The following is a 56,612-nucleotide window of genomic DNA, read 5'->3' as shown; positions in this document are numbered from 1 at the left end:
GGGTTGCGCCCGTCCGGCGGCGGCGACGGGAGGTCGCTCTGCGCGTCGAGCGCGCGCTGGGACGCGGTCGTCAGGTCGTCGTCCAGGCGCCCGAACAGGTACCCACGGAACGCCACGACGGTCACGACGCCGACGACGACGTTCGTGACCGTCAGGAGCAGCGCCACGATGAGGACGATCCGCCACCGCAGCGAGTGCGTCCGGTCCTTCCGCGGACTCCCGGCCCCGGACGCCCTCACGTCGGTGGGCGGAGGACGTACCCGGTGCCCCGTACGGTCTGGAGGAGCGGCTCGCGCCCGGCGTCCACCTTGCGTCGCAGGTACGACACGTACATGTCCACGAGGTTCGACGACGCCCCGAAGTCCATCCCCCAGACGTTCGTGAGGATGCGATCCCGGGTGAGGACCCGTCGTGCGTTCCGCATCATGTACCGCAGGAGCTCGAACTCGGTCGCCGTGAGGTCGATGCCCTCGCCACCGCGGGTGACCGCGTGCGTGTCCTCGTCGAGCTCCAGGTCCTCGACCACGAGCCGAGCCGGCCCCCCGTCGGCGACCACACGCGACGACGTCCGGGCGAGGATCCGCGCACGGACGAGCAACTCCTCGATGCCGAACGGCTTCGTGAGGTAGTCGTCCCCACCGCCCGTGAGTCCGGCGATCCGGTCCTCGTGGGCGTCCTTGGCGGTGAGGAACAACACGCGGGCGTCCTCGCGGGCGTCCCGGAGCCGGGACAGGACCTCGAAGCCGTCGATGTCGGGCAGCATGACGTCGAGCACCACCACGTCCGGCTGGAACTCCCGGGCTGCGAACAGGACGTCGCGGCCGCGGTGCACCGCGTGCGTGGACCAGCCGTCGGCCGTGAACGCGAGGCCGATCGCCTGGGCGAGGGCGACCTCGTCGTCCACGACGAGCACCCGGACGGGCGTGCCGTCGGTCCTCGTGAGGGGAGCGCTGCTCATCGCGGTGAGCCTAGTCGCCGCTGAGGTCGTAGACCGTCTGGCCCCCGACCGTCTTCGCCGTGAAATGCGCCTCGACCCAAGCCTGGATCGCGCTCGCCGTGCTGGTCGACTGGCCGCCCGGCATCCCGCCGCCAGCTCCGCCGTCATCGCCGTCGACGCTGCCGCTCGTGTCGCCAGCGCTGCCGCTCGTGTCGCCAGCGCTGCCGCTCGTGTCCGCTGCGGAGCTACCGCCCGGACCGCCGCCCATGCCGCCGCCCATGCCGCTCGAGACGATGTAGTAGCCGACCTTGCCCTCCTTCACCCACGCCTTGAACTGCGCGAGCGTCGGTGTCGGGTCGCTCGACCAACCGCCGATGGCCATGACGGCCTGGTCGGTGTCGAGCTCGAGCTGCGCTGCGGACTGCGATCCGTTCACGGCCGCCGCCCACTTGGCGTCGGACGCCTCGAGGAGCTTCTGCAGCGCGGTCGAGGTGGTCTGGCTCCCGCCGCCCATGCTGCCGGCATCCGCCGCTCGGCCACCCCCGTCGCTCGTGCCGCTCGTGCCCGACGAACTCCCCGGCGCACCGGCGGGCGGCTGCCCCGTCGTCGCGTCCGAGTCCGATCCTCCGGACCCACCGGGCGGCATGCCCGTCCCGGCACCGGAACCGGTGGTGGCGTCGCTGGAGGAGCCTCCGGGGCCACCGGTACCACCGGGCATGCCCCCGCCCATGCCGCCCGCGGCGCCGCCCGTCCCCGAGGATCCGCTCCCCGCAGGACCGACGCTCGGGATCGATCCCGTGTGGCCGACCGTCGTGGTCGCCACGGCGTACGCCGTCGTGCCGGTGAGGCCGAACAACGTGCCTGCGAGAACGCCGACCGCCACGAGCCGGCGCAGAGTCGGCAGGGTCCCCACTGCCACGGCGCCGGCTGACAGGAATCCGCCGACGAGGACGACCCACCGCAGCCACGGCACCCAGGTCGCGTTCTCGCCCAGGAGCGCCCAACTCCAAGACGCGGTGATCGCGATCATGGCCGCGAGCCCGAGCGTCCCGAGCGCCGACCGACGACGGGCCCAGAGCATCGCCCCGCCGGTGCCCACCAGACCCGCGATCGCCGGAGCCAGCGCGACCGTGTAGTAGGGATGGATCGTGCCGGACATGTAGCTGAACACGAGCCCGGTCACCAGGAGCCATCCACCCCAGAGCACGAGCCCGGCGCGGGCCGGATCGGCCAGAGGACGCCGTCCAGCGGCCACGAGGCCGAGGACGAGCGCGAGGAGCGCCGCGGGGAGGAGCCACGAGATCTCGAGCCCCATCTCGGACGAGAACAGCCGCTCGAGGCCCGTCGATCCGCCGAACGACGAACCGGCCGTGCCCCCGGTCATCCCGCCGCCGCCACCGCCGCCGTTGCCGTCACCGCCGAAGATCCGCCCGAGGCCGTTGTAGCCGAACACGAGGTCGAGCACGGTGTTGTCGGTCGATCCGCCGATGTACGGGCGGGCGTCGGCGGGCCAGAGGGCCACCGTGAGCACCCACCACCCCGCTGCGACGACGAGGGACACCACCCCGATGACCGCGCCGACGACGCGCTTCCGCCAGGTCGCCTGCGCCGCGAACACGTAGACGAGTCCGAGGGCCGGCATGACGAGCAGGCCCTGGAGCATCTTGGTCAGGAACGCGAACCCGAGCGCGACGCCGGCGAGCGCGAACCACCGCCAGCTCCCGCGGGGCAGGGCCCGGACGGTGCAGTACGCGGCCGCCGTCATGAGCAGCACGAGCAGGGCGTCCGGGTTGTCGAAGCGGAAGATGAGCGCCGCGGCCGGGGTCATCGCCAGGACGAACCCGGCGAGCAGCGCGCCGACGTTCGCCGTCGTGCCACCGAGTCGCGCGAGGGTCCGACGGACCACCCCCCAGGTCAACGCGACGGAGGCGACGGCCATGAGCGCCTCGGGCACGAGCATGCTCGCGCTCGAGAAGCCGAAGATGCGCGCCGAGAGTCCCATCACCCACAGGGACGCAGGGGGCTTGTCGACCGTGATGAAGTCAGCAGTGTCGAGCGAGCCGAAGAACCAGGACTTCCAGCTCTCGGAGCCCGCCTGCACCGCCGCGGCGTAGAAGCTGTTCGCGGAGCCGGACACCGTGATGTCCCACAGGTACAGGACTGCGGTCAGGAGCAGCAGCGCCCAGAACGCCGGACGGAGCCAGGCCGCGTCCGCGCGGTCGCCGAGGAAGAGTCGGACGACCGCACTGCGCCGTTCCGCGGTCCTCCTCTCCGCGGGATGGTCGGGTCGGTCGATCAGGGTCGCCGGGTGACTGGTCATGGGTCGAGGATGCCGAGCGAGCGCGTACGGTTCCTCGGCGATCCCTATGCCGTGGATCAGAACGGCTGCGAGCCGGCTGTGGAGGATCGCCATCGCGCCGGCGGCCCGTCGTTAGGCTGCCCTCGTGACGACCCCGGCGCCCACCAGTCCGCCCACCCCCGTCAGCACCCTGCAGGCCGAGGCGTTCGCCGCGGGCACCCTGCCGCCCGTCGAGCAGGTCCGGGACGGCGTCTGGACCCTCGCGATCCCGTTCGCCGCGGGCATCCCCGACTCCACGCTCACGTACGTGCTCGAGGCCGCCGACGGGTCGCTCGTCGTCGTGGACCCGGGCTGGGGCACCGAGCCGACGCTCGCGGTGCTCCGGGACGGCCTCGCCACGATCGGTCGGACCCTCGACGACGTCGGACTCGTCGCCGTGACGCACCTGCACGTCGACCACCTCGGCGCGGCGGCGGCCGTCCGGAACGCCTCCGGCGCGCGGGTCGCGATGCACCCGGCGGAGGCGCGAGCGATCCGCCACCAGGACGAGGACCGTCGGCGGGACGACGAGGACATCGCACGTTGGGGCGTGCCGGAGCCGCTGCGCGCCGGCCTGGTGCGGGCCTGGGGAACGGGGCGGCGCCTCCCGGACGTCGAGGCGGACCTGCTCGTGGAGGACGGGGACGTCCTGCCGGTCGCGGGGCGCGAACTCCGGGCCCTGTGGACGCCGGGCCACACGACCGGACACCTGTGCTTCGTCGACGCGCCGGACGGACTCCTGTTCACCGGCGACCACGTGCTCCCGCGGATCAACTCCGGGCTGGGGCTCGGGGGTCGGACGGACACGAACCCGCTCGAGGACTACCTGGCGTCGCTCGACCGACTCGCCGACCTCGCGGAGCTCGAGGTGTGCCCCGGACACGAGTACCGGTTCCGCGACGTGCGGGCCCGGGCCGCGACGCTCGCCGACCACCGGCGGGAACGGGGCGAGCACGTCGCCGCGGCACTCGACACGCTCGACCGTCCCACGCTGTTCGAGGTCGCCGCGCACGTGCCGTTCCGTGGGGGCATCGCGTCGATGACCGGGTACCTGCTCGCGTCCGCGCTCGCCCAGACCGCGTTCCACGCACGGTTGCTCGGGCGGTCGGACGAGATCCGACCGGCCTGACGCCGCCGCGACACGGGCCCCGACGCGGGCGCCGAGGACGCGTCAGCCGCGCACCTGGGCGTCGAGCGGCACCTGCGCCGCCGCGGCGACCGAGCGGACGACCTCGCGCAGTGCGTCGTCGTGGAGCGCCACCGAGAACCCGACCACGCGCCGGTACACCGGGAGGTCCACGGTCGTCCAGCGTCCGCCGCTGTCGACCACGACCCGGAGCGCCTCGACCGTGCCGACGCCGTAGCGGTTGGCGGAGGACGTGGTCCCCGTGCCCACCTGACCGACCGCGGCGCGCGGGACCCCGAGGAGGAGCGTCGGCGTCCCGCCACCGACGTACAGGCCGATCCCGTGCTGGTCGGCGACGAGCGTCCCCGCCGCGCTCCGCGGCGCCCGCCGCTCGGGTCGCACGGCGAGGAGGCCCGCAGCGCGGTCGACCTCGGCCGCGGTGCCGCGCTTGACGAGGACGGGGGCCGTGAACGCACCGGGGTGCCGCTCGGCGAGCACCCGCTCACGGGCGCGGGTGCGGGCGTGCTGCACGGCGAGGACCACCTCGATGAGGACGAACACCCCGAGCGCGATGACGAGGAGGCTCTCGACGATCCCGACGGTCGACATGCCGTCCTCGTGCTCCCGGTACGCGAGGAACCCGAAGCGGAGCGCCGCGTACGCCACCACGAGCACGATCCCGACGATGCCACCCCGACGTCTGCGCATGTGGACACCCTAGGCCGCCGTCCACAGGGGCGCCGCGCCCCCGTTCGGGCCTCCCGTGGCCGGGCTAGTCTCGACCCGTGAGCAGCCCCGGATCCGATCCCGCGCCCGTCCGCGTCGAGCGCCCCGCGCCGGGCGTCGTCGTCGCCACACTCGACCGACCCGACGCCGGCAACGCGCTGGACGTCGCGATGGTCCAGGCGCTCGAGGACCTGGCGGACGCGGTCCGTGCCGACGTCGACGTCCGGGTCCTGGTGATCGGCGCCTCGGGGTCCGCGTTCAGCCTGGGGTACGACGTCGCCGAGTCCGCGGACCGCACGGACGCGACCGTCCCGGACGACCTCGACCGACAGGAGCGCACCGCCGACGCACTCGCGGCGATCCGCGCCCTCCGCGTGCCCGTGGTCGCCGCCGTGGGCGGACCGGCCGCCGGGACGGGCCTGGCACTCGCGCTCGTCGCCGACATCCGGCTCGCCGGACCCGACGCGGTGTTCCAGGCGTCGTTCACCGCACTCGGCACCTCCACCGGCGAGTACGGCGTGTCGTGGCTGCTTCCCCGGCTGGTGGGCCCCGCGGTCGCGGCGGACCTCGCGTTCACCGCCCGCGCGGTCGACGCCGACGAGGCCGCCGCCCTGCGTCTCGTGAACCGGGTCGTGCCGGACGTCGACGCCGCCGCGCTCGAGCTGGCGCGGACGATCGCCGCGAACTCCCCCGCGGGCGTCCGACTGTCGAAGCGCGCGATGCAGGCCAACCTCGAGGTCCCGTCGTACGACGCGGCGCTCGAGCTCGAGAACCGCGGCCAGACCCTGCTCACCCGGACCTCCGACATGGCGGAAGCGCTCGAGGCGTTCCTCGAGAAGCGCCAGGCGTCGTTCTCGAACCGATGACGCCGAACTCCACCGAACGCACGACCGGCAGCACCGTCGCTGGTGACAGCACGGGCCTGCCGACGGTCCCGGACGGAAACGGCACGCCCGGCAGCGGCGCGACCGGCTCCGGACACGCACACCCCTGGCAGGGCATCCGTCTCGAGCACCTCGACGCCGGTGTCAGCCGCCTGGTCATCGACAACCCCACGCGGATGAACGCCGTGGACGCCGACGTCTTCCGCGAGATCGGGGAGGCCGCGCGGCACCTGCGGCGCGACGGCACGCGCGCGCTCGTGCTCACGGGCGCCGGCGACCGCGCGTTCTGCGCCGGGTACAACCTCGCCGCGCTCCCGGCCCTGCGCGCGACGACGGTCCCGGCGTTCCTCGACATCGAGGACACCGCGAGCGAGGCCGTCCAGGCGCTCCACGACCTGCCGTTCCCGGTCGTCGCCGCGGTGAACGGCGCTGCCTCCGGCGGTGGCCTGTCCCTGGCGCTCTCGGCCGACGTGCGGCTCGGTGTGCGGCGTGCCTCCTTCAACGCGGCGTTCGTCAAGGTCGGCTTCTCGATCGGCGAGCTCGGGACGTCGTGGATGCTCCCCCGCGTCGTCGGCCCCGGCATGGCCGCCGAGCTGGCGTTCACCGGTCGGGTCGTCCGCTCGGACGAAGCCCTGGCGATCGGGCTGCTCGACCGGATCGTCGACACCACCGCCGACGACCCCGTGGCCGCGTTGCAGGCCGAGGCCGTCGCACTCGCCACGACGTACGCGGCCCCCGAGCGCCGTGGCACGCGCATCGGCAAGCGATCGCTCGGGAGGGCCGGGGAGACCCCGTCGTACGAGGTCGCGGTCCGGCAGGCGTTCGGGGACCGGGCGTGAGCGCTGCGGCGAGCGACGGGGCGGACGTGCTCCGGGCCTCCCGTGCGTTGCTGCCGACGGACGACCTGCGGCACCGACCGGCACCCGGGGCGCGCATGCGGGACAGCGTCTTCTACCAGACGGTGCTGCCCGAGGAACGACTGGCGGTGCAGGTGTACCTGTTCGTCACCGGCACGGGTGCCGCGGGCTACAACGTGGCGGTGTGGGGCGACGCCGCGCCGACCGTGCGCGAGTTCGGCGGCGGGCGCGTGGCCGAGGCCATGGACCTCGACGACTTCACCGTCGGCGGTCTCACGGTCCGGCACCGGGATCCGCTGCGCACGGCTGACGTCGTCGTGCGGACGGACCGCATCGAGCTCGACCTGACGTTCACGGCCCTGCACGAGGCCTTCAGCTTCCGCGACGCCCCCGACGGCCTGCCGTCCTGGTTCGCGGAGGACCGCATCGAGCAGACCGGTGCCGTCCGTGGCCACGTGCGCGCGGACGACCACGCGTTCGAGCTCGGGCCGATCGGGCACCGCGACCACTCGTGGGGCCTGCGGGACTGGCGTGCGCCCCAGCACTGGAAGTGGCTCGTGGCGTACACGCCCTCCGGGCGCGCGGTGAACGGGTGGACGTGGATCGCCGCCGGGCGGTGGGGGTTCGCCGGGTACGTCCTGCGGGACGGCCGGTCGGTGCCCGTGTCGCGCATCGAGGACGACACGACCTACGGCGCTGGGTACGAGCAACGCCGACTCCACGCGGTCCTGCACGACGTCGAGGGCGGCACGACGACGCTCGACCTCGACGTCTTCGGCGTGCTGCACCTGCCCGACGAGCGGACCGGGACGACCGTGCTCGAGGGCGGGTGCGTGGCGCGCATCGACGGCGAGCGGGGCGCTGGGCAGTTCGAGGTCGAGTGGCCGACGGACTACTTCGCCCACCTGCGCGGGGACGACGCGTGAGCGACGGTGCGACCGCCGGGACCACCGGCGCGGGAACCGAGACCGCCGTCGACGCGACGACGACCGCGGCCCTCGGGCGGTGGCTCGCCGACGCCGGTCTGACCGACTCGCGGGTGTCGGTGCGGCCGATCGGCGACGGCCACGCCAACGTCACCTGGCTCGTGGAGGACGACGCCGGGCAGCGCGTCGTGGTCCGACGCCCACCCCCACCGCCGACGCCCCCCGGCGCGAACGACGTCCTCCGCGAGGCCCGCGTGATCGCGGCGGTGGGCAGCCACGCCGGCGGATCGGTACCCGTGCCGCGGGTGCTCGCGACGGCCGACGCCGGCACGGTGCTCGACGTGCCGTGCTTCGCCATGTCGTACGTGGCGGGTCCGGTGGTCACGACGGACCTGCCCGAGGGGCTGTCGACACCCGCCGCCCGCGCCGCACTCGCCGACGACCTCGTGGACCGGCTGGCCGCGCTGCACCGCCTGCCGTGGGACACGCTCGGGCTCCGCGGCCGACCCGACGGCGCGAACCTCCGGCAGCGGGACCGCCTCGCACGACTCGTCGCCGAGCCCGACGGCTCCCCGCCCGACGCCTTCGCCGACGTCGACGCGTGGTTGGTCGAGCACGCGCCGGCCGAGTCGGGGGCCGCGTTGGTGCACAACGACTACCGACTCGGGAACCTGCTGCTCGCGCCGGACGCCCCGCGGGTCGCGGCCGTGCTCGACTGGGAGCTCGCCGCCGTCGGCGATCCCCTCGTGGACCTCGGGTACCTCGTCGCGTCCTGGTCCGGGCCCGGGGGCCCGTCGACGCCCGTGCAGGAACTCGGCGCGGCGAGCAGTGCGCCCGGGTTCCCCGACGCTCGCACGCTCGTGGCGCGATACGCCGATGCGACCGGCGCTCCCCTCGACCACCTCCGGTGGTACGTCGTGCTCGCGAACTGGAAACTCGCGGTGCTCTACGAGTACAGCCGCCGCCGCCACGAGCGCGGGGACGGCGACCCGTACTACGCGGGTACGGGCAAGGTCAGGGCCTTCCTGAGGGCCGCGGACGCCGCGCGCACCGAGCCGCTGACCTGACGCGGCGCGCGCGAGCGGCCGCGCCGCACGAGTCGCCCCCCGTCGGTGCCGCGCCGGCTGCAGCCATCCGCCGCGACGCCCGTCACACCGGCCACACCTCGTGCCGCCACGCGGCGTCCCAGAACATCCACTCGTAGCGCGACGCCGTGGTGAACGCCTGTCGCATCTGCTCGACCTGGTGGGCGGAGGCTGCATCCGCGGCACGGTCGACCACGTCGCGGGCCTCGGCGGTGACCGCGGCGAAGCCCGGATCCCCGTAGGTCCCGATCCAGTCCCCGTACGGATGGCCGTCGAGGTCGCCCACGCGGTGCCGCAACCGGCGTCCGACGTCGTCGTAGAGCCAGAAGCACGGCAGCACACCCGCGACGATCACCGGGTACGACGACGACGCCGTGAGCGACAGCAGGTACGACGTGTACGCGACGCAGGTCGGTGACGGGGCCACCGAGGAGCCGTCCACACCGTGCGAGGCGTGCAGCTGCCGCTCGACGGCGACCGCGTTCGCGGCGGCGTTGCTCCAGAAGGCGAGGTCCCCGGCGTCGTCGGCTCGAGTCGCCGCGGCGGCCAGGACCCTCGCGTACGCCCCCAGGTACGCCGCGTCCTGCTCGAGGTAGTGGAGGAACGTCGCCCTCGGGAGGGAACCGCGCTCGAGCGCCACGAGGAACGGGAGCGCGTCCACCGCATCGCGGATCGGCGCCACGGTCTCCCAGACCTCGTCCGTGAAGCTCATCGCTCGTCCCACAGGTGCACGAAGTGGTGGACAGGGCCGTGGCCCTGTCCGACGTCGAGCACGTCGGCGCCCGCGAGCGCGTCCTGCAGCCAGGACCGGCCGTCACGGACCGCCTCCGCCCACGAACCCCGTCGCGGCCGCAGTGCCGCGACCGCCGAGGACAGGCTGCACCCCGTGCCGTGGGTGTTCTCCGTCGGGATCCTCGGGCTCCGGAGGCACTCGACCCCCGACGCATCGGCGAGGACGTCGACCACCTCGTCACCGGTGTCGAGGTGTCCGCCCTTGAGGAGCACGCGACGAGCACCGCGGCGCACGAGTTCGCGTGCCTGGTCGCGCATCGCGTCGACGGACGTGGCGGGCGCCGTCGCGAGCAGCGCCGCGGCCTCCGGGATGTTCGGCGTGACGAGCGAGACGAGCGGCAGGAGCTCCGTCATGGCGTGGACCGCGTCGGGACGGAGCAGGAGGTCACCGCTCGTGGCGACCATCACCGGGTCGAGCACGACGACGTCGCACGGTGGCACCCGGAGGAACGCGGCGACCACGTCGATGGTCCCGGCGGTGGCGAGCATGCCGATCTTCACCGCGTCGACGCGGACGTCGTCGGTGAGCACACGCAGCTGCTCGGCGACGAAGGACGAGGGCACCTCGTGCACGCCGTACACGCCGGTGGTGCTCTGCGCGGTCAAGGCGGTCAGAACGGTCGTTCCGTACGCGCCGAGCGCGCTGAAGGTCTTCAGGTCCGCCTGGATCCCCGCCCCGCCGGACGGGTCACTGCCGGCGATGCTCAGGGCGACCGGTGGCCTCATCGGGCGCCACTCCCCCAGGCAGCTCTGAGCGCGGACGTGGCTGCCGCGACGTCGGAGCGGCCGCAGATCGCACTGACCACGGCCATCCCCGCCGCACCGCTGGCCCGGACCGACGGCGCACGGGCGACGTCGACACCGCCGATGGCGACGCACGGCCAGGGGCTGGCATCGACCACGGCACGCAATCCGTCGAGTCCGCAGGGCTCGGCGGCGTCCGGCTTGGTGCTCTGCGGCCACACCGGACCGACGCCGAGGTAGTCGATGACGCCCGGCCCCATCGCCTCCGCGGCGTGCACGTGGGCGACGGTCTGGGCGGAGAGCCCGATGAGTGCGCTCGGTCCGAGCAGACGTCGTGCCAGCACCGGGTGCAGGTCGGACTGCCCCACGTGCGCGCCGTCGGCTCCGATGGCGCGCACGAGTGCGACCCGGTCGTCGACGAGCACGGGGACCCGCCCGCCGACGGCGGCGACGACCGCGCGGCCCATCGCGACGAACTCGTCGTCGGATGCATCGTGGTCTCGGAGCTGCACGGCCGTGACGCCGGCGCCCACGGCCTCCTGGACGGTGTCGGCGACACCCCTCACCCCGCACATCCGCGTGTCGGTGACGAGGTAGAGGGACAGGTCGGACGACCGGGAGCCGCTCACACGAGCCGGACCCGGTCCGCGACCTCGGCCGACGTGATCGAGGCGAGCTGGTCGAGCAACTGCACGGCGAAGGTGCCCGGCCCGCGGCCGAGCGGGGCGGCCTGCTCCGCGGCGACGGTGAGCACCGCCGTCGCCGCGGACGCGGCGAGCAGCGGTTCGGATCCCGTCGCCGCGAACGCGGCCATCAGCGCCCCCAGTGCGCAGCCGACCCCGGTGACCTGCGTCATCCAGGGGTGCCCGTTACGGAGTCGGACGGTCCGGTCGCCGTCCGTGAGGTGGTCGGTGGGTCCGCTCACCGCGACGACCGTGTGGAAGCGGCGGGCGACCTCCTCCGCCGACCCGAGCGCCGCCTCCGGACTGTCGGTCGCGTCCACGCCCTTGCCGCCCGCGCCGCCCGCGAGCGCCATGATCTCCGATGCGTTCCCGCGCACGATGGAGGGCCGGTGCTCGAGCAGGTCCATGGCGACGCCCGTGCGCCATCCCAGCCCGCCCGCGGCGACCGGGTCGAGGACCCACGGCGTCCCGTGCTCCGCGGCGCTGAGCACCGCCGCCGTCATCGCCTCGACGGTCGGCTCCTGCGGGGTGCCGAGGTTCACGAGCACGCCGCCCGCGGCCCCGGCGAACGGCCCGGCCTCGTGCGGGTTGTCGACCATGGCGGGCGCGGCGCCGACCGCGAGCAGCACGTTCGCCGTCCACTGTGCGACGACGATGTTCGTCAGGCACTGCACGAGTGGTGGGCGGTCGCGGAGACCGTCCAACGCCGCTGCGAGCGCCGACGGGTCGAGTGGGACAGATGGAGATGCCACGGATGACGTCCCTTCGCTAGTACTAACCAGATCAGGTTCGACGGGTCTGTTCTCAGCCTCGCTCGATGGAGGCACCCCGCGTCGCAGGCGAGTCTAGGGCCGTCGGACATTGGCGCACCCTGCTGTTAGCCTGACGAACGGCCGAAGATGAGCCGGACCACGACCGAGCGTCCCGTGCGAACCCGATCCGGACCCGACCCGTCTCCGAACCAGCAGCGGCACCACGTTGGAACAGGAGCACGATGTCAGCGAGCAGCGCCCTCGGGAACTACACGGCGGAACAGGTCGAGCGGTACTACGCGAACGGCGACTGGCAGGACGGGGTCCTCATCGACATCGTCCGCGACCGTGCCGACGCCCACCCGGAGCGGACGTTCGTCACCGACGGCACGCTCACGCTGACGTACGGGCAGCTCCGCGAGGACGCCATCCGCCTCGCCGTCGGCCTGCGCGGCCTCGGCGTGGAACGGGGCGACCGCGTCGTCGTGCAGATGCCGAACTGGGCGGAGTTCGCCACGATCGTCGTCGCGCTCTCGCGGCTCGGCGCGATCCTCGTCCCCACGATGCCGATCTTCCGGCACGACGAGGTCGGCTACGTCCTCGAGCACTCCGAGGCGAAGGTCGTGATCGGCCCGCACGTGTTCCACCGCTTCGACCACCTCGCCATGTTCACCGCGCTCAAGGACCGGATCCCGACCCTCGACCACGTCGTCGTCGCCCGGGCCGAGTACCCGGACGCGCTCGACGGCGCGATCGACCTCGCGTCGCTGGCGGCCGAGGGCGACCTCGACGAGCTCGACGCGTCGCTCGGTGACACCGCGGGCCCCGACGATGGCTGCCTCGTCGTCTACACCTCGGGCACCACGAGCCGCCCGAAGGGCTGCTTCCACACCTTCAACACCATCCACGCGGCCGCACGCCTGCTCAACGAGCGCCTGCACGTCGACGAGGGCGACGTGATGTTCAACCCGTCGCCCGTGAGCCACTCCACCGGGCTCATCACGGGCCTCCTCATGCCGCTCATGGTGGGGGGCGGCACCCACTTCATGCCCGTCTGGGCGCCGGACGAGGGCATCGAGCGCATCCGCGAGTACGGGTGCACGATCACCGTGACGTCGACGACGTTCCTGACGACCGTGATGGAGGCGTTCGACCCGGAGCGCCACGACCTCAGCTCGATGCGGTACTGGGTGTGTGCCGGCGCGCCGATCCCGGGTGCCGTCGTGCAGTCCGCGCGCGCGATGTTCCCGTCGTGCCAGATCCTCAGCCTCTACGGGCGGAGCGAGAACATGACGACCGCGTTGTGCGCACCCGAGGACGCCCCCGAGAAGTCCGTGCTCTCGGACGGCCGCGCCCTCGCGGACTCCGTCGTGAAGGTGGTCGACGAGGACGGCGTCGAGGTCCCCGCCGGCACGAGCGGCGACATCGCGTACCAGGGTCCGTCCCACATGCTCGGGTACTACCGCGATCCGGAGCAGACCGCCGCGCTGTTCACGCCTGACGGGTTCTCGCGCTCGGGCGATCTGGGCGTGATGGACGCGGACGGCTTCGTGCGGGTGAGCGGCCGCATCAAGGACATCATCATCCGCGGCGGCATCAACATCTCGTCGCGCGAGGTCGAGGACCTGCTCGGCGAGCACCCCGCGGTCCGCACCGTCGCCGTCGTCGCGATGCCGGACCCGCGGCTGGGCGAGCGCTCGTGCGCCTTCGTGGTGGTCGCCCCCGGTCACGACGAGCCCTCGTTGTCCGACCTGACGGACTTCCTCCGGAGCAAACAGATCGCCGTGCAGAAGCTGCCGGAGCGCCTCGTGGTGATCGACGAGCTCCCGATGACCCCGGTCGGCAAGGTCCGCAAGAACGTGCTGCGCGACCGGATCGCGTCGATGCTCGCCGAGGAGCAGCGCGGTGTGACGTCCTCCCAGGACTGACGGCTCCGCCGCGGCCGTCAGCGCCGTCGACGGCCGTCAGCGCCGCCGGCGCCCGTCGACGCTGACGGCAGCCTCCCGGATGCGGGGCGTTGGATGGGTCGATGGCCCTCCCCACCGCCGCGGACCCCGTCGCCCCGATGCTCGCCAAGGCCGTCCCGGACGTCCCCGCCGCGGACGCCGTGCCCGGGGGCCTCAGCTACGAGCCGAAGTGGGACGGCTTCCGCGGGATCGTCTACCACGACGGCACGGACGTCGAGATCGGCAGCCGCGGGTCGAAGACGCTCACCCGGTACTTCCCGGAGCTCGTGGCGGTGTTCCGCGACCAGCTGCCGGGGCCGTGCGTGCTCGACGGCGAGATCGTCGTGCGGACCGGCGAACCGGGCGCGGAGCGGCTGGACTGGGACGCCCTGACGCAGCGGATCCACCCCGCCGCATCCCGGATCCGGAAGCTCTCGGTCGAGACCCCCGCTGCCTTCGTGGCGTTCGACCTGCTCGCGTTCGAGGACCGGGACCTGCGGGACCTGCCGTTCGCCGAGCGCCGCGTCGCACTCGAGGAGCTCGGTCGTGCGTTCGAGGACCCGCTGTTCGTGTCCCAGCGCACGCTCGACGTCGAGGAAGCCCGCCGCTGGCTGGTCGAGTTCGAGGGGGCGGGACTCGACGGTGTCGTCGCGAAGCCCCTCGCCGGGCCGTACGCGCCGAACAAGCGCACGATGCTCAAGGCGAAGCACCACCGCACCGCCGACGTCGTCGTGGTCGGCTACCGCGTCCACAAGTCGGGCGAGGGCGTGGGGTCCCTGCTGCTCGGACTGTACGACGCGGACGGCGAGCTGCACATGGTCGGCGGCGTCTCCGCCTTCTCCGACGCCCGACGGCGGGAACTCGTCACCGAACTGGATCCGCTGGTCCGGCGGGACGCGGACGGGAGGCCCGTCACCGGCGCCACCGAACGCAGCCGGTTCGCCTCGGGTCGCGACACCTCGTTCGTCGAGCTCGAGCCGGAGCGCGTCGTCGAGGTGCGGTACGACCAGATGGAGGGCGACCGGTTCCGCCACACGGTGCAGTTCGACCGGTGGCGGCCCGACCGGAACGCGCGGTCCTGCACCTTCGAGCAGCTCGAGCAGCCGATCGCCTACGACCTCAGCAGCGTGCTGCGCTGATCCCGTGGGTGCCTGGGACCTCGTCGAGCGGGGACGACCGCGTGGCCGCGACGGCCTGTGGTCCGACCGCGCGCCCGGACGGCTCACGATCCCGCGTCCGGGCGCAGCGACCCTCGTCGTGCTCGGCGGCTACGCGGTGTCGCGGGTGCTCGCGACCGGCCTGCTGCTCACCGCCTGGATCGTGAGCGGCGGCGTCCACGACGCACACGCGACCCTCCGGGCCCCAGGCGGGTTCGGCGGGTTCCTCACAGCCTGGGACGGCGCCTGGTACCGGCGGATCGCCCTGCACGGCTACCCGTCGGACCTGCCCGTGACGGGCGGTGCTGTGCAGAAGAGCGTGTGGGCGTTCCTCCCGGTGTACCCGGCCGTGGTGCGCGCGCTCATGTCGCTGACCTCGCTCGGATACGCACCGGCCGCGGTGACCGTGTCGGTGGTGGCGGGCGGCGCGGCCACGGTCGTCCTGCACCGGCTGCTCGCGGAGCGGTTCGGCAGCCGTCCGGCGATGTGGGGCGCGCTGTTCTTCGCGTTCGGACCGCTCGGGTTCCTGTTCCAGGTCGCGTACGCCGAGTCCCTGTTCCTCGCGCTCGTGTTCGCCGCACTCCTGGCGGTGCTCCGGGGCCGGCCGCTCGTGGCGATGCCGTTCGGGGTGGCCGCGGCGTTCACGCACCCCGGTGCCCTCGCGGTGCCGGTCGCCCTCGCGGCGGTGTGGGTGGCGTCACTCGTGCGTCGACGGCCGCTGCCGCTCCGGACGCACCTCGCGGTGGTCGCGTCCGGTCTCGTGACCGCGGCGGCAGGACTCGCGTGGCCGGTCGTCGTGACGCTCGTCACCGGCCGCGGCGACGGCTACGTGGCCACGGAGACCGCCTGGTGGCGGGACTACATCGGGGACGCCGCCGCGGTGTTCCGCCCGCTGACGCCGTGGTTCCTGTTCGCGGAACGGCTCGTCGGCGGCTGGGGCGTGCCGATCGTCGTACTGCTCCTCGTCGCCGTCGGCTGGTGCCTGGCGTTCCGGAGTCGTGCACTCGGCGTCGGGATCGGGGCGTTCGTCGTCGCGTACGTCGCGTACCTGGTCGCGGTGTTCCTGCCGCAGCAGAGCACCTTCCGCATGTTGCTGCCGCTGTCCCCGGTGCTCGGCACCCCTGCGCTGTCCGCCTCACCGCGTCGCGCGACGACGACGTTGGTCGTCGGCATCGCGGTCCAGCCGATCGCGATCTGGGCGCTCTGGGTCGCCTGGCCACCCTGACCCGCGGTTCCCGACCGGACTGTCCCGTTCACGCGGCCGTCCCCCTGCGGAGGTGCACGGTTCACCCAGCGATGCGACGATCAGCGGGTCGAGGACGCCGATCAGGGCCCACCGAGTCGCCCGGCGCCGGGGGAAACAAACCGACTGTCCGAATTCCGCACAGTTCTCCTCCATAGTTAGGCGAACTAGTAACTCCGTGCCACAGTTGTTCCAGGTCGGAGATAGTCTCCGAACCGAACGAGTTCCCGGGCACCGCCCTTCGAGAACAGGACCACCATGAGCACGCATCTCCTCCCCGTCCGTCACACGGCGCAGCGCAGCCCGTTCACGGAGATCCGGGAGGCGCGGCACCAGCGCGCACTCGTCGCCAGCGCGACCGTGACCGGCATCGTCAGCGTCACCGTCGCGAGCCTCGCGCTCGTCACCCTCGGGCTCGGCGCGTGAACGCCCCGGCCATCGTCACGCCGCTCATCGAGCGCGCCGCCGCTCCGGCGCCGACGACCACCTGGGCCCTCGCGGACGAGGGCCTCTGGGTCGCGACGCACGCCGGGTACTTCGGCGGCACCATCGACCAGCACGGCGCGCACCACTACGCGATGGACACCTTCGGGCGCTACGTCGGGGACTTCGCGACGCTCGACCTCGCGAAGCAGCACCTCATCGAGCACATGACCACGCTCTTCGGCACGGAAGGAATGGCAGCATGAACGGCATCGACGGCATCAGCGACGCGCACCGCGGGACGTGGTCGCGCTTGACCCGCCTCCACACGGCGAGCGCGGGCCTCCCGACGCAGACCAAGCGAACCGAGGACGGGCGCACCGCACGCGACGAGGCAGCGCTCGGCCTGTAGGAACTGATCGGCACCCAGCCCAGATCGCACAACGCGCCGCTCACCTCCGAGTGCAGCGGCGCGTTCTGCATTCTCCGCGGAGACGCGGCGCGTTCTGCGATCTCGGCCGGGGCGCGCGTCAGGCCTGCTGCTTGCGCGCCCGGGACGGCTGCACGCGGGGTGGCTCCCCCGGCATCTTCGGGTAGTCGGGCGGGAACGGCATCTCGCCCAGACCGGCAGCGAGGTCCCGCTCCCACCACGCCAGCAACGCGTCGATGCGGGCGGGCTGCGCGTGCATGTCCTCCCAGGGGTCACCGACGGCGCGGAGTCGCTCCGGGATCGTGCGCACCGTGTGTGTCCGCGGGTCGGTCTCCGACAGTTCCTCCCATCGGAGCGGGGTCGAGACGGACGCGTGCGGGAGTGCCCGGGGGCTGTAGGCACCGGCGATCGTCCGATCCCGGTTCGCTTGGTTGAAGTCGACGAAGATCCGCTCGCCGCGCTCTTCCTTCCACCACGCGGTCGTCACCTGCTCCGGCATCCGCCGTTCGAGCTCGCGGGCGGCGGCGATCACCGCGTGCCGCACGTCGAGGAACTCCCACTCGGGCTCGATCGGCGCGTACACGTGCAGGCCGCGGTTCCCCGAGGTCTTGATCCACGCGGTCAACCCCGCTTCGTCGAGGACCTTCCGCAGCTCGAGCGCGGCGGGGACGGCGTCGTGGAAGTCGGTGCCCGGCTGCGGGTCGAGGTCGATCCGCAGCTGGTCCGGGAAGTCGCTCCGCTCAGCCCGTGACGCCCACGGGTGGAACACGACGGTGTTCATCTGCGCCGCCCACACCGCCGCGGCGGGCTCGTCGATGATCATCTGCGGGTGTGCGCGGGCGCTCGGGTAGGTCACGGTGACGGCGCGCACGAAAGCGGGTGCGCCCTTCGGCGGGTTCTTCGAGAAGAACTGCTCGCCGTCGACGCCCTCGGGGAACCGCTGGAGCGACACCGGCCTGTCCCCGTTCGCGCGCACGAACGCGTCCCCCACGGTGACGAGGTAGTGCGCGAGATCGAGCTTCGTCAGCCCGAGCTGCGGCCACAGCACGCGTTCCGGACTCGAGATCCGGACCTCCCGGTCACCGGCCGGTCCGGGCACCGTCAGCACCGTCGCGTTGCTCGCCATCCGTGCAACCTACGCCGGACGGCCGGGAGGCGCGGCACCGGCCCGCACACCGGCGTCGCTCCGCCTCGCCCTCCCCCGTGGACAGACTGACCGTTCCGATCTAGATTGCTAGCATGGTAGCCAGCAGCGGGAACAAGGTGCAGTTCAACGTGTACCTGCCGGCCGAACTCGTCCGCGAGCTCAAGCACCGCGCCATCGACGAGGGGGTCTCGCTCTCGTCGCTCGTCGAACACGTGATGTCCACGTACCTGTCGGGTGCCGAGGCCGCCCCGACGGAGGGGGAACGACCATGACGACCATCCGCAGCATCCTGTACACCGCCCACCCCGCCGCATGGCACGACCTCGCGACGGCGCTCGGGCTCCGACGGCACGATGCCCCCGCCGACGGCGACTGGACGGAGTTCGACGGCGACGGGGTCCTCGCCATCCGCGGCGTCGATGACGGGTCGGCCGACGACGGACGGGTCGATCTGCAGGTGCTGGTGGCGGACCTCCCGGCAGTGCGGCGCGAGCTCGACCGAGCAGAGCTGGCCGTCCGGACCAGCACGCTCGCCGACGTCGGGGAGCTGCTCACCGTCGACGCCGCCGGTGCACCGGTCGCGATCACCACCGCGGACCGAGCAGCAGTGGGCGGCGACCTCAGCGTCATGCCCATCCGCTACGCGTCGTCGGTCGCCGAGGCGGCGCGGGTGTTCCGAGCGATCGGCCTCGGACCCCGGATCGCGGCCGACGGTGGCGGATGGGCGGACTTCACCGCGGACGGCGGCGGGCTCGCGGCCCTGCACGAGGGTGCGGACGGCCGCACCGAGCTGTCGTTCGAGCACCGCGGCGACCTCGACACACTCGCCGCACGTCTCCGCGCCGGCGGGTACGAGGCGGACGTGGTCGACGAGGCATACAACCGGACCGTCCTCGTGACCACGCCCGACGGCTGGCGACTGTGGGTCAACGGGGCCCAGGAGGACCTCCACGGGTACTCGCGTCAGGACTGAGCGCAGCCCCAGGCCGACCGCGGCCCGCGCGCCCTGCCCCGCGTCCGCTCGGTCCTCCCGCGAGATCGCAGAAGGTGTCGCTCCGGGTCCGGTCGAAGCGGCAACGACCGCGACCTCCATGGGCTCCGGAGGCGGGTGGGCTCCGGAGCGGCCCGACCGCCTGTCCGGCAGTCCGGCCCCCTTGACTGGGCGGCGTCAGGGGATGGTGTTCCAGTGGTAGTCACCTCGAGCGTCCGCACCGTGGCCGCCGCACCGGTACGACGTCCCGGAGGCCGACTGAGCGACCTGCCCGACCTGACTCGACGAGCAGTAGGCACCCGGAGTGATGACCGCGCTCTGCGCCGGGGCGGGTGCCGGTGCCGATGCCGGTGCCGGTGCGACGTACGTGCCCACGGAGGTCACCTGCGTCACGGGCGGTGTCGTCACGACCTGGCTGACCTCTGCGCGCCCGGTCTCGACGCCGTCCGTGTACGTGACGCGGTAGGTCGTGGTCCGGACTCCGTTGACGCCCGTGGTCGTGATCACCGAGGTGCCCTTGGCCCGCGTCGCGTCGTCGAGCGTCGTCGAAGCGAACGGGATCGCCGCGGTCGTGGTGACGAGCTTCGTCGTGACGATCGGAGTCGGCGTCGGGCTCGAGGAAGCAACCCGGTGTTCGCGCTCGTGCTCGTGCTGCGCGGTGGACGCTGTCGAGGATGCGACGGCGTGCGGCTCGGACGTCGCTGCAGCACACCCCGCACCGACCACCAGCAGGACCGCTGCTCCGGCCGTCGCGACGGTCGCCCTCACCCGTCGGGACATCGTCTTCCAGGACATCGCCACCCCCATGCTCGTCATCGCGCGGGACAAGTGTCGTCCCGCGAAAGGGGGACAACCACCCCCCGTACGAGGGTCACGAGATCGCAGCCGGTGTCGCTTCAATGGGGATCGAAGCGGCAACGACTGCGATCTCGATGAGGTGGGAAGCAGGACGGGGCGTGATGCCGCTCGCCAGTAGGCTGACGCGGTGACCGACACCCCCGCCACCCCGCTCCGGATCGCGCTCGTGTCGCTGCACACCTCCCCCGGCGACGAGCCCGGTTCCGGTGAGGTCGGTGGGATGAACGTCGTCGTGCGACACCAGGCCGAGGCGCTCGCGGACCTCGGGCACCGGGTCGAGATCGTCACCCGCCGGTCGTCACCGACGCAGCCGGACTCCGTCGAGATCGTCGCGGGCGTGTGCCTCCGGTTCCTGTCGGCCGGGCCCGCACAGCCGGTCCCGAAGGGCGAACACGACGCCTTCATCGAGCCGTTCCGGGCGGGACTGGCGGAGCTCGGCCCGTACGACGTGTTCCACGCCCACCACTGGTTCTCGGGCATGGCCGCGCTGCCGGTGGCTCGGGAGCGCGGGGTCCCCCACGTGCAGTCCTTCCACTCGATCGCCGCCCACGCAGCGACTCCGCTGTCCGAGGGCGAGCGCCCCGAGTCGGCGGGCCGGATGGAGGGCGAGGCGTTCCTGGCGCGCGAGTCGGACGCCGTCGTCGCGATCAGCGAGGCCGAGGCCGACACCGTCCGCTCCCGGCTCGGCGCCGCAGCGGATCGGGTGGTCATCGTGCCACCCGGCGTCGACGGCTCGGTGTTCCGTCCGGCGAGCGCCGCGACCCGCGCCGCCGCCCACGACCGCCCCCGCTACGTCGTCGCGGCCGCGCGGGTGCAGCCCCTCAAGGGCCTCGACCTGGCGATCGCCGCGGTCGCCGCCGTTCCCGAGGCCGTTCGGCCGGACCTGGTGATCGCGGGCGATGCGTCGAGCGAGGCGACCGGATACGTCGAGGAGCTCCGCGGGCTCGCGGATCGACTCGGCATCGGGGACCGGGTCCGGTTCGTCGGTCCGCAGTCGCGCCCGGACCTGGCGATGCTGTTCCGCAACGCGGGACTCGTGCTCGTGCCGTCGCACTCCGAGACGTACGGTCTCGTCGCGCTCGAGGGCTCCGCGTCCGGTGTGCCGGTGGTCGCCGCCGCCGCGGGTGGCCTGCGCGAGGCGGTCGTGGACGGTGAGACCGGCGTCGTCGTGGAGTCGCGCGACCCGGACGTCTGGGCGGGCGTCATCGCGACCGTCCTGACCGATCCGGCGCTCGCGGACCAGCTCGCCGCGGCGGGGCGGGAGCGCGCGGAGCGGCTCAGCTGGGAGCGGTCCGCCGAGGGACTCGTCGAGACCTACCGGTCGGTGATCGCGCGCGTCGAGGAGCGCCGGCGCTCCGCGTCCGCGTGAGCGCCGTGCTCCGGCGAGCCGTCCGGGCGGCGCTCGTCACCGGGACCCTGTGCCTGCTGACCGGGTGCTCGGCGGTGAACGGCGGCGTGCCTCCCGGCTCCGGCACCGGCGGCATCGGCGGGGCGGGCACCGCTGCTGCCGGCCCCGGCGCGGTGAGCGTGAGCGCTGCCGCGAGCGCGGGGACCGCCCCGGGTGCCGCCGACACCCCCTCCACGGCGGCGACGGGCACCGCCGCCGCCCTCCTGGCGACGCTGCCCGTCAAGGGCCGCGCCGCGGCGACCGGGTACGACCGCGTCGGCGACTTCGGCACCGCCTGGCTCGACCGCGACCACGACGGATGTGACACCCGCGACGACGTCCTGGCGCGCGATCTCACGGACGTCGAGCGCCCGGGAGGCTGCCGGGTGCTGTCCGGCACCCTCGTGTCGCCCTACACGGGAGCGGCGATCCGGTTCACGCGCGGCGCGACGACCTCGGCCGCCGTGCAGATCGACCACGTCGTGGCGCTCGAGGACGCCTGGCAGACGGGGGCGCAGCAGCTCGACCAGGAGGCTCGGGAGGACCTGGCGAACGACCCGGGCAACCTCCTGGCGGTCGACGGGTCGTCGAACGAGCAGAAGGGGTCCGGTGATGCCGCCACATGGCTGCCGCACGTCGTCGCGTTCCGGTGCTCCTACGTGGCCCGGCAGGTCGCGGTGAAGGCCGCGTACGGACTCTGGGTCACCCCAGCCGAACACGACGCGATCGCCCGGATCCTGGCGACCTGCCCGATGCAGCCCGCGGTCCGCACGGCGTTCTCGGCCCGACCGGGAGGCACGGCCGCCGGAAGCGGGTCGGGCGGCGCCGCCGTCGTCCCGGCTCCGGCGACTCCTGCGGCTCCCGGAGCGCCGGCTGCGACACCTGCCGGTCGGACGCCGGCACCGAGCTTCGCGAACTGTGCGGCGGTCCGGGCAGCCGGTGCGGCACCGCTCCACATCGGTGACCCGGGGTACTCGCGCCAGCTCGACGGCGACGGCGACGGCACGGCCTGCGAGGACTGACCGCGGACGGCCTGTGCTACCCCTGACCGGCGAGGAGCTCGTCGATCCGCTCGAAGTCCTCGTCCATCCCGGCGTCGATCCCGCTCGCGAGGACGGCGTCGCAGGCCTCCTTCGAGGCGTGGGTCGAGGTGATCTCGAGCGCGGATCGCCCGCCCTCGAGGTCCACGAACCGCAGGGTCTCGAGCGTCACCCCGCTCTCGCCCTCGTACTCCCACGTGTGGACGATGCGACCCGGTACGACCTCGTGGTACGAGCCACGGAAGGCCCAGCCGTCGCCGTTCGCCGCCTCGACGACGTAGCGGAACGCACCGCCGGTCACCGCGTCGAACCGGTCGAGCCGGACGGTGGTGCCGTGGGGCCCCATCCACCGGACGAAGCGCTCGGGATCGGTGTGGGCGCGTTGCACCGCGCTCGCGGATGCATCGAACTCGCGACGGTGTCGAACGCTCTGGTCGCCGACGCGGGTGTGCTCCGTCTCGGCCGGGCCGTGGGGGTCGTCCTGAGGCATCGGGGGTCCTTCCGGATTCGGCCGCGGCGGTGCGGCCGGGTTCGTCGTGCTCGTGTCAGCGCGCGGCAGCACCGTATTCGGGCTCGCGGTCGGACGTCAAGGACCGCGACGGTCGTGCTCGGCCGATGGTGCGAGCGGCAGGATGGGGACATGCCCCTCGACCTCGCCGCGTTCTGGTCGGCGCTCGACGCGGTCCCGGTGCCCGACGACGCCGAGGCGTTGTACGACGCGTCGGCAGAGGGCACGCTCCGACGCGGCAACCTCGACCGGTACCTGCGGCTGCTCGCCGACGCCGGATCGACCGTGCTGCTCGTCGCCGAGGCCCCCGGCTGGCGGGGCATGACGAACACGGGCCTGCCGTTCGTCAGCGTGCGGGAACTCGACGCGCGCCCGGGGATCGTGACCGGGGCCGCCGAGGGTGACGGCTTCGCGCGACCGCCGGCGCCGACCGCGCCGTGGGAGGCCTCCTCGCGGGTGGTCTGGGCCGCGCTCCGGGACTGGGCGGGGCCGCTGCCCGTCGCGTGGCCGGTGTACCCGCACCACCCGTTCGCCGCGCCCGACCGACGCACGAACCGGACGCCCCGACCGGCCGAGGTCCGAGCCGGCGCTCCCGCGACGCTCGCGCTGCTCGAGGCGCTGCGCATCGACCACGTCGTCGCCGTGGGGCGGAAGGCCCAGGGAGCGCTCGCCACCGCCGGCATCGACGCGGTCGCCGTCCGCCACCCCGCCCAGGGCGGCGCACGACAGTTCACGGACCAGCTCGCCGCGTTCTCCGCAGCCGTCCGCTGAGCCGGCCCGGATCAGGGCGCGGGACGGCTCGCGGACACGTCGCCTCCGCTCGCACCGTCGGCCGGGAGGAACGGGTACCGCCATCGGGACGTCGGCCCGTCCGGTGTCGCCCGCCACGTCACCGTCAGGGTCCGGTCCCGCGTCGCGGCGTCGGGGACGGCCCGGAACGCGAGGGATTCCCCCGCGGCGAGGTCCGCCGGCGGCTCGGACACGACGACCGGCATGGTCGGGTCCGCCGTCAGACGCACGTCGAACGCGCTCGCCGTGCCGGTGTTCCGGAGGACGGCACCGCCGTCCGGCGCCGACGCGATCCGCCACGAGACGGACGGAGCCGGAGGGACCGACGCGGCACGGGCCTCCCGGCCGGCGTCCGACGGAGCGGGCGTGGACGGCGGACCCCCACTCGGTCGTGCCAGGCGTTCGAGCGCGCCGGCGATGCGCTCGAGGGTGTCGATGGACAGCGCCGAGGTTCGCTCGGCCCGTTCGGCGCTCGCGGCGGCGGCGAGCCGGTCCTGCTCGGCAGCTCGACGGGCGCGCTCGGCGGTCCGGGCGTCACGCTGCTGCTGCCGCGCGGTGTACACCCACGACACGACCACGCCGAGCAGCGCGACGACGGTCCCGACGACCTGGATCCACGTGTCGATGCCGCTCATGCCGACACCCTGCCGGACACCCCCGACACCGCCGACCTACGTGGTCTCGATCGTCACGCCCTTGGCCCGGAGCTCGGCGTCGACGTGCGCGGGCAACGGCGCGGACGTCCACACGGTCTCGAGCGCCGGCAACTCCACGATGTCGCTCCACGTCAGCGGGTCGTGGCGGTCGTCGTCCCCGCTCCAGTCGGGATCGACGTCGCCGTAGATCTGGAGGTCCCCGTCGACGGTCAGCTGCGTCACCAGCGCGAGCTGCGAGGGCAGGACCTCGAGGTCCTCGTAGTACTCGCGGGCGAGCTGCCCGGAGCCCTCGACGACCTCGTCCTCGTCCTCGGCGTCCTCGTGCGCCGCACCCGCGTACGGTTCGAGGACGTCGAGGTCGTAGCACAGCGCCTCGAGGACGATGAGCTTGGCGTTCTGGTCGGCGAAGTCGTACGGCTCCTCGGGCGTTTCCATGCCCGGGATCGTATCCCCGCCGCCGGTGCCGTGGCCGTGCGGTCAGATCCCCGTGACGTCGTGGAGCATCGCCGCGAGTTCGGTGACGTGGGGTTCGCGGAGCAGGGAACTGTGTTCGCTCGCGAGCCGGGGGAACCGCATCTCGCCGCGCAGGTAGGGGCGCCACGAGTCCGGCCCGTCCGGGTTGCCGTCGGCGAACACGAACGTGACCCTGCCGTCGTACGGGCGCACCCGGTGCCGGCGGACCATCACCGAGGCCTGGTCGAAGAACGCGTCGAAGTGGTCCTGTCCCCGGTACCGGACGACCCCGGCCGTGTAGGCGCGGAGCCGGCGGGACACCCGCTTGACCTGCGGGAGTCCACCCGGCAGGACCCTGCGGAGCTGTTGTTCCGCGCCGCGGCGCACCGCGTTGAGCACCCGCGACCCGTGCTCGCGCTCCGGCAGTCGGGCGAACTCGAGCGCGCCCTGCTCCGCCGTGCTCCGCGGCAGGTAGGTGTCCAGGAGCACGACGTGCTCGACGGTCTCCCCGTTCTCGGCGAGGGTCGTCGCGATCTCGAGGGCGATCAGGCCGCCGAGCGAGTGCCCGATGAGCCGGTACGGGCCGTGCGGCTGGACCACGCGCATGAGTTCGATGAACCGACGCGCCGCCGCGGGGACGCTCCAGTCCGGCAGACTGCGCCGCTCGAGGCCGTGCTGCTGGAACACGTACACGTCGTGGTCGGCCAGGTGCCGGGCCAGGGGCACGAACGTCAGGCCGAGGGCGCCGGCACCGGGGAAGCAGAACACGGGCGCACCGCCGCCACTCGTCAGCTTGACGACGTCGGGGTGGCTCGGCACGGCTCTGGTCCCGGCACGGACCCGCCGCGCGAAGTCCGCCAGGGTCGGATGCTCGAGGATCTCGGCGGACCGCACCTCGACACCGATCCGGTCGGACACGGCGGCGAGCATCTCCTCCGCGGCCAGGGAGTCCCCGCCGAGCGACGCGAAGTCGTCCTCCGGCGCGACGGCGGGCAGCCCGAGGACCTCGGCCCAGATCTGCCCGACGGCGAGTTCCCACTGGTCGTGGGTGGTCTCGTCCATCGTGGCGACCGCGCCGTCGCCCCCACCGGCGTCGTCTCCGGTCCCGGCGGCCGGGGGCGGCGGGAGCTCGGCGCGGTCGACCTTGCCGCGCTCGTTCCGCGGCAGCGCCACCATCGGCACGATCGTCCCGGGCACCATGTAGGCGGGGAGTTCGGCACGCAGAGCACGTCGGATCGCAGCGGGCGACGCCGTGCGCCGCCCGGCTCGACCGACGACGTAGGCGACGAGGCGCGTGGATGCCCCGGGTTGCACGATCGCGGTGACCACGGCCTCCTGGACCGTGTCGATGCGGCGGATGGCGGCCTCGATCTCGCTCGGCTCGACGAGGTACCCGCGGACCTTGACCGCGTCGTCGGCCCGACCGAGGAGCGTGAGTTTGCCGTCCTCGTCGATCCGCGCGAGGTCGCCCTGCTTCCAGGTGGCCCGGCCGTCCTCGGCGATCCCGGCACGGAGCGCCGTCTGCTCGTACGCGCCCCAGTACCCCGGGGTCACCGCGTGGGACACGCACAGCAACTGCCCGGTCTCGCCGACCGCCGCGGTGGTGCCGTCCTCGCGGAGGATCCGGATCTCCTTGTCGAACGCCGGCTCGCCCGCCGGGATGCTCCCCTCGGGCACCGGATCGCCCGGCGCAATCTCGTTGAAGGCGAGCGACGCGGTCTCGCTCGACCCGGTGAAGTTGAAGAACGACGTCGTCGGGCCGAACAGCGGTCGTACCGCCGCGACGTCGGTCCCCGTCACGGCCTCACCGACGGTGGCGAACACCCGGAGCCCGCGGAGCCGGTCGTCGTCGGGTCCGAGCGCGTCGGCGATCGTCCGGGCGAGGTGCGGGGTGCTCTGCAACACGGTGATGCCGCGCTCCGCGATGCGGTCGACGAGTCCGAGCACCCCGGCGTCACGCGCGTCGAGCAGGTGCGCCTCGGCACCCGAGTGGATCGTGCCGAACGCCATGGCGAACCCCGCGGCGAACCCGACGGGCAGCACGACGGCGGAGCGCTCGCCGGGAGCGAGCCCGAGGCGCTCGCGGTAGCCGGTGACGTCCGCGAGCATGGCTCGGTGGCTCGTCACGACGCCCTTCGGCGCGCCCGTCGAGCCGGATGTGAACACGATGTTGAAGCCGTCCGTACCGCCGCGTTCGAGGGCGGCGGGCACGACCCGGATCGGCCCGCCCGCTGCGGCGATCGACTGGGCCTCGTCGAGCATCGGATCGAGCGGGAGGACCGCGGCCGGGCCCGCCACGAGCGTCGCCGCGAGCGCGCGGTGCGCCTCGTCCGCGACGATCTCGGTGATGCCCGCGAGCGCGATGACGTGCCGGATCCGTGCCTCTGGCAGATGGGCGTCGAGGACGACGAGCAGCCGGCCGGCGAACGCGAGACCGAGGACGCCGAGCACGCCGCCGCTCGTCTGGCTGGCCATGATCCCGACCGGCACCGGCCCGTCACCGGGCACGGGGCCGACGCCGGCCGCGCTGTGGTCGTCCGGCCGGAGGCGCTCGTCGAGGAGTGCGCCGAGGGCGCGGCTGATCTCGTCGGCCTGCCGGTAGGTCACCGTCGTGTGCTCGTCGGACAGCGCGATCTCGTCCGGCCACCTGGCTGCGGTGCGGGCCCAGCGTTCGAGCAGGGAATGCTCGGGCATGAGCTCGCCCTGCCGCGAGGACTCGGCCGGCGGCGCGATCGCGACGGCCGGGTGTCGGTCGTCGGGCGCGGCGCCGACGGACGATCGAGGCGCGCCGCCGGCGGTCGTCGAGGACAGCGTGGTCGCGCTGCGCTCGGACATGGTGGTGTCCTCGTCGGTTCCGGTGCGCGTCGGGGCAGCGCGGTCCGGAACCATCGCGGCGCCTGGGTGGGCGTCGTGCATGGGCAGAACCTCCCGTTTCGGGTCGGGGGTCGTGTTCGGGTGGTGCGACCCTACCCTGCCGCTCACAGCTCGTCCATAGCGCGTGGGGTTCCGGCAGTGGTCGGACGATCGGCGGACGAGACCCGTACCCCGCGCGCCGGCACCGTCGCAGGGCCCGGCAGCGGGCACCGGACGACGACCGGAACCGGTCCACCGAGTCTCGGGAACCGGTCAGTGCGTGGTCGCGAGCGCCCGCGCGGTCAGGGTCCGGAGCCAGTCGATGCGCTTGCCGGGCCAGCCGTGCACCACCGCGAGCCACTCGTCGGGCAGGGCGCCCGCCCCGTACCGGGCGCCGGCGAGGCTGCCCGCGATCGCCGCGACGGTGTCGGTGTCGTTCCCGCCCCGGACCGCGCGCTCGAGGACGTCGACGAGGTCGCTGCCGCGGGTGACGGCGGAGACGGCCCCCTGGAGCGCCGCCACGACCCAGCCGTTCCGGTCGGCGAAGTCCGCCGGGTTCGACTGCTCGGCCTCGTCGAGGAGCGCGAGCCACCGGGCGCGGCGTGCTCGCGGCAGGAGCGGGATCCCCGTCCGGACGTCGACGTGGCCCTTCCGGACCGCGCGGCGGATCGCGGCCGTCCAGAGCACGCAGGCGTCACCGGCGTCGTCCTCGTGGTGCGTCAGTTCCGAGACCCGTCGGGCCGCCGCGGCGAGTTCCCGCTTCGTGCCGTCTCCGAGGTACGCGAGCGCGACGGGCCCGGTCCGCATGAGCGACCCGTTGCCAGCGGACCGGCCGTTCGCCTGGTGCACCGCGAGTGCGGCGGCGCGGGCAGCGGCCTCGGTGTTGGCGTCGAGCTCGGCGAACACCGCGCGGGTCTGGACGCCGGCGTCGGGGGCGTCCTGCGCCCAGTCGGCCCACTCCGCCACGATGCGTCCGAGCGTCCGGGCGTCGTCGAGGCGATCACCGCGCGCGAGGGCCTCGAGCACGGGGATCCCCATCGCGGTGTCGTCGGTCCATTCCCCCGGCGCGGTGCCCGTGGGTCCGCCACCCCGCATGCGCACGGGCGCGTCCTGGGCGAGCGGCGGTCCGAACTCGTAGCCGGCGCCGAGGGCGTCACCGCATGCGGCGGCGAGCACCGACCCCAGCGCGCGATCGCGCACGTCGTCGTCCATCGAGCCTCCCGGGGCAACGCTACCGGGCGCGTGGGCCCCGACGTCGATCGTGACGTCGCCCCGGACGGGGGCATGTCGCTTCGGGTGACGCACGGGAGGATCACTTACTGTCATGCCCGTCCGCCCGCGACCGAACCCCGTCGCGTCCGCTCCCGGAAGGTCCGCCCGCCCCGTGATCCCGACCGCGCCCAGCCCCGTCCGCGACGCCGTGCTCGACCGCACAGGACAGCGCAGCACGGGCCAGCGCAGCACGGGACAGGGCAGCACGGGACAGGGCAGCACGGCTCGCGCCGGTGCGACCGGCGGTCGCCGGACCACGGCCCGCTCGACGCGGGCGCGCCGACGACCGCGGCGCACCAGCGCTGCCCCGGGCCGGGTCGGACGTCGCGTGGCCGTCGGGGTCGTCTCGGTCTTCGGCGCCGGCGTCGTCGCGGCGGCGATCGGGATCGTGGTGCTCGTCGTCATCGCGGTGAACTCCCTGCACGGGCTCGTCGGTGCCGGGACCACGGCGACGGCGATCACGTGCCCCGCGGTGCCCGCGAAGACCGTCGGCGGCATGGTGGTGCCCCGGGGTCCGGTCGCGGGCTACTGTCAGGACCGCCTCGTCAACGCCGCGTACGTCATCGAGGCCGCCCAGTCGCTCGGCATCGGCCCGCACACCCAGGCCGTCGGGGTGATGACGGCGATGGGCGAGTCCGGGCTCGTGGACCTCGACCACGGGGACGCGGCCGGTCCGGACAGCAGGGGCCTGTTCCAGCAGCGGGACAACGGCGCGTGGGGGACGTACGCCCAGCGCATGGACCCGTACACGGCAGCGACGATGTTCTTCCGGAAGCTCGTGAGCATCCCGGGGTGGAAGACGATGACCCCGACCCAGGCCGCACACGCCGTGCAGGTGAACGCCGACCCGGACCACTACGCCCGGTACTGGCCCGGGGCGGTGCAGATCGTCGAACGCCTGACCGGCGAGGACGTCCCCGAGGTCGCGCCGCAGTAGCCCACGGCGGTCACCACCCGAGCGTGCCCGGGGCCCCCTTGAACGGGCCCACCACGCGGGACGTCACCCAGCCGCCGTAGAAGTCGCCCGGCTGTGGCTCCACCCGTTCCCCGTCGACCTCGCAGTCGTCCACGGCCCCCGGGTAGACGGCGACCCGGTCGGCGAGGACCTCGTACCCGGCCCAGGGACTCGGGTAGCGCCAGGCCGCGCGTGGCGCCGTCCGGCCGCCCCCGTGCAGGTCGAGGTATCCGGCCCGGCCCTTGAACTCACACATGCTCACGCCCTCCGCCGGGGTGAGGGCGCCGGGGGCGAACCCGGACAGCGGGAGGTAGTACACGGGTGGATGGCTCGTCTCGAGCACGCGGACGGCATCCCGCGTGTCGGCGACGACGACGCCGCCGAGCCGGACCACGACGTGTTCGGCGGTCGACTCGACCCGCGGTGGGCGCGGGTAGTCCCAGACGGACTCCTGACCGGGTCCCGGGACCACCGGGACCAGGCCCTTCGGGCGGATGCTGGCCATGTGCCCCCGTCTACTCGCGCCGCCCGGGAGCGGCCACCCGGCAGCCTGCAGCCGCAGGGAGCCTGCCGCCACCGGGGATGTCATGCCGCGACCGCGCCGAGTGCCGGGAGGAGCGCCACGCCGTCGTCGGACACGAGCACCTGCGCGCGCAGCGGCACCGCGGCTCGAGCGAAGGCGACCGTGACGGCCTCGGCCCACGCCCGGTCGCGATCGCGGGGTGCGGACGAGCCAGGCCGTTCCCACGCCACGATCACCTGGGTGGCGCCGACGTCGGGCACGATCTCGCCCATGGCCTGCGCGAACTGCGCCACGCCGTCGGGCTCGGGAGCGGCGGGGAGGTCGTCGATGGGCACGAGCACCTGCACCGGCACGGCGTCCTCGCCCAGGAACAACAGCCAGCACTGTCGGCGGACGACGGGCAGGAGCAGCGCCCGGACGAGGGCGAGCACGTCCGCGTCGGTGTGGACGGGGCGGTCACGGAGCGTTTCGAGTGCGTTCTGATCGGTCATGGGACCGAGCCTGGCCATGTGGCGGAGCCGCTCCGGGCCTCCCGGTCGGGCCTGTGGACCGCACGACCGACGCCCGCCCTGTGGACGGCGAGGACGAGCGCCGATCCCGGGTCGAGGGCCCGTGCCGGCCGCGGAGACGCGGGTCAGAGCCCCAGCCCGCGCCCGATGATCTCGCGCTGCACCTCGTTCGCGCCGCCGTAGATCGTCGTGGCGACCGCGGTCCGCAGCTGCTGCTCCATGCCCGCGGCCGAGCCGTACCCGGATCCACCCATGAGCTGCACGGCCTCGAGCGTCGTGTGCTTGTACGTCTCGGTGGCGCGCAGCTTCGCCATCGACGCCTCGGTGTTGAGCCGGTCCTCCTCGCCCGCGTCGACACGGTCGGCGATCTCGTACACGTACGCGCGACACACCGCGACGTCGGACGCGAGGTCGGCGATGCGGTGCCGCACCGCCTGCTTGCGCGACAGCGGCGCCCCGAACTGCTCGCGCGTCGTGACGTGCGCGACGAGCTGGTCGAGCGCCCGCTGGGCCGCCCCGACGCTCATGGCGGCGATGATGACGCGCTCGACCGCCAGGCCGCGGCCGATGTGTCGCCACGCCTCACCGCGTGTCCCCACCACCGCGGACGACGGCACGCGCACGCCCGACAGGAACACGTCGTTCACCATGTGGGCGCCCATCGTCTCGATCGGGCGCACCGTCACACCCGGGGCGTCGGCGGGGACCATGAACAGCGTCAGCCCGTCGTGCCGGACACCGCTGTCGTCCGTCCGGGCGAGCACGAGCAGGTGGCGCGCCAGGTGCGCGAACGAGATCCACGTCTTGCGGCCGTCGAGCACCCAGTCGTCGCCGTCCCGGGAGGCGCGGGTCGTCGCCGCCGCCAGGTCCGACCCCGCCTCGGGCTCGGTGAACGTGACCGACTCGGCATGCCCGGAGACGATCGAGGTCACGATGGTCCGGCGCTGGTCGGCGTCGCCCCACTTGAGGTAGCTCTGCGCGGCGGTCAACGCCGTCGAGTAGGCCGTGAGCGGCACGCCCGCGCGCGCCGTCTCCTCGAGGAGCAGGCACTCCTCGGTGAACGTCCGTCCGCCGCCACCGTCGGCCACGGGCAGCGACACCCCGAGCAGACCCCGGTCGGCGAACAGCGCGAAGGCCTCGGGTGCGTTGAGCGCGGTGTCGTCGCGGGAGAGGCGGCGGCGGGCCTCCTCGTCCGGGACGAGCTCGGCGCACACGGCACGCACGGCGTCGAGGTACGACCGCTGCTGCTCGGTCAGGCGCATGGACTCCTCCTCAGGGACGAGCCGACGGTACTCCGTCCACAGGAACGCTCCTGCCTCCGGACACACCAGCCGACCATGGGTACGTTCCACCCATGGACGCTTCGGTGCGGGATGCAGTACCCACGACGGCGGTGACGCTGCGGATCAACGGCGAGGACCGCCCGCTGGTGGTGGACAACCGCACGTCGTTGCTCGACGTGCTCCGCGAGCGACTCGACCTCATCGGCTCGAAGAAGGGCTGCGACCACGGCCAGTGCGGCGCGTGCACGGTGCTCCTCGACGGCCGCCGGGTGAACAGCTGCCTCGTGCTCGCGGTCGCGGCGGAGGGCAGCGCCGTGACGACCATCGAGGGACTCGCGGACGGTGACGATCTCCATCCGGTGCAGGTGGCCTTCCTCGAGCGCGACGCGTACCAGTGCGGGTACTGCACGCCGGGCCAGATCTGCTCGACCATCGGCGCGCTCCGCGAGGCCCGTGCGGGGATGCCGAGCCACGTCACCACCGACCTCGCGGCCGACGAGATCGTCCTCGATGACGCCGAGATCAGGGAACGGATGAGCGGCAACATCTGCCGCTGCGGTGCGTACGTCAACATCGTGGCGGCGGTCCACGACGCCGACGCCGCCGACGCGGTGCACGTGCACACCGAGACCGACGACACCGACGGCACGCAGCGGCGTGACGAGACGACAGGGGCTGCACGATGAAGACGTTCGAGTACGAGCGCGCGACGGACGTCGACGACGCGGTCCGGCGACTCGCCGCGGAGCCGACGGCCAAGCCCCTCGCCGGCGGCACGAACCTGGTCGACCTCATGAAGCTCGGCGTCGAGCGGCCCGATCGCCTGGTCGACGTGTCCCACCTCGGTCTGACGGACGTCGTGGAGGAGCCCGACGGCTCGCTCACCATCGGCGCGGGCGTGCTCAACGCCGACCTCGCCGCGCATCCGGCCGTCCGTACGCGCTTCCCGGTGTTGAGCCGCGCACTCCTCGCCGGGGCGTCCGGACAGCTCCGGAACCGGGCGACCACCGCCGGCAACCTCCTCCAGCGGACCCGGTGCGTGTACTTCAACGACGTGAGCAAGCCGTGCAACAAGCGGGAGCCCGGGACCGGCTGTCCGGCGATCGAGGGCCTGTCGCGCGAACTCGCCGTGCTCGGCACGTCCCACTCGTGCATCGCGACGCACCCCGGCGACATGGCCGTGGCGCTCACCGCACTCGACGCGACCGTGCACTTCACGACCACGGAGGGGCCGTCCTCGCTCCGGATCGGCGACTTCTACCGGCTCCCCGGCGACGAGCCGGAGCGTGACACGAACCTGCCGGTCGGCGCGGTCATCACCGCCGTGACGATCCCCGCGCTGCCGTTCGCCGCCCACTCGACGTACCGCAAGGCCCGCGACCGCCGCTCCTACGCCTTCGCACTCGCCTCCGTCGCGGCCGCGATCGACGTCGACGGCGACGTCGTCCGCGACGTCCGGATCGCGTTCGGTGCCGCGTCGCACAAGCCGTGGCGCGCCTCCGCCGCCGAGGACGCGTTGCGGGGCGGCCCCGTGACCCTGTCGGCGTTCGCCGCGGCTGCCGACGCCGAGCTGGCCGCCGCGACCCCGACCGACCAGAACGCGTTCAAGGTCCCGCTGCTGCGGCGGCTCGTCGTCGGCGTCCTCGCCGAACTCACGGGCGTCGACGACGCCGCCGGCCCGACGAACGGTCGCGCGGCGGACACCGGCGAGGCCGCGGCGTGACCGCGATCGGGGCTCCCCTCGCCCGCCTCGAGGGGCGGGAGAAGACCACCGGCATCGCGCGGTACGCCTTCGAGCAGGGGCCGGAGGACGACGTCCTCTACGCCTGGCCGGTGCAGGCCTCCGTCGTGACGGGTCGGATCCTCGCCACGAACGCCGACGAGGTCCGCGCCATGCCCGGCGTGGTCACGGTGCTCACGCACGAGGACGCGCCGCGCCTGCAGGAGTCGGACGACGCCGAGTTGCTCGTGCTGCAGTCCGACCGGATCGCGTACCGGGGCCAGGTGGTCGCCCTCGTCGTGGCCGAGACCCTCGAGACCGCCCGCGAGGCGGCAGCCCGGTTCGTGCCCGAGTACGCCGAGGAGGGCATGGACGTCGTCCTCACCGAGGACCACCCGAAGCTCTACGCGCCCGAGCAGGTGAACGCGGGGTTCGCCACCGACTCGAGCGAGGGGGACGTCGACGCCGCCCTCGCCACGGCGGCCACGAGCATCGACGCGACGTACCGGACGCCCGCGCTCTTCAACAACCCGATGGAACCGCACGCGACCACCGCGCACTGGCACGACGGCCGGTTGGACGTGGTCGACGCGTCGCAGGGCACGAGCCCCGACCAGTCGACGATCGTCTCGCTGTTCGGGCTCGACCCCTCGTCCGTACGCGTCCGGGCCGAACACGTCGGCGGCGGGTTCGGGTCGAAGGGATCCCCACGGCCGAACGTCCCGCTCGCCGTCATGGCGGCGATGGCCACGGGTCGACCCGTCAAGATCGCCTACACGCGGCAGATGATGTTCGCGATCGCGGGCTACCGCACGCCGACGATCTCGCGCATGCGGCTCGGGCTCGACACCGACGGCCACCTGACGGCGGTGTCGCACCAGGCGTACTCGCACACGTCGAGCATCCAGGAGTTCGCGGAGCAGACCGGCGAGGTCACCCGGCACATGTACGGGGCCCCGAACATGCTCGTCACGCACCGCCTCGCAGGCCTCGACGTCCCGACACCGCGGTGGATGCGGGCCCCGGGCGAGTGCCCCGGCATGTACGCACTCGAGTCCGCGATGGACGAACTCGCGATCGCCGCGGGGATCGACCCCGTCGAGCTCCGCGTGCGCAACGACCCGGAGGTCGATCCGGAGTCCGGGCAGCCCTTCAGCAGCCGGAACCTCGTCGCCTGCCTGCGCCGGGGCGCCGAGCTGTTCGGGTGGGACGGCCGCGACCCACGGCCCGGCGTTCGACGCGAGGGCCGATGGCTCGTCGGCACCGGTGTGGCTGCGTCGTCGTACCCCGCGATGGCCCAGCAGAGCGGTGCCCGGGCGACGGCGCTGCCCGGCGGACGGTACGCGATCGGTGTCAACGCGACGGACATCGGCACCGGCGCGCGCACGGTGATGGCGCAGATCGCCGCCGACGCGCTGGACGTCCCCGTCGAGGCGATCGACATCAGCATCGCGGACAGCGACCTGCCCGTCGCGTCCGTCGCGGGCGGCTCGTCCGGCACGGCGTCCTGGGGGTGGGCCGTGACGAAGGCGTGCCGCCACCTCACCGCGCTGCTCGACGAGGGTCAGCCGGTGCCGCCCGAGGGCCTGGAGGTGGTGGTCGACACCACCGAGGACGTCGCCGCCATGGGCCCGTACGTCCGTCAGGCGTTCGGCGCGCAGTTCGTCGAGGCGCGGGTCGACCTGGACTCGGGTGAGGTCGTGGTCCCCCGCATGGTCGGGGTGTTCGCGGCGGGACGGATCATGAACCCCCGCACCGCTCGATCGCAGTTCGTCGGCGGCATGACCATGGGCCTGTCGATGGCCCTGCACGAGCACGGCCTGCTCGATCCCGTGCTCGGGGACTACGGCAACCACGACCTGGCGACCTACCACGTGGCGGCGAACGCCGACGTCGAGGACCTGCACGTCGAGTGGCTCGACGAACGCGACGACCACCTCGCGCCGATGGGCGGCAAGGGGATCGGCGAGATCGGGATCGTCGGGGCCGCGGCCGCCGTCACCAACGCCGTGTGGCACGCAACCGGTGTCCGCATCCGCTCCCTGCCCGTGCAGCCGGACAAGCTCGTCGGGGCGCTGCCCTCGCGGGCCTGACGCCGACCGGGTCAGGACGCGGTGGACGCCGCCCGCGCCGGGTGGATGTTCCCGGAGCGCTCCCGGAGCGGCCGCGCGCTGGTGGCGTTCCTCGTTGCGAGCACCTCGGCGAGGATCGACACGGCGACCTCCTCCGGGGTCTCCGCACCGAGGTCCAGGCCGATCGGCGACCGCAGTCGTGCGACGTCCGTCACGCCCAGCCCTGCGAGTTCCTGCATCCGCCGCTCATGCGTGCGCCGCGATCCCATGGCCCCGACGTACCCGGCGCCCCGCTCGAGGGCGAGCGCGACGACCTCGGCGTCGAACCGGTCGTCGTGGCTCACGACCACGACCGCGGTGTCGGCGTCCAGCCCCGCGGACGCGAGCCACGTCGGAGGCCAGGCGACCACCACCTCGGCCGCGGCGGGGAACCGTTCCGGGGTCGCGAACACCGGGCGGGGGTCGCAGACCGTCACCCGGTAACCGAGGGTCGACGCCGCGTTGGTGAGTGCGACCGCGAACTCGACCGCGCCGACGACGACCATGCGTGGTGCCGGCTCGTTGCGCTCGGTGGCGCTCCGGATGTCCGAGCACTCGTCCGGCCGGGCCACGATCGCTCCGAGCCGGGGACCCTCGAGGACCCGCGTCACGCGGGCAGGACGCCCGGCCGCGGCTCGGCGCAGGGCGTCGACGGCGACCAGGTCGTCGCGCGTGATCCGGGTCGCGAGGACCTCGACCCGTCCACCGCAGGCCAGGCCGATCGCGAACGGGTGGTCGTCGTGGCCGAAGGACTCGAGTTCCGCGACGCCGGACGCGAGGACCCGCTCGCACATCTCGTAGACGGCGCCCTCGACACAGCCCCCGGAGATGCTCCCGATCACGGTGCCGTCGACGGTGACGGCCATCGAGGTCCCGGCGCCGCGGGGCGCGCTCCCGTCCACGCCCACGGCGGTCGCGACGGCGACGGCCTCGCCTGCGTCGAGTCGGGCGAGGATCCGGTCGGCGATCTCGAACACGTGCTGGTCCTCCCGGTCGTCGTGTCGGCCGCACCCGCTCCGGGTGCGGCGGTCCGGGCCTCCCGACCCGACCCTCACAGTCAACCACCGGTGGCGGCGGTCGGCCACAGCGTCAGCCAGCGCCGAGCACGTCGGCCAGGAACCGGACCATCGTCGCGACGAGCGTCCGTCGCGACTCCCGCCGCCGGTACTCGTGCCCCTCCCCGGCGAGCTCGAGGTACGACACCGGGCGGCCCCGCTCCCGCAGCGCGGCGACGACCTGGTGCGCCTCGCCGATCGGCACGTTCGTGTCGAGTTCGCCGTGCACGACGAGCAACGGCGCGCGGACGTCGTCGACGGCCCGCATCGGCGAGAGCGCGTGCAGCAGGTCGGCGTCGTCGACCGGGTGGCCGTACTTCGTCGCGGCGGCGGAGGCGATCCACGGCTCCGTGTCGCGGTAGAACGTGGCGAAGTCGGACATGCCGCACACGTCCACCCCAGCCGCGAACACGTCCGGCGTGAACGCCAGGGAGGCGAGGGTCGCGTACCCGCCGTACGACCGGCCCGTCAGGGCGATGCGCGCCGGGTCCGCCACGCCCGCGTCGGCGAGGAACCGGGCCGCGTCGACGACGTCGGCGAGCGCCATCCACCGGCGCTCGCGGTCGTCGGCGTGCACGAACTCGCGGCCCGATCCGCTCGAGCCACGGATGTTCGGGGCGAACACCGTGATGCCCGCGGCGACCATGGCCTGGTGCTGGGGTGAGAACGTCGGCCGTTCCTGCGACTCCGGTCCGCCGTGCAGGTGGAGCATCGCGGGTCCGGCCGGTGCGAGGGGGACGCCGTCGACCTCGGCGGACCGGGAGGCGTCGCGCGCCGCCGCCGGGACCCGGTACAGCCACCCGGTGATCGGCAGGCCGTCGCGGGCGTGGAAGGTCTCGAGGGTCGGCTCGACGAGCGGCACGGCCGGCAACTCGGGCACCGCCGTCACCCGGGTCCAGGTGAGTGCGGCGGTGTCGAGCCGCCACAGCTCGCGGGGGCGGGTCGGGCCCTCCACCGCGAGGACGACGCTCCGGCCGTCGCGGCTCAGCACCGGGTCGGTCACGACGGCGCCCGGCAGGTCCGGCACGGTCGTCCGGGAGGCCGTGGCCGTGTCGACGAGGTCGAGTTCCGTCCGCCCCGCGACGTTCCAGCCGAGCAGCAAGGTGCGTCCGGCGTCGTCCGCGTCGAGGTACTCGAGGTCGGCGTCGTCGCGCCCGACGAGGACGCGGGCCTGTCCCCGCCATCCGTGCGGCCCGAGGGGCATCGCGAGGAGCTGGCGTCGCGGGAGTCCGGCCTCGGTGGCGATGTAGGCGACGAGCGGACTCGTGCCGCTCGCGGGTGCCGGGCGGAGCAGCGCGATCTCGGCGGAGCCCTCGTGCGGTGGGGTGAGGAGCGGGTGGTCCTCGTCCGTCAGGCGGTCGACGACCACGACGAACTCCTCGCCCCGCTGACCGTCGCGGAGGACGACGAGGCGTTCCTCGACGGACAGGTCGAGGATGTGGATGAGCTCCCCCACCGCCAGGTCGTCCCGCTGCCCGGTCGCCGGGTCGACGAGGTACGCGCGGGCGGGCTGCTCCGGCTCCGTCGAGGGCAGCGTGACGACGACGCGGTGCCCGCTCCGGCTCCACGGGCCGAGCTCGGCGTGCTGGTACCGGGAGCCCGCGATCTGCTGGGCGTCGGAGCCGTCCGGCCGGACCACCCACACCTGCTGCTTCACCCCGCCGTCCGTGGCCACCGCGACCGCGAGCCACGCGCTGTCGGCGGACCAGGTCACGGCGACGACGGGGTCGTCCGACAGCGGGATCCGCCGGGCCTCGGGCGGAGGGCCGTCGACCACGACGTCCTGCACGAACACCTCGGGGGTGCCGTGCCGGTCGCTGACGAACGCGACGCGTCGGGCATCACGGGTCATCGTCGGACCCCATGAACCCCACGCGTCGGTCAGGGCGTCGCCGAGCGCCACGGCGTGCGCGACGCCGACGAGATCGGTCACGTCGGTCATCGGATCCCCTGTGTCTGGAGCCACATCTCGAGCAGCGCGAGTTGCCACAGGGCGTTCGAGCCGAGCGTCGTGCGGGTGGTGTTCGGGTCGGCGAGCATCGCCGCGACGCTCGCCTCGTCGAAGATCCCGCGCTCGAGGGCCGCGGGGTCGGTGAGGGCGTCCCGCACGCGGTCGAGGTACGGCCCCTCGAGTTGCCGGATCGCCGGCACCGGGAAGTACCCCTTCGGCCGGTCGATCACGGCGTCCGGCACGATCCCCCGCGCAGCGCGCTTCATGACACCCTTGCCGCCGTCCGCGAGCTTGAGCTCGGTGGGGATCGTGGCGGCGAACTCGACGAACTCGTGGTCGAGGAACGGGACCCGCGCCTCGAGGCCCCACGCCATCGTCATGGTGTCGACACGCTTGACGGGGTCGTCGACGAGCATGACCGTCGTGTCGATGCGGAGCGCGGCGTCGACCGAGTCCTCGGCGCCGGGGCGGGCGAACGCGGCGTCGACGAACGCGCTCGGGGTGTCCTCGTCGGGCAGCCACTCGGGCCGCAGCAGGCGTCGCAGGGCCGGCCAGCGGCGGTCCATGAACACGCGCTTGTACGCCTCCGCGGCCTCGTTCCGCGGGACCCCGGCGAGCGGCGGGTACCAGTCGTACCCGCCGAGGACCTCGTCCGCGCCCTGCCCCGACTGCACGACCTTGATCGTCTTCGAGACCTCCTGTCCGAGCAGGTAGAACGCGACGCAGTCGTGCGACACCATGGGCTCGCTCATCGCGGCGACCGCGCCGTCGATCCCGGGCAGCAGGGCGTCCGAGGCGATCGGGATGCGGTGGTGGTCCGTTCCGAACGCCCGCGCGACGACGGACGAGTACACGAACTCGTCACCGGACTCGCCCCCGGCGGACTCGAACCCGATGCTGTACGTGGCGAGGTCGTGCTGGCCGGCCTCGGCGAGGAGCGCCACGACGAGCGACGAGTCGATCCCACCCGAGAGGAGCACGCCCACCGGGACGTCGGCGACCATGCGCCGTTCGACGGCGGTCCGCAGGTGCGCGACGAGGGCCTCCTGCCAGTCCTCCGGCGTCCAGTCCGCCCGTGCGGGGTCCCGGGTGAACGACGGCTCCCAGTACCGGGTGTCGCGCGCGGACCCGTCCGGCTCGACCACCCGGACGGTCGCGGGCGGGAGCTTCTCGATGCCCGCGATGATCGTCCGCGGCGCGGGGACGACCGAGTGGAACGTCATGTACGAGGCGAGGGCGACTCGGTCGATCGACGTGTCGGTGTCCGCGCCGGCGGCCTCGCCGCCGCGGAGGAGCGCCGGCAGCGTCGATGCGAACCGGATGCGGTCCCGCGTGTGCGACACGTATATCGGCTTGATGCCGAGCCGGTCGCGGGCGAGCACGAGCCGCCCCGAGCGGTGTTCCCAGATCGCGACCGCGAACATGCCGAGGAACCGGTCCACGAACGCGGTGCCCCACTCGGCGTACGCCTTGAGCACGACCTCGGTGTCCGACGTCGACGCGAACGTGTGGCCCGCGGCCCGGAGCTGTTCGCGCAGCTGCGGGTAGTTGTAGACCATCCCGTTGAACACGATCGTGAGCCCGAGCGCCGCGTCGACCATGGGCTGGGCGCCGGCCGACGACAGGTCGACGATCGACAGGCGCCGGTGCCCGAGCACGACCGGCCCCCGTGCCCACAGCCCGTCGCCGTCGGGGCCACGGTGGGCCTGGCAGGCGGACATCGTGGCGACGACGCCGACGTCCGCCGGACGGCCGTCGAACCGGAGCTCTCCCGCGAGTCCGCACATGTCAGTCCCCTCCCACGATCCACGTGTCCTTCGCTCCGCCGCCCCGGGACGAGTTGACGACCATGCTGCCCTCGGGCGCCACCCGGGTCAGCGCGACGTCGGCGAGGTGCGCCTCGTCCGCTCCGGTCCCCGTGAGGTACACGAACGCGCGGAGGTCGACGTGCCGGGGTTCGAGCCCGGCGGGCGTGAGCGTCGGGTGCGAGGACAGCTGGACGACCTCCTGCGCCACCCACGCCTCGGGAGCGGCGGCGATGGCGGTCCGCCGGTCGGCGACCTCCTCCGCGCTGGCGCTCGGTCCGATGAGCACACCGCGGCCGCCCTCGCCGTCGACGGGCTTCGTCACGAGCTCGCCGACGCGCTCGAGGACGGTGAGGCGCTCCGACTCGTCCCGCGTCCGGTACGTCGGCACGGACTCGAGCAGCGGTCGCTCGTCGAGGTAGTACCAGATGAGGTCGGGCACCGAGACGTACATCGACTTGTCGTCCGCCAGACCGTTGCCCGGGCCGTTCGCGAGGAACACGTCCCCCGCGGCGGCCACCGCGACGACGTGCTCGCCGAGGTCCGGGTCGGCGTCGTTCGTCATGTCGACCACCTCGCCGTCGATGCGGATCAGGAGGGCGTCGACGACGCGACCGGTCGATCGCTCGACGACCCGGTCCTCCCGGACGGCGACGTCGTCGGGGGTGAGCAGCAGCATGCCGGCCTCGTCCGCGAGCGTGTGGTGTTCGTACCAGGCCGCGCTCGACGGCCCGCTCGTCAGCACCGCGAGCGTCGGGTCCGCGACGCCGCGGGCGCGTGCCGGGGCGGCCAGGGTCGCGCGCAACAGCGGCAGGACGCTCCGTGCATCTCGGAGCCCTGTCGGGCGAGGCGCGTCCGGCAGGACGTCGTCGATGAGCCGCCGCACCGCGAGCGCGTACGCCACACCGCTCGGTGAGCGGACGTTGTCCTCGAGGACCCGCCATCCGCCGAACTCGTTGCGGACGACGTCGAACCCCTGCACCGCGGCCCGGACCGTGCCCGCCGGCAGCCGCGTGGCCTCATCGCGCCACCCGGCCGCGCCGACGACGTCGGACTCGCGGAGCACACCGTCGGCGACGATCCGCCGATCGCCGTACGCGTCCTGGAGGAACGCCTCGATCGCGCGTGCCCGTTGCGTCAGCCCGCGCTGCAGCTGGCCCCACTCGTACGGGTTGACGATGCGCGGGACGAGGTCGCAGTGGAACGGCTGCCGGGCACCACCGACGACGAACCCGAGCTGCTCCCGCTCCGTCCACGCGTCGCGGGCGGCGCACCGGGCGAGCGCCTCGTCGTCGTCCCACCTACGGAGGTACCCGGCGAGGTCGCGGAAGACCGGGCGCGGGAAGGCGCCCGGACCGACCGCCTCGTCGCCCGCGCGCACGTGGTAGCCGGGGATGGCGACCGCGCGCTCGTCGGCGCCGACGTCGGGATCGCTCCGGGACTCGCGGACCACCAGGTCGACGACGTCGTCGAGCTCCCCGCGTTCGGCGTACGCCGTGCGCTGCCGGTCCGCCGAGTTGCCGCGGGCCAGGGTCTCCTCGACGAGCGTCCCGACCAGGCCCCAGTCCCCGAGCTCCTCGAGCTGCGGACGGAGGCGGTCGACGAGCTGCCGCACCGCCACGTGAGCCGGGAGCCGCTCGGGGTGTTCGCCGAGCCCGACGAGCTCGCCCGACAGGCCGCCACGGGCCGCCTGCCACATCGCCGCCCGGTGCAGGGGTTCCCGGCGGGGGTGCCACTCGTCACCGCGCTCGATGTCCTGCTCGGCGTGGCGGACCGCGGCGCGGAACAGGCCCGCGATGAGCACGGCATCGTCGACGATCGGCGTCGCGTCGCACACCCGCAGCTCGAGCGTCGGGGCGTGCGAGGACGGCCGGACGTCGAAGTACGCCATCTTGGAGTCGGCGATCACCCCGCTCGCGATGAGGTCCTGCAGCATCCGGTCGTACTCGGCCGCACTCGTCATCCGGCCGAACGACCCCGCGGTGGGCCAGCGCTGCCAGATGATGCTGCGGATGCTCGCGTACCCGGTGTCCTGGCCGTTCCAGTACGGGCTGCTCGCGCTCAGGGCGAGCAGCACCGGCAGCGCGGGGGCGACCCGCTGGGCGATCTGCACCGCCAGGTCGCGGTCGCTCACGCCGACGTGGATCTGCAGCCCGCAGATGAGCTGCTCGTCGACGAGCATCCGGTACTGCTCCTGCATGCGCCCGTACCGGCCGGTCGACGTCAGCTCGAAGTCGGCGAACTCCGAGCGCGGTGCCGTCCCGACGCTCCCGATCGCGAGCCCGTGCGGGGCGATCGCCGCCGTCAGGTCCGTCCGGAGCCGGACGATCTCGGTCCGGAGGTCCGCGAGGTCCCGCACCACCGGCACGTTCGTCTCGATCGTCGTCCGCTGCAGCTCGGCACCGTACCGGTCGGGCGGCAGGCCCGGGAGGAGCTGGGGGGCCTTGGCGGACAACCGCCCTGTCTGCAGGTCGATGAGGTGGAGCTCTTCCTCGGCGCCCAGCGTCAGCTCTGCACTCATCCCTGCACGCTACGCGGGCGGCGTGTCGGTGGGGTGTCCAGGCCGTGTCGGCGGTGTTTCCCCGATCCCGGCCCCGCGGAGCACCCGCGGCACCCGATCCGCGGCGGCAGGATGCGCGCTCGCGGCCGTCGAGGCGTAGACGAGGAAGCCGGACACCGCTGACGAGGAGCACCCTGATGACGAACTTCGGCTACACCCTGATGACCGAGCAGAGCGGCCCCCGCGAACTCGTCCGGTACGCGCAGAAGGCCGAGGACGTCGGGTACGACTTCGAGGTGTCGAGCGACCACGCCTTCCCCTGGCTCGAGAGCATGGGGCACGCCCCCTACGCCTGGACCGTGCTCGGCGCCGTGGCGCAGGTGACGAGCACGGTCGAGCTCATGACCTACGTGACCTGCCCGACGATCCGGTACCACCCGGCCGTGGTCGCCCAGAAGGCCGCGACGCTCCAGATCCTGTCCGAGGGCCGGTTCACGCTCGGGCTCGGTGCCGGCGAGAACCTCAACGAGCACATCGTCGGGGAACGCTGGCCCGCGGTCGGCGAACGACAGGACATGCTCGAGGAGGCCATCCACATCATCCGCGCGCTCGAGTCCGGTGACGTCGTGACGTGGGAGGGCACGCACTTCCGCGTCGACCAGGCGAAGCTCTGGGACGTCCCGGACGGCGGGGTCCCGATCGGCGTCGCGGTGTCCGGCGCGAAGGGCATCGAGCGGTTCGCGCCCCTCGGCGACCACATGATCACCACCGATCCCGTGCCCGAGCTCGTGCAGGGGTGGGACGAGCACCACCAGGGCGCCCCGTCACGCAAGATCGGCCAGATCCCGATCTGCTGGGACCCCGACGAGGACGCCGCGGTCGCGCGGGCACACGACCTGTTCCGCTGGTTCGCCGGCGGCTGGCACGTCAACGCGGACCTGCCCACCCCCGCGTCGTTCGACAGCGCCAGCCAGTTCGTGCGTCCCGAGGACGTCGCGGAGTCGATCGCGTGCGGCCCCGACCTCGACCGACTCGCCGAGAGCGTGCGGCCGTTCCTCGACGCCGGTTTCACCGACATCGCGATCGTCCAGGTCGGCGACGAGGGTCAGGACCGGTTCCTCGACGAGGCCGCCGGTCCCCTCCTGGAGAAGCTCCGCGCGCTGTGACGACCGTCGACGCGCACACCGCCCAGCGGGAGGGGTGCATCATTGATGAGGTGTCAACCGTCACAGACCGCCCCGCAGCCACCCCAGAGACGCGCCGGGCCGACCTCCCCGCCCCCGGCAACGCCACCACCCGTCACGAGAACGTCGGCCTGCTCGCCGTCGCCACCACGATCGCCGATCGCGTCACGACGTCCGCGGACATCGAGGAGCGCCTCCACCCCGTGCTCCGACGCCTCCGCCTCCCGAAGGGCCTGCTCGAGCGGGTCGCGGGCGTCAAGGAGCGTCGGAACTGGGGCCCCGAGCAGAGCTTCGACGAGGCCGCGATCGACGCCGCCCGCCGGGCGCTCGCCGAGGCCGGGGTCCGTCCGGACCAGGTCGGGCTGCTCATCAACACGTCGGTGACCCGCCCGCACCTCGAGCCGAGCGTCGCGGTCCGCCTGCACCACGGACTCGGGCTGCCGACGTCCGCGATCAACTTCGACATCGCGAACGCGTGCCTCGGGTTCGTCAACGCGATGAGCGTCGCCGCGGGCATGATCGACTCCGGTCAGATCCAGTACGCGGTCGTCATCGACGGCGAGGACGCCGACCAGGTCCAGCTCAACACGATCGCGCGACTGAGCGAGGGCGGTCGGAACCGCAAGGACTTCATGAGCGAGTTCGCGAGCCTCACCCTCGGGTCCGGTGCCGCGGCCGCCGTGCTCGGCCCGATGGACGTCCACCCGGAGGGGCACCGCATCCACGGCGGCGTCACCCGAGCCGCGACCCAGTGGTACGACCTCTGCGTCGGCAGCGTGGACGGCATGTTCACCGACGCCAAGGCCCTGCTCCGCGGCGGCGTCGAGCTCGTCGTGTCCGCCTGGAACGAGGCCAAGCGCGACTGGAGTTGGGGCGGCATGGACCGCTACATCTTCCACCAGGTGTCGGACATCCACATGAAGGCGATCGTCGAGGCGATCGACATCGACCGCGACCGCGTCCCCGTGACCTACTCGCGGTACGGCAACGTCGGTCCGGCGTCGATCCCGATCACCCTGGCCGAAGAGGTCCAGGCCGGCAACGTGCGGCGCGGCGACCGCGTCCTGCTCGGCGGCGTCGGCTCCGGCCTCAACACCGCCATGATGGAGATCGACTGGTGAGGTCCGGCCTGCCGCGCGCCGCCGCGGCGACCGCGCCCGCCGCGCTCCCCCCGCACCTCCCCGGACTCGACCCCGCCTGGTCGCGCCTCGTCGCGACCCCCGCGGTCGGGCCCGAGCACGCGCCGGGAGGCCCGTCACCCGCCACGCGCACCTGGCACCTGCTCGACAACGCGGGACAGCTCGCCGAGCTCGGGGTTGAGCCCGTCGGCACCGTCCTCTGCGTCCACGGGAACCCGACCTGGTCGTACCTCTGGCGCAGCGTCCTCACCGCCGCGACCGAGACCGCCCGGGCCGGCGGTCCGGCCTGGCGCGTGGTCGCCGTCGACCAGCTCGACATGGGGTACTCGGAGCGGAGCGGTGTGCCCCGCGGACTCGCGCAGCGCGTCGCGGACCTCGGCGCCCTCACCGACGAACTCGGCCTCACCGGTCCCGTCGTCACCCTCGGGCACGACTGGGGCGGCGTCGTGTCCCTCGGCTGGGCCGTGGACCACCCGGAGCTGCTCGCCGGCGTCGTCGTGTGCAACACCGCCGTGCACCAGCCCGCCGACGCCCCGGTCCCCGCGCCGCTCCGGCTCGCCCTGCGGCCGTCCGTGCTCGGGCGCGCGACGGTCCTGACACCCGGGTTCCTCGAGACGACGCTCGCGATCGCCCACCCGCCGCTCCCCGCTCCCGTGCGCGACGCCTACCGTTCGCCGTACCGCGGAGCCGACCGACGGGGCGGCATCGGCGGGTTCGTGGCGGACATCCCCGTCGACGACCGCCACCCGAGCGCCGTCGACCTCGACCGCATCGCCGAGGGCGTCCGCGCGCTCGGCGTCCCCGCCCTCGTGCTGTGGGGCCCGCGCGACCCGGTGTTCCTCGAGCGCTACCTCGACGACCTGGCGACGCGGATGCCGCGCGCCGACGTGCACCGCTTCGAGGGCGCCGGACACCTGCTGCCGGAGGACGTCGACGTCGCCGGGGCCGTCCTCGCGTGGCTCGGCGACCGTCTGCCGGACGGGCAGGAGCCCGCCGCGGCGACTGCGGGCCTCCCGGCCGATGCCGATGCCGACATCGACACCGACGCCGGTGCGGGCCTCCCGCCCGACGCCGACACCGACACCGACGCCGACGTGAGCCGCCCCGTGTGGGCGGCCCTCGACGAACTCGCCGACGCCGACGACGTCGCCCTCGTCGAGATGGCGCCCGGCGGCGGCCGTCCCCCACGCTCCGTCAGCTGGCGGCTCCTGAGCCGTCGCGTCCGCGAGATCGCCGCCGGCCTGGCCGACGCCGGGGTGCAGCGCGGCGACCGCGTGTCGCTCCTCGTGACGCCGGGCGCCGACCTGACCGCCGTGCTCTACGCCTGCGTCCGCATCGGGGCGGTCGTCGTCGTCGCCGACGCCGGCCTCGGAGTCCGCGGGCTCACGCGGGCCGTGCGCGGCGCCCGACCGGACTGGCTCGTCGGCGCGCTCCCCGGGCTGACGGCCGCCCGGGCGCTCGGCTGGCCGGGTCGGCGCATCGCGACGCCGTCGGTCCCCCCGGCGGCCCGTGTCGCCCTCGGCGTGGAGCACACGCTGGGGGAGCTCGCCAGGCGCGGCGCGGCGCGGCTCCGTGCCGGGGTCGCGCTGCCCGCGGCACCCGCACCGACGGACACGGCCGCGGTGCTGTTCACCTCGGGATCGACCGGACCCGCGAAGGGCGTCGTCTACACGCACGCGCAGCTCGCCGCCGTCCGGGACGCCCTCGCGACGCAGTACGGCGTCGGCGTCGGCACCGGGCTCGTGGCGGGGTTCGCGCCGTTCGCCCTGCTCGGACCCGCGCTCGGCGCCCGGTCGGTGACGCCCGACATGGACGTCACGGCGCCCCGGACCCTGACGGCGCGCGCGGTCGCCGCTGCGGCCGCCGCCGCCGCCCCGCCCCTCCGCGAGATCGCAGTCGTTGCCGCTCAGACCGGGTCGGGAACGGCAACGACTGCGATCTCGGCGGAAGGAACCGGGGGGACCGAAGGGACCGGCCGGACCAAGCCCAGCGGCGAGGGCGTCGTCGTGTTCCTGTCGCCGGCGGCGCTCGCCAACGTCGTCGCCACCGCCGATGCGCTGACCGCCGAGGACCACGCCGCGCTCGGACGCGTCCGCCTGTTCCTGTCCGCGGGCGCTCCCGTGCCCGAACCGCTCCTCGCCGAGGCCGCTCGACTCATGCCCGCCGCGAGCGCCCACACGCCGTACGGCATGACCGAGGGGCTGCTCATGACGGACATCGACCTCGCGGGCATCCGAGCCGCCGCGGTGGGCCCCGCCCACACCCCGGCGAGATCGCAGTTGTCGCCGGTGTCGCAGGGGTCAGAACGGCAAGGACTGCGATCTCGCGGAAGGGGGGCCGGGGCCGGGGCCGGGACCGGTGGGGGCGTGTGCGTCGGGAGGCCCGCCGCCGGTGTCGCCGTTCGCATCGCATCCCTCGACGACCTCGGCGCGGCGACGGGTCCCCTCGGCACGACACCGGAGGTCACCGGCGAGATCGTCCTCGCTGCGCCGCACGGCAAGGACCACTACGACCGGCTGTGGCTGACCGACCTCGCGGCGCGACGGCAGGTGAGCACGGACCGTCGCTGGCACCGCACCGGCGACGTCGGACACCTCGACGCCGACGGACGCCTCTGGGTCGAGGGGCGGCTCCCCCACGTCGTCGCCACCGCGTCGGGCGTCGTCACCCCCGTCGGACCGGAGCAGCGCATCGAGTCCGTGCCGGAGGTCGACCGCGCGGCCGTCGTCGGCGTCGGCCCCGCCGGGACGCAGCAGGTCGTGGCCGTCGTCGAGACCACCCCGGCGGCGCGACGGCCGCACCTGGCCGACCCCGCGCTCGCGGAGCGGGTCCGGGCGACCGTCGACGTGCCGCTGGCGGCGGTGCTGGTCGTGCCGCGCCTCCCGACCGACATCCGACACAACTCGAAGATCGACCGCACGCGCGTGGCGCGCTGGGCCGCCGGCGTGCTCGCGGGGGGCCGGATGGTGCGACCGTGAGGGTCCTCGTGACGGGCGCGAGCGGGTTCCTCGGCCGCGCCGTGGCCGCCGCGGTCCGCGACGCCGGTCACACGGTGCACACCTTCCAGCGGCGCCCGTCCGGCGTCCTCGGCCTGGAGGACCGGCTCGGCTCCCTGACGTCGGCCGCCGACGCCGAGGCGGCCGTCGCCGACACCGACGCGGTCGTGCACCTCGCGGCGAAGGTGTCGCTCGCGGGCGACCCCGCGGACTTCGCGCGCGTCAACGTCGAGGGGACGCGGACGTTGCTCGCGGCGGCCCGCTCGGCGGGGGCGTCCCGGTTCGTGTTCGTGTCCTCGCCCTCGGTGGCGCACGCCGGCGCCTCGATCGTCGGGGACGACGCCGCGCCCGCCGATCCGTTCCGCGCACGTGGGGACTACGCCCGCACGAAGGCGCAGGCCGAGCTCGCTGCGCTGGCGGCCGACGCTCCCGGGTTCGCCGTCGTCGCGGTGCGCCCGCACCTGGTGTGGGGTCCGGGCGACACCCAGCTCGTCGGCCGGATCGTCGAGCGCGCCCGGACGGGGCGGCTGCCGCTGCTCGACGCCGGGGCGGCCCTGATCGACACGACGTACGTCGACAACGCGGCGAGCGCCATGGTGGCCGCACTCGACCGGGCCGAGGACGTCCACGGCAACGCGTACGTCGTCACGAACGGCGAGCCACGCCCGGTGGCGGAACTCCTGGCGGGGATCTGTCGGGCGTCGGGCGTGCCGGCGCCGACGCTGCACGTGCCGGCGGGACTCGCCCGGGTCGCGGGGTCCGCCGTCGAGGCGCTGTGGCGCGTCCGCCCCGGGCGCGACGAGCCGCCGATGACGCGGTTCCTGGCCGAGCAGCTGTCGACCTCGCACTGGTTCGACCAGCGGCGGACCCGGGCCGACCTCGGGTGGACGCCCGCGGTGTCGCTCGACGAGGGGTTCCGGCGGCTCGCGGCCGTGCCCGGGCGTTGACCTCTGGTTGACTCGTCGGGTGTCCCGACGTCGACGCCCGCTGGCCCGTCTCCTCGCGGCGGCGGCGGTGCTCCTGGTCCTCGCGGGCACCGCGGTCCTCGTCCTGCGCGTCCATGCGTCGCGCGAGGGCGGTGCCGTCCGGTACAACACCAGCCGCCCGCCCCTCGTCGATGCGGTCCAGGTCGACAACGCGCTGGCGACCCTGGCGCTCCTGCTCGTCCTCGCGGCGGTGGTCTGCCTCGTCGTCGCAGCGGTGCGGGCGCTCCGGCGGCGCTGACGCCGCGACCGAACCGGGTTCCGGACATCCCGCCGCGCATCGGCGCGGCTCGTCGTCCGTACTGCGGCTCAACGCCCGCGATGGACCGTGACGGGAGCACGCGGGAGGGGCTAGCCTCGCGATCACCACGAGGGGGCAGTCAGCATGCGGATGATCACCATCGCAGCACGAACGGCAGCGTGGCTGCTCAGCACCGCCGCGAAGACGGTCGGCGGGATGCACGGCGTGAAGCCGTTGGCCGACGAGTCCGCCGCGGCACTGTACCGACGACGGGGCGACTACCGGCCGTAGCGCGTCGGGCGGGCGCGGGGCTTCCGGAAGGGCGCGCGCCGACGACGACTGCGCTGTCGTCGCGACGGCGCAGTCGTCGTCCAGGCGCGCAGTCGTCGTCCAGGCGCGCAGTCGCCCGGGGTTGGGTCAGCGCTCGAGCGTCAGCGCCGCCGCGACGGCCCCGAGCACGCCCGAGTGGTCCCCGAGCGCCGGCTGTGCCAGGAAGTCCGGTGCGTCGAGCGACGCGGCGTGCCCCGCGCCGGGCCCACCGGACAGGATCGGCAGCTGCGCCCGCACGGCGTCGAACAGCCCCGGGGACTTGAGCACCCCGCCGCCGACGACGAAGCGCTGCACGCCGGCGGTGATCGCCGCCGTGAGGGCGAGCTGCGCGATGTAGGAGCCGAGCATCTCGTAGGCGAGGGCCTGCTCCTCCGGGTCGGTGAACGAGGAGGCGTCGTGTCCCCATCGGCCGAGCACGGCCGGCCCGGACGCGAGCCCCTCGAGGCAGTCGCCGTGGAACGGGCAGCTGCCGACGAAGTCGTCCTGCGGGTGCTTGCGGACGATGACGTGCCCCATCTCGGGGTAGCCGTTGCCGTGCAGCAGTCGGCCGCCGAGCGCGAGGCCGACGCCCACGCCGGTCCCGAACGTCGCGTACCCGACGCGGTCGACGTCGCGCCCCGCGCCCCAGGTCGCTTCGCCGAGGGCCGCGCTGCCCACGTCGGCCATGATCACGGTCGGGACCCGGGAGGCCAGGGGGATCCGTCCGAGCAGGTCCTGGTCCGCCCATCCCGGCTTGGGCGTCCCGGTGACCCAGCCCCAGCGGTCCTCGGCGGGGTCGACGTTGACGGGGCCGAACGACGCCACCCCGAGCGCGGTGACCGGCTCGGACGACGACGCCTCGGCCTCGTCGAGGAAGGCGTTGATCGCGGTGGTGGTCTCGTCGGGCGTGGTCGTGGGGATCCGGGTCGTGCTGAGCAACCGCTGGGGGTCGTCCTCGGAGACCACCCCGCAGATGACCTTCGTCCCGCCCGTCTCGATGCCTGCGATCACGTGTCTTGACTCCTTCGTCGGCGATGGGCGCCGTGCTGCGTTCGAACGCCTCTCAGGATGGCATGCCCGCGGGGGCCAGTCGCGCCAGCGCGGCGGGGTCGAGCGGATGGCCGGCGGTCTTGGCCGCGTAGAGCGCTGCCCCGACGTGGGACGAGAACCGGGGCGTACGGAGGTCGTACGCGGTCACGCTCGCGTCGAGGAGGGCCGCGAACCGTGACCGGACAGCCTCCGCACGGAACACCCCGCCCGACCACGAGACGGGCACGGACTCCCCCGCGGCGAAGCCGAGCTGCCGCGCCGTCGCCTCGACGAGCTCGACGAGTTCGGTCGCCGCTCGGTCGAGGATCGCGGTGGCGGTCGCGTCCCCGTCCTCCGCCGCACGCGTGACCGTCGGTGCGAGTGCGGCGATGCGACCGCGGCTTCGGCCCCACTGACGGAACACGACGTCGACGAGGTCGAGGTCGTCCTCGACCACGGCGACCGTGCGGATCCGCTCGTGCAGGAGGGTGCGCGGCGCCCGACCGTCACTCATCCTGCTGAACGCGGTGAGGGCCTCCAGACCGATCCAGTACGCCGAGCCCTCGTCGCTGAACAGTTCGCCCCATCCGCCCACGCGGACACCGTGCCCACGCCGCTCGCCGTACGTGATGCTGCCCGTGCCGGCGACGACGTTCACGCCGTCCTCACCGCCGAGCGACCCCGCCCACCCGGCGACGGTGTCGTTGCCGCACCGGTAGCGGTCGTGTCCGAGCGCGACCGCGGGGAGCCGGTCGAGCAGCGGGGTGTCGTGGCTCGACTCACCGTGCCCGGGGAGCGCGAAGAACGCGTGGTCGACGTCGGCGGGCGTGATGCCGGCCTGGGCGGTGACGGCGGCGACGCCCTCGACGAGCACCTGCTCGACGCGGTCCATGCCGTGTTCGAGGTGGTAGCTGCTCGATCCCTCGACGACGCCCTGCTCCGCGCCGTCGTCGCCGAGCAGCACGAACGCGGTCTTGGTCCCGCCGCCGTCGACCCCGAGCCAGTGGGCCACGTCAGCGCTCGTCCGCGACGGGAGCGAGCGGGTGGATGCGCACGCCCTGCACGACGCGGTTCACACCGCCGCCGGGGAACGGGTTGTCCGGCGTCGTGCCGACCTGGAGCGCGAACGACAACGCGAGGATCTGCGCCGCGACGATGTCGACGAGCGCGAGGAACCCGTCGTCGATCGTCTCGAGGCCCGGCAGCGCGATGCCGTCGACGTCCTCGCCGGGCAGCGCGCCGACGGTGAGGACCCGCTCGGCCCCGAGCGCCGAGCGGAGTTCCCGCACGATGTCGAGGTCGTAGCCGCGCGTGTAGGGGTCGGTCGACGGGAACACGATCGCCAACGTCTCGTCGTCGAGCACCGCCTTCGGTCCGTGCCGGAAGCCGAGCGAAGAATCGTGGTAGCTCACGACCCGCCCCGCGGTGAGCTCGAGGACCTTGAGCGCGGACTCCTGCGCGAGGGCCGCGAGCGGCCCGCTGCCCAGGTAGACGAGGCGGCGGACGCCCGCTTCGGCGAGCGCGGCGATGCCGGGCCACCGGTCGTCGATCACGGTCTGCGCCGCGTCCGCGAGCAACGTGACGCGATCGGGGGCGTCACCGAGGAACACGAGCAGCGCGCTGAGCATCATCGACGTGAAGCTCGACGTCATCGCGAACCCGGCGTCGTTCGAGGCGGCCGGCATGTGGAGCACGAGGGAGTCGTCGCGCTGCTCGTGCTGCCGGGCGAGGTCGCCGTCGGCGTTGCAGGTGATGACGAGGTGGTGGGTGTGGGCGAGTACCTGGTCGGCGAGCTGCGTGGCGGCGACGCTCTCGGGGCTGTTCCCGGACCGCGCGAACGACACGAGGAGCGTGGGGACGTCCTCGGCGAGGTAGTGGTGCGGGTTCGACACGAGGTCGGTGGTCGCGATGCTCTCGACGCGGCGGCCGGTGGCGCGAGCGATCGTCGGGGCGACGACACCACCGGCGAACGCGGAGGTGCCCGCACCGGTGAACACGATGCGGAGGTCGGGCAGTGCGAGCAGGGGGCCGAGGAACGCGTCGACCTCGTCACGCCGGTCGGTCAGGGTCGCGGCTGCGTCGCGCCAGACCGCGGGTTGCTGGCGGATCTCGCGGAACGTGGCTTCGGCGCCCGCCGTGACCGCGTGCTCGGTGGCGTGCGGTTGGGTGTCGGTCATGTCGGTCTCCAGACGTCGATGGTGCTCCGCCGCACCCGTGCGGGTGGGCGGACGATGGTGGTGGTTCGGTCGGTGATGCGTCGGCGTCCGGTCGCGTCGACGATGGTGCAGGAGCGGGGCGGGTGTCGGTCCGCGGTGGTCAGGCCTCGGCTCGTTCGGCCCGCGCGAAGCCGCCGAGGTGTTCCGGGTCGGCCGTGACGGCCGCGTCGAGCACGGCGACGGCCGTGGCGCGGTCGGGCACGAGCGGGTCGAGCACGAGTGCCTGCAGCGCGAGGTCGCGGCACCCGGACAGCGCGGCGTCGACGGTGATCTCCTGCTGCTCGGCTCGGGCGGACAGCACCGCCGCGATGCCGGCCGGGAGGTCCCCGACGCCGATCCCACGGATGCCGTCGGCACCGATCGCCGCCGGCACCTCGACGACCGCGGTCGCCGGCAGGTTCGTGATGAGGCCCCGGTTCGGCAGGTTGACGGCGAGCTCGACGTGGCTGCCGCCGGTGCGGATCGCCGCGGCGATCGCGACGAGGCGCTCCGCCTCCTGGTCGGTCGGCGGCGGGACCGGCCGATCGCCGTCGGCGAGCTCGCGCAGGTCGTCCCACAACCGCGACTTCTCGCCGATGTACTCGCGGGTCGCGTCGAGACCGGCCTGGAGGCCCCACGGCAGCGCGTCGTCGGGTCCGGCTCGCAGGTAGTCGCCGAAGAACTCGGCGACGTGCCGGTCCCCCGGCGCCGGGTAACGGTCGAAGGTCCGCAGCAGGTCCGCGGAGACCGGCGCCTGCGGCCCCTCGGTCCAGTCCGAAACCGCGTCGATCCCGCCCGCTTGGTCGGCCACCAGATCGCGGAGGCGCGGGTACAGGTCGCGCTCCGGCGTGCGGATGTCGAGGAGCCAGCACAGGTGGTTGAGCCCGGCGAAGGTGGCGGAGACCCGGTCCGGGTCCTCCCCCAGCGCCCGGACGAGCGCCGCCTTCGTGTGCATGGTGCCGTGGCAGAGCCCGACCGCCTGCACCGGGGTCTCGCGGGTCACGGCCCGTACGTTGGCGGTGAGCGGGTTGCTGTAGTTGACGAGCACCGCCTCGGGCGCGACGTCGGCGACGTCCCGCGCGATCGCGACGAGCTCGGGCACGTGCCGCAGCGCGCGGAGCACCCCGCCGGGGCCGACGCTGTCGCCGACCGTCTGCCGGATGCCGAGCCGCTCGGGGATCTCGAGGTCCCGGCGCCAGCCGTCCGCGGACCCGACCGCGATGGTGGTGGTGACGAAGCGGGCGCCGCGGAGGGCCTCCCGCCGGTCCGCGACAGCCTCGACCCGCATGTGCGAGCCGTACTGGGCGGCGATGCGTCGTCCGACCGCGGCCATCGTCTCGGCGGCCTCGGGCACGAGGTCGACGAGCCGGACGGTGACGTCGTCGAACGCCTCGTTCCGCGCGAGGTCGGTGAGCAACCCCGGCGTGAACACCGTGCTGCCGGCGCCGATGAGCACGAACGCGTCCGTCACTTCACGCTCCCGGTGAGCAGGCCGCTGACGATGTAGCGGTTGAGGACGACGGCGATCGCGGCGGGCACGACGACCGCCAGGACGCCGGCGGCGCTCATGAGCGAGTACGGCACCGTGTGGCGGCCCTGCAACGCGGCGATCACGACCGTGAGCGGCTGGGTCGAGATGTCGCTCGAGAGCACGAGGGGGAACAGGAACTGCGCCCAGGCGGACAGGAACGTGATGATCGCCGTCGAGACGATGCCCGGCCGGGCGAGCGGGAGCACGATGTGCCAGAGCACGCCGAGTCGGCTGGCCCCGTCCATCGACCCGGCCTCCTCGAGGGCGAGCGGGAGGCTCGACATGTAGTTGAAGAGGATCCAGGTCGCGAGCGGCAGGAAGCCCGACACGTAGACGAGCACGATGCCGGTGTAGGTGTTCACGAGCCCGGCGGCGCTGAGCATCCGGTACAGCGGGATGAGCGTGGCGTAGGCGGGGAAGGCCATGGTCGCGAGGACCGCGGAGAACAGCACGTTCCGACCACGGAACGTCATCCGGGCGAACGCGTACGCCGCGATCGTCGCGAGCACGACGGTGACGATCGTCGCCCCGCCGCACTCGATGAAGATGTTGAGCGTCGACTGCCGGACTGATGAGGCGATGTCCCCGCTGCCGCCGAGCAGGGTCGCGTAGTTGCCGAACGTCGGCGTCGGCGGGATGTAGTTCGCCGGCTTCGCGCTGATCTGCTGGTCGGTCTGGAGGCTCGTGTTGAGCACCCAGTACAGGGGCACGAGCGTCCAGAGGACGATGAAGACGACGCCGACGGGACGGGCGACGGATCTGCGACGCATCAGAACTCCACGGGCTTGTAGACGAAGCGGACGACCGCGAGCGAGACGACGACCGTGACGATGGTGATGAGCAGCGACAGCGCGTACCCCTCGCCGAAGTCGAGGTTCTGGAAGCTCACGAAGTACGTCTGCTCGGTGACGGACGCGCCCGTCGATGCGGCGCCGTTCAACACGTACGGCTGGTCGAACACGTTGAGGGTGGCGATGACGGCCTGCACCATGGCGATCGCGATGCCCGGTCGGGCCAACGGCAGCGTCACCTGCATGAACGACTTCCATCCGGTGGCGCCGTCGATCGAGGCCGCCTCGTAGAGCTCGCCCGGGATGTTCTGCAGCGCCGCCAGGACGAGCAGGGTCGACAGCGGCGTCATCTGCCACACCTGGACGATCTCGATCACGAGGATCGTGACGAACCGGTTCTGGCCGAGGAACACCTGGTAGTGGGTGATGACGTGCAGGGTCGACAGGACGCTGTTGAGCAGCCCCGTGTTGCTGTCCCAGATGCCCGACCAGACGATGCCCTCGACGACGCCGGGGAGCGCCCACGGCAGGATCAGGATCGCGATGAGCACCGAGCGGCCGATGAACGGCTTCTGGAGCGTCACCGCCATGACGATCCCGAGCACCGTCGACACGATCACGCCGATCACGACGTAGTAGGCCGTGTTCACCATGCTCGACACGATCGTGTCGTCACGGAACAGCTGGACGAAGTTCTGGATGCCGACGAACGAGTTCGGCGGATCCAGCGGCTGCGCTTTGAAGAACGCCTCGACGAGCGTGATGCCCGCGGGCACGAGCGCCAGGACGAGGATGAACA

54 protein-coding genes and 1 riboswitch (2 of these 55 running past the window's edge) are annotated in these 56,612 nt (G+C 73.6%); of the genes, 26 read left to right on the top strand and 28 right to left on the bottom strand.

The window, feature by feature from the left end; genetic code table 11:
• The 3 genes from DEI88_RS06015 to DEI88_RS06005 all read right to left on the bottom strand — a co-directional run.
• Positions 1 to 167: the 5' end (the start) of a sensor histidine kinase gene (locus DEI88_RS06015; protein ID WP_284183590.1), read on the bottom strand. Its footprint begins 1,279 nt before the window's first position; only the first 167 of its 1,446 coding nucleotides appear in the window; it begins with the start codon at positions 165 to 167; its stop codon lies off the left edge, out of view.
• Positions 168 to 235: 68 nt separating this feature from the next.
• Positions 236 to 958 carry a response regulator transcription factor gene (locus DEI88_RS06010; protein ID WP_111071685.1) on the bottom strand — a complete coding sequence of 241 codons (723 nt, stop codon included), beginning with the start codon at positions 956 to 958 and terminating at the stop codon, positions 236 to 238.
• A gap of 10 nt (positions 959 to 968) precedes the next feature.
• Positions 969 to 3,257, bottom strand: a complete 2,289-nt coding sequence (locus tag DEI88_RS06005; protein WP_111071684.1) for an ArnT family glycosyltransferase — start codon at positions 3,255 to 3,257, stop codon at positions 969 to 971.
• Between the two features lie 124 nt (positions 3,258 to 3,381).
• On the opposite strand from DEI88_RS06005, the gene DEI88_RS06000 reads away from it, so the two are divergent.
• Positions 3,382 to 4,404: an MBL fold metallo-hydrolase gene (locus tag DEI88_RS06000; RefSeq protein ID WP_111048650.1), complete on the top strand. Its 1,023-nt coding sequence runs from the start codon at positions 3,382 to 3,384 to the stop codon at positions 4,402 to 4,404.
• A gap of 42 nt (positions 4,405 to 4,446) precedes the next feature.
• Here the strand turns inward: DEI88_RS06000 and DEI88_RS05995 are convergent, their stop codons facing one another.
• Positions 4,447 to 5,109: a hypothetical protein gene (locus DEI88_RS05995; protein ID WP_111026852.1), complete on the bottom strand. Its 663-nt coding sequence runs from the start codon at positions 5,107 to 5,109 to the stop codon at positions 4,447 to 4,449.
• A gap of 77 nt (positions 5,110 to 5,186) precedes the next feature.
• Between DEI88_RS05995 and DEI88_RS05990 the strand changes: the two genes are divergently transcribed.
• Genes DEI88_RS05990 through DEI88_RS05975 form a run of 4 tightly spaced genes read left to right on the top strand, consistent with a single transcriptional unit; the run spans position 5,187 to position 8,861 of the window.
• Positions 5,187 to 5,993 (top strand): enoyl-CoA hydratase/isomerase family protein, encoded by an 807-nt coding sequence (locus tag DEI88_RS05990; RefSeq protein WP_111071681.1) that lies wholly within the window; start codon positions 5,187 to 5,189, stop codon positions 5,991 to 5,993.
• Complete coding sequence (locus DEI88_RS05985) at positions 5,990 to 6,850, top strand: enoyl-CoA hydratase/isomerase family protein (protein ID WP_111071680.1); 861 nt, start codon at positions 5,990 to 5,992, stop codon at positions 6,848 to 6,850. The genes DEI88_RS05990 and DEI88_RS05985 overlap by 4 nt, the downstream gene beginning before the upstream one ends.
• Positions 6,847 to 7,794 (top strand): DUF7064 domain-containing protein, encoded by a 948-nt coding sequence (locus DEI88_RS05980; protein ID WP_111071679.1) that lies wholly within the window; start codon positions 6,847 to 6,849, stop codon positions 7,792 to 7,794. Before DEI88_RS05985 ends, DEI88_RS05980 begins: the two co-directional genes overlap by 4 nt.
• Positions 7,791 to 8,861, top strand: coding sequence for a phosphotransferase family protein (locus tag DEI88_RS05975; RefSeq protein WP_111071678.1), 1,071 nt, complete (start codon positions 7,791 to 7,793; stop codon positions 8,859 to 8,861). The genes DEI88_RS05980 and DEI88_RS05975 overlap by 4 nt, the downstream gene beginning before the upstream one ends.
• An 82-nt stretch (positions 8,862 to 8,943) precedes the next feature.
• Here DEI88_RS05975 and DEI88_RS05970 read toward each other — a convergent pair whose 3' ends face one another.
• The 4 genes from DEI88_RS05970 to thiM form a co-directional block, all read right to left on the bottom strand.
• The gene (locus DEI88_RS05970; protein ID WP_111036084.1) at positions 8,944 to 9,591 is read right to left on the bottom strand and encodes a TenA family protein; all 648 of its coding nucleotides are present in this window, start codon (positions 9,589 to 9,591) and stop codon (positions 8,944 to 8,946) included.
• A complete protein-coding gene (thiD, locus tag DEI88_RS05965) occupies positions 9,588 to 10,397 on the bottom strand; it encodes a bifunctional hydroxymethylpyrimidine kinase/phosphomethylpyrimidine kinase (protein ID WP_111048657.1) in 810 nt (269 codons plus the stop codon). The genes DEI88_RS05970 and thiD overlap by 4 nt, the downstream gene beginning before the upstream one ends.
• Positions 10,394 to 11,044: a thiamine phosphate synthase gene (thiE, locus tag DEI88_RS05960; protein WP_375334612.1), complete on the bottom strand. Its 651-nt coding sequence runs from the start codon at positions 11,042 to 11,044 to the stop codon at positions 10,394 to 10,396. Before thiE ends, thiD begins: the two co-directional genes overlap by 4 nt.
• The gene (gene thiM / locus DEI88_RS05955) at positions 11,041 to 11,850 is read right to left on the bottom strand and encodes a hydroxyethylthiazole kinase (protein ID WP_111071762.1); all 810 of its coding nucleotides are present in this window, start codon (positions 11,848 to 11,850) and stop codon (positions 11,041 to 11,043) included. Before thiM ends, thiE begins: the two co-directional genes overlap by 4 nt.
• A riboswitch (TPP riboswitch) is annotated at positions 11,842 to 11,939 on the bottom strand. (Overlaps the previous gene by 9 nt.)
• 153 nt (positions 11,940 to 12,092) lie before the next feature.
• Between thiM and DEI88_RS05950 the strand changes: the two genes are divergently transcribed.
• From DEI88_RS05950 to DEI88_RS05925, 6 genes are all read left to right on the top strand, one after another.
• Positions 12,093 to 13,778 carry an AMP-binding protein gene (locus DEI88_RS05950; RefSeq protein ID WP_111071677.1) on the top strand — a complete coding sequence of 562 codons (1,686 nt, stop codon included), beginning with the start codon at positions 12,093 to 12,095 and terminating at the stop codon, positions 13,776 to 13,778.
• A gap of 101 nt (positions 13,779 to 13,879) precedes the next feature.
• Positions 13,880 to 14,935 (top strand): ATP-dependent DNA ligase, encoded by a 1,056-nt coding sequence (locus DEI88_RS05945; protein WP_111071676.1) that lies wholly within the window; start codon positions 13,880 to 13,882, stop codon positions 14,933 to 14,935.
• Positions 14,936 to 14,939: 4 nt separating this feature from the next.
• Positions 14,940 to 16,178: a putative hexosyltransferase gene (locus DEI88_RS05940; RefSeq protein WP_111071675.1), complete on the top strand. Its 1,239-nt coding sequence runs from the start codon at positions 14,940 to 14,942 to the stop codon at positions 16,176 to 16,178.
• Positions 16,179 to 16,454: 276 nt separating this feature from the next.
• The gene (locus tag DEI88_RS05935; RefSeq protein WP_181434666.1) at positions 16,455 to 16,622 is read left to right on the top strand and encodes a hypothetical protein; all 168 of its coding nucleotides are present in this window, start codon (positions 16,455 to 16,457) and stop codon (positions 16,620 to 16,622) included.
• Positions 16,619 to 16,885, top strand: a complete 267-nt coding sequence (locus DEI88_RS05930) for a hypothetical protein (RefSeq protein ID WP_111026843.1) — start codon at positions 16,619 to 16,621, stop codon at positions 16,883 to 16,885. Before DEI88_RS05935 ends, DEI88_RS05930 begins: the two co-directional genes overlap by 4 nt.
• Entirely contained in the window at positions 16,882 to 17,031 is a 150-nt protein-coding gene (locus tag DEI88_RS05925; RefSeq protein WP_181434667.1) for a hypothetical protein, read from the top strand. The genes DEI88_RS05930 and DEI88_RS05925 overlap by 4 nt, the downstream gene beginning before the upstream one ends.
• Positions 17,032 to 17,149: 118 nt before the next feature.
• Here DEI88_RS05925 and ligD read toward each other — a convergent pair whose 3' ends face one another.
• Positions 17,150 to 18,175, bottom strand: coding sequence for a non-homologous end-joining DNA ligase (gene ligD / locus DEI88_RS05920; protein ID WP_111048660.1), 1,026 nt, complete (start codon positions 18,173 to 18,175; stop codon positions 17,150 to 17,152).
• 113 nt (positions 18,176 to 18,288) lie between these two features.
• On the opposite strand from ligD, the gene DEI88_RS05915 reads away from it, so the two are divergent.
• Positions 18,289 to 18,468, top strand: a complete 180-nt coding sequence (locus DEI88_RS05915; RefSeq protein ID WP_111012677.1) for a ribbon-helix-helix domain-containing protein — start codon at positions 18,289 to 18,291, stop codon at positions 18,466 to 18,468.
• A complete protein-coding gene (locus DEI88_RS05910; RefSeq protein WP_111036077.1) occupies positions 18,465 to 19,169 on the top strand; it encodes a hypothetical protein in 705 nt (234 codons plus the stop codon). The genes DEI88_RS05915 and DEI88_RS05910 overlap by 4 nt, the downstream gene beginning before the upstream one ends.
• Positions 19,170 to 19,364: 195 nt before the next feature.
• Here DEI88_RS05910 and DEI88_RS05905 read toward each other — a convergent pair whose 3' ends face one another.
• Positions 19,365 to 19,982 (bottom strand): G5 domain-containing protein, encoded by a 618-nt coding sequence (locus DEI88_RS05905; RefSeq protein WP_258374974.1) that lies wholly within the window; start codon positions 19,980 to 19,982, stop codon positions 19,365 to 19,367.
• Between the two features lie 190 nt (positions 19,983 to 20,172).
• Between DEI88_RS05905 and DEI88_RS05900 the strand changes: the two genes are divergently transcribed.
• Both DEI88_RS05900 and DEI88_RS05895 read left to right on the top strand, forming a co-directional pair.
• Positions 20,173 to 21,414, top strand: a complete 1,242-nt coding sequence (locus DEI88_RS05900; RefSeq protein ID WP_258374973.1) for a glycosyltransferase — start codon at positions 20,173 to 20,175, stop codon at positions 21,412 to 21,414.
• Positions 21,411 to 22,454: a GmrSD restriction endonuclease domain-containing protein gene (locus tag DEI88_RS05895; RefSeq protein ID WP_258374972.1), complete on the top strand. Its 1,044-nt coding sequence runs from the start codon at positions 21,411 to 21,413 to the stop codon at positions 22,452 to 22,454. The genes DEI88_RS05900 and DEI88_RS05895 overlap by 4 nt, the downstream gene beginning before the upstream one ends.
• 16 nt (positions 22,455 to 22,470) lie before the next feature.
• Here the strand turns inward: DEI88_RS05895 and DEI88_RS05890 are convergent, their stop codons facing one another.
• Positions 22,471 to 22,962, bottom strand: coding sequence for an SRPBCC domain-containing protein (locus DEI88_RS05890; protein ID WP_111048664.1), 492 nt, complete (start codon positions 22,960 to 22,962; stop codon positions 22,471 to 22,473).
• Between the two features lie 150 nt (positions 22,963 to 23,112).
• Between DEI88_RS05890 and DEI88_RS05885 the strand changes: the two genes are divergently transcribed.
• A complete protein-coding gene (locus DEI88_RS05885; RefSeq protein WP_111048665.1) occupies positions 23,113 to 23,751 on the top strand; it encodes a uracil-DNA glycosylase in 639 nt (212 codons plus the stop codon).
• Between the two features lie 11 nt (positions 23,752 to 23,762).
• Here DEI88_RS05885 and DEI88_RS05880 read toward each other — a convergent pair whose 3' ends face one another.
• The 4 genes from DEI88_RS05880 to DEI88_RS05865 form a co-directional block, all read right to left on the bottom strand.
• Positions 23,763 to 24,404, bottom strand: a complete 642-nt coding sequence (locus DEI88_RS05880; protein ID WP_111071674.1) for a hypothetical protein — start codon at positions 24,402 to 24,404, stop codon at positions 23,763 to 23,765.
• A 36-nt stretch (positions 24,405 to 24,440) separates the two neighbouring features.
• Entirely contained in the window at positions 24,441 to 24,860 is a 420-nt protein-coding gene (locus tag DEI88_RS05875; RefSeq protein ID WP_111008569.1) for a DUF6892 domain-containing protein, read from the bottom strand.
• A gap of 42 nt (positions 24,861 to 24,902) precedes the next feature.
• Positions 24,903 to 27,713, bottom strand: coding sequence for an AMP-binding protein (locus DEI88_RS05870; protein ID WP_181441191.1), 2,811 nt, complete (start codon positions 27,711 to 27,713; stop codon positions 24,903 to 24,905).
• A gap of 291 nt (positions 27,714 to 28,004) precedes the next feature.
• Positions 28,005 to 28,943 (bottom strand): ADP-ribosylglycohydrolase family protein, encoded by a 939-nt coding sequence (locus DEI88_RS05865; RefSeq protein WP_111012683.1) that lies wholly within the window; start codon positions 28,941 to 28,943, stop codon positions 28,005 to 28,007.
• 112 nt (positions 28,944 to 29,055) lie between these two features.
• Between DEI88_RS05865 and DEI88_RS05860 the strand changes: the two genes are divergently transcribed.
• Entirely contained in the window at positions 29,056 to 29,940 is an 885-nt protein-coding gene (locus tag DEI88_RS05860) for a hypothetical protein (protein WP_146246036.1), read from the top strand.
• A gap of 10 nt (positions 29,941 to 29,950) precedes the next feature.
• On the opposite strand, the gene DEI88_RS05855 is transcribed toward DEI88_RS05860, so the two are convergent.
• The 3 genes from DEI88_RS05855 to DEI88_RS05845 form a co-directional block, all read right to left on the bottom strand.
• Entirely contained in the window at positions 29,951 to 30,463 is a 513-nt protein-coding gene (locus DEI88_RS05855; RefSeq protein WP_181434671.1) for a DUF427 domain-containing protein, read from the bottom strand.
• Positions 30,464 to 30,543: 80 nt separating this feature from the next.
• Positions 30,544 to 30,972 carry a hypothetical protein gene (locus tag DEI88_RS05850; RefSeq protein WP_111012686.1) on the bottom strand — a complete coding sequence of 143 codons (429 nt, stop codon included), beginning with the start codon at positions 30,970 to 30,972 and terminating at the stop codon, positions 30,544 to 30,546.
• A 143-nt stretch (positions 30,973 to 31,115) separates the two neighbouring features.
• Positions 31,116 to 32,252, bottom strand: a complete 1,137-nt coding sequence (locus tag DEI88_RS05845) for an acyl-CoA dehydrogenase family protein (protein WP_111048672.1) — start codon at positions 32,250 to 32,252, stop codon at positions 31,116 to 31,118.
• A 92-nt stretch (positions 32,253 to 32,344) separates the two neighbouring features.
• Here DEI88_RS05845 and DEI88_RS05840 point away from each other — a divergent pair, with 92 nt between their 5' ends.
• Genes DEI88_RS05840 through DEI88_RS05830 form a run of 3 tightly spaced genes read left to right on the top strand, consistent with a single transcriptional unit; the run spans position 32,345 to position 36,086 of the window.
• A complete protein-coding gene (locus DEI88_RS05840) occupies positions 32,345 to 32,959 on the top strand; it encodes a 2Fe-2S iron-sulfur cluster-binding protein (protein ID WP_111008562.1) in 615 nt (204 codons plus the stop codon).
• Entirely contained in the window at positions 32,956 to 33,996 is a 1,041-nt protein-coding gene (locus DEI88_RS05835; protein WP_111071671.1) for an FAD binding domain-containing protein, read from the top strand. Before DEI88_RS05840 ends, DEI88_RS05835 begins: the two co-directional genes overlap by 4 nt.
• Positions 33,993 to 36,086: a xanthine dehydrogenase family protein molybdopterin-binding subunit gene (locus tag DEI88_RS05830; RefSeq protein WP_111071670.1), complete on the top strand. Its 2,094-nt coding sequence runs from the start codon at positions 33,993 to 33,995 to the stop codon at positions 36,084 to 36,086. The genes DEI88_RS05835 and DEI88_RS05830 overlap by 4 nt, the downstream gene beginning before the upstream one ends.
• Positions 36,087 to 36,097: 11 nt before the next feature.
• On the opposite strand, the gene DEI88_RS05825 is transcribed toward DEI88_RS05830, so the two are convergent.
• The 4 genes from DEI88_RS05825 to DEI88_RS05810 form a co-directional block, all read right to left on the bottom strand.
• Complete coding sequence (locus DEI88_RS05825) at positions 36,098 to 37,081, bottom strand: XdhC family protein (protein WP_258374971.1); 984 nt, start codon at positions 37,079 to 37,081, stop codon at positions 36,098 to 36,100.
• Positions 37,082 to 37,193: 112 nt separating this feature from the next.
• Complete coding sequence (locus DEI88_RS05820) at positions 37,194 to 39,101, bottom strand: S9 family peptidase (RefSeq protein WP_111071669.1); 1,908 nt, start codon at positions 39,099 to 39,101, stop codon at positions 37,194 to 37,196.
• Entirely contained in the window at positions 39,098 to 40,897 is a 1,800-nt protein-coding gene (locus tag DEI88_RS05815) for an N-acetylglutaminylglutamine amidotransferase (RefSeq protein ID WP_111071668.1), read from the bottom strand. The genes DEI88_RS05820 and DEI88_RS05815 overlap by 4 nt, the downstream gene beginning before the upstream one ends.
• Before the next feature lies 1 nt (position 40,898).
• Positions 40,899 to 43,436 (bottom strand): carboxylate--amine ligase/circularly permuted type 2 ATP-grasp protein, encoded by a 2,538-nt coding sequence (locus tag DEI88_RS05810; protein WP_111071667.1) that lies wholly within the window; start codon positions 43,434 to 43,436, stop codon positions 40,899 to 40,901.
• A 176-nt stretch (positions 43,437 to 43,612) separates the two neighbouring features.
• Between DEI88_RS05810 and DEI88_RS05805 the strand changes: the two genes are divergently transcribed.
• The 6 genes from DEI88_RS05805 (at position 43,613) to DEI88_RS05780 (ending at position 50,249) form a co-directional block, all read left to right on the top strand.
• On the top strand, positions 43,613 to 44,581 hold the full coding sequence (locus DEI88_RS05805; protein WP_111026830.1) for a TIGR03557 family F420-dependent LLM class oxidoreductase: 969 nt from the start codon (positions 43,613 to 43,615) through the stop codon (positions 44,579 to 44,581).
• A gap of 149 nt (positions 44,582 to 44,730) precedes the next feature.
• Positions 44,731 to 45,720, top strand: coding sequence for a 3-oxoacyl-ACP synthase III (locus tag DEI88_RS05800; RefSeq protein WP_258370104.1), 990 nt, complete (start codon positions 44,731 to 44,733; stop codon positions 45,718 to 45,720).
• A complete protein-coding gene (locus tag DEI88_RS05795; protein ID WP_258374970.1) occupies positions 45,717 to 48,716 on the top strand; it encodes an alpha/beta fold hydrolase in 3,000 nt (999 codons plus the stop codon). Before DEI88_RS05800 ends, DEI88_RS05795 begins: the two co-directional genes overlap by 4 nt.
• Positions 48,713 to 49,681, top strand: coding sequence for an NAD-dependent epimerase/dehydratase family protein (locus DEI88_RS05790; protein WP_111071666.1), 969 nt, complete (start codon positions 48,713 to 48,715; stop codon positions 49,679 to 49,681). Before DEI88_RS05795 ends, DEI88_RS05790 begins: the two co-directional genes overlap by 4 nt.
• A 19-nt stretch (positions 49,682 to 49,700) precedes the next feature.
• On the top strand, positions 49,701 to 49,958 hold the full coding sequence (locus tag DEI88_RS05785) for a hypothetical protein (RefSeq protein WP_111071665.1): 258 nt from the start codon (positions 49,701 to 49,703) through the stop codon (positions 49,956 to 49,958).
• Between the two features lie 150 nt (positions 49,959 to 50,108).
• Complete coding sequence (locus DEI88_RS05780; RefSeq protein ID WP_181441190.1) at positions 50,109 to 50,249, top strand: hypothetical protein; 141 nt, start codon at positions 50,109 to 50,111, stop codon at positions 50,247 to 50,249.
• Positions 50,250 to 50,375: 126 nt separating this feature from the next.
• Here the strand turns inward: DEI88_RS05780 and DEI88_RS05775 are convergent, their stop codons facing one another.
• The 6 genes from DEI88_RS05775 to DEI88_RS05750 all read right to left on the bottom strand — a co-directional run.
• Complete coding sequence (locus tag DEI88_RS05775; RefSeq protein WP_181434674.1) at positions 50,376 to 51,278, bottom strand: ROK family protein; 903 nt, start codon at positions 51,276 to 51,278, stop codon at positions 50,376 to 50,378.
• A gap of 52 nt (positions 51,279 to 51,330) precedes the next feature.
• Positions 51,331 to 52,308 (bottom strand): N-acetylglucosamine kinase, encoded by a 978-nt coding sequence (locus DEI88_RS05770; RefSeq protein ID WP_111071664.1) that lies wholly within the window; start codon positions 52,306 to 52,308, stop codon positions 51,331 to 51,333.
• 1 nt (position 52,309) lies between these two features.
• Positions 52,310 to 53,473 carry an SIS domain-containing protein gene (locus DEI88_RS05765; RefSeq protein WP_111048681.1) on the bottom strand — a complete coding sequence of 388 codons (1,164 nt, stop codon included), beginning with the start codon at positions 53,471 to 53,473 and terminating at the stop codon, positions 52,310 to 52,312.
• 139 nt (positions 53,474 to 53,612) lie between these two features.
• Positions 53,613 to 54,962, bottom strand: coding sequence for a family 4 glycosyl hydrolase (locus DEI88_RS05760; RefSeq protein WP_111048682.1), 1,350 nt, complete (start codon positions 54,960 to 54,962; stop codon positions 53,613 to 53,615).
• A complete protein-coding gene (locus DEI88_RS05755; RefSeq protein ID WP_111012700.1) occupies positions 54,959 to 55,792 on the bottom strand; it encodes a carbohydrate ABC transporter permease in 834 nt (277 codons plus the stop codon). The genes DEI88_RS05760 and DEI88_RS05755 overlap by 4 nt, the downstream gene beginning before the upstream one ends.
• Positions 55,792 to 56,612, bottom strand: the 3' portion of a protein-coding gene (locus tag DEI88_RS05750; RefSeq protein WP_181434676.1) for a carbohydrate ABC transporter permease. The gene runs 166 nt beyond the window's last position; only the last 821 of its 987 coding nucleotides appear in the window; the start codon falls outside the window, past its right edge; the stop codon is at positions 55,792 to 55,794. The genes DEI88_RS05755 and DEI88_RS05750 overlap by 1 nt, the downstream gene beginning before the upstream one ends.

Source organism: Curtobacterium sp. MCBD17_003, from assembly GCF_003234885.2.
Taxonomy (GTDB): Bacteria; Actinomycetota; Actinomycetes; order Actinomycetales; family Microbacteriaceae; genus Curtobacterium.
This window is presented reverse-complemented; position numbering and strand designations above follow the sequence as displayed.

Coding starts and splice junctions, on each gene's coding strand:
- DEI88_RS05910 (WP_111036077.1), top strand. CDS start 18,465: ATGACGACCATCCGCAGCATCCTGTACACCGCCCACCCCGCCGCATGG.
- DEI88_RS05925 (WP_181434667.1), top strand. CDS start 16,882: ATGAACGGCATCGACGGCATCAGCGACGCGCACCGCGGGACGTGGTCG.
- DEI88_RS05935 (WP_181434666.1), top strand. CDS start 16,455: ATGAGCACGCATCTCCTCCCCGTCCGTCACACGGCGCAGCGCAGCCCG.
- DEI88_RS05805 (WP_111026830.1), top strand. CDS start 43,613: ATGACGAACTTCGGCTACACCCTGATGACCGAGCAGAGCGGCCCCCGC.
- DEI88_RS05970 (WP_111036084.1), bottom strand. CDS start 9,591: ATGAGCTTCACGGACGAGGTCTGGGAGACCGTGGCGCCGATCCGCGAT.
- DEI88_RS05880 (WP_111071674.1), bottom strand. CDS start 24,404: ATGAGCGGCATCGACACGTGGATCCAGGTCGTCGGGACCGTCGTCGCG.
- DEI88_RS05870 (WP_181441191.1), bottom strand. CDS start 27,713: ATGTCCGAGCGCAGCGCGACCACGCTGTCCTCGACGACCGCCGGCGGC.
- DEI88_RS05780 (WP_181441190.1), top strand. CDS start 50,109: ATGATCACCATCGCAGCACGAACGGCAGCGTGGCTGCTCAGCACCGCC.
- DEI88_RS06005 (WP_111071684.1), bottom strand. CDS start 3,257: ATGACCAGTCACCCGGCGACCCTGATCGACCGACCCGACCATCCCGCG.
- DEI88_RS05915 (WP_111012677.1), top strand. CDS start 18,289: ATGGTAGCCAGCAGCGGGAACAAGGTGCAGTTCAACGTGTACCTGCCG.
- DEI88_RS05875 (WP_111008569.1), bottom strand. CDS start 24,860: ATGGAAACGCCCGAGGAGCCGTACGACTTCGCCGACCAGAACGCCAAG.
- DEI88_RS05905 (WP_258374974.1), bottom strand. CDS start 19,982: ATGTCCTGGAAGACGATGTCCCGACGGGTGAGGGCGACCGTCGCGACG.
- DEI88_RS05860 (WP_146246036.1), top strand. CDS start 29,056: ATGCCCGTCCGCCCGCGACCGAACCCCGTCGCGTCCGCTCCCGGAAGG.
- DEI88_RS05855 (WP_181434671.1), bottom strand. CDS start 30,463: ATGGCCAGCATCCGCCCGAAGGGCCTGGTCCCGGTGGTCCCGGGACCC.
- DEI88_RS06010 (WP_111071685.1), bottom strand. CDS start 958: ATGAGCAGCGCTCCCCTCACGAGGACCGACGGCACGCCCGTCCGGGTG.
- DEI88_RS05945 (WP_111071676.1), top strand. CDS start 13,880: ATGGCCCTCCCCACCGCCGCGGACCCCGTCGCCCCGATGCTCGCCAAG.
- thiD (WP_111048657.1), bottom strand. CDS start 10,397: ATGAGGCCACCGGTCGCCCTGAGCATCGCCGGCAGTGACCCGTCCGGC.
- DEI88_RS05985 (WP_111071680.1), top strand. CDS start 5,990: ATGACGCCGAACTCCACCGAACGCACGACCGGCAGCACCGTCGCTGGT.
- DEI88_RS05755 (WP_111012700.1), bottom strand. CDS start 55,792: ATGCGTCGCAGATCCGTCGCCCGTCCCGTCGGCGTCGTCTTCATCGTC.
- DEI88_RS05765 (WP_111048681.1), bottom strand. CDS start 53,473: ATGACCGACACCCAACCGCACGCCACCGAGCACGCGGTCACGGCGGGC.
- DEI88_RS05865 (WP_111012683.1), bottom strand. CDS start 28,943: ATGGACGACGACGTGCGCGATCGCGCGCTGGGGTCGGTGCTCGCCGCC.
- DEI88_RS05845 (WP_111048672.1), bottom strand. CDS start 32,252: ATGCGCCTGACCGAGCAGCAGCGGTCGTACCTCGACGCCGTGCGTGCC.
- DEI88_RS05815 (WP_111071668.1), bottom strand. CDS start 40,897: ATGTGCGGACTCGCGGGAGAGCTCCGGTTCGACGGCCGTCCGGCGGAC.
- DEI88_RS05840 (WP_111008562.1), top strand. CDS start 32,345: ATGGACGCTTCGGTGCGGGATGCAGTACCCACGACGGCGGTGACGCTG.
- DEI88_RS05810 (WP_111071667.1), bottom strand. CDS start 43,436: ATGAGTGCAGAGCTGACGCTGGGCGCCGAGGAAGAGCTCCACCTCATC.
- DEI88_RS05835 (WP_111071671.1), top strand. CDS start 32,956: ATGAAGACGTTCGAGTACGAGCGCGCGACGGACGTCGACGACGCGGTC.
- DEI88_RS05820 (WP_111071669.1), bottom strand. CDS start 39,101: ATGACCGACGTGACCGATCTCGTCGGCGTCGCGCACGCCGTGGCGCTC.
- DEI88_RS05995 (WP_111026852.1), bottom strand. CDS start 5,109: ATGCGCAGACGTCGGGGTGGCATCGTCGGGATCGTGCTCGTGGTGGCG.
- ligD (WP_111048660.1), bottom strand. CDS start 18,175: ATGGCGAGCAACGCGACGGTGCTGACGGTGCCCGGACCGGCCGGTGAC.
- DEI88_RS05890 (WP_111048664.1), bottom strand. CDS start 22,962: ATGCCTCAGGACGACCCCCACGGCCCGGCCGAGACGGAGCACACCCGC.
- DEI88_RS05950 (WP_111071677.1), top strand. CDS start 12,093: ATGTCAGCGAGCAGCGCCCTCGGGAACTACACGGCGGAACAGGTCGAG.
- DEI88_RS05885 (WP_111048665.1), top strand. CDS start 23,113: ATGCCCCTCGACCTCGCCGCGTTCTGGTCGGCGCTCGACGCGGTCCCG.
- DEI88_RS05850 (WP_111012686.1), bottom strand. CDS start 30,972: ATGACCGATCAGAACGCACTCGAAACGCTCCGTGACCGCCCCGTCCAC.